We start from the raw sequence: 57671 nt of genomic DNA, 5'->3' as shown, positions 1-57671 counted from the left end.
AGAGCATCTGCCATGATCTCTTCTCCCCTGTTGGAGGGGCAACTAGTGTATCTACAACTAATGGACTAGTTATTATGGGTCCGGACGTGCACCGTCGTTCCCCTCTGGCCATGGCCGCCCTGGCCCTCCTCTGCTACGAGCCGTTGCACCCGTACCGCATGCAACAACTGCTCAAGCAGTGGGGCAAGGGCGACGTGGTGAACGTCGGGCAGCGGGCGACGCTCTACAAGGTCATCGAGCGCCTCGACCGGGAAGGCCTCATCGCCGTCCGGGAGGTGCTCCGGGAGGGTCAGCGCCCGGAGCGGGTGGTCTACGAGATCACCGCCGAGGGGCGACGGGTGGTCGTGGAATGGGTCCGGGCGATGGTCGCCTCCCCGGCTCCCGACTTCCCCGAGTTCCCGGCCGGGATGTCCTTCGTGATGCTGCTCGGGCCGGACGATGCCCTGGCCCAGCTCGAGTGCCGCCGAGCTGACCTGCAGGCCGAGCTCGACCGCCAGACCGAGGGCCTGCGAGGCGCCGTCGGCGTGCCCCGGGTCGCCCTGCTGGACTCCGAGTACCAGTGGGCGGTGACCGGGACCGAGCTGCGCTGGGTCGAGGGCGTCGTCGACGATCTGCGCAGCGGCCGCCTGACCTGGTCCGAGGACCAGTTGCGGGCGGCAGCGCGGGCGGGGGAGGAAACGGCCGGCGAAGACGCAGGATGACGGCGGGTCAGGCCGTCGCTCCCGGGAGCGGGAGACGTCGTGGGTGCGGATCGGGCGCCGCACGACCTGAGCCTCGCCGGCGTGACGCCGGGCCCGAACTGCCAGCTGGCCCGCCCATCTGGGGGGAAGGTCCATGATGTCGCCGGTTCCCTCCACCTTCTATACCCTTCACCCTGAGGCCCGGCCGGAAGGGCCAGCCCGGCCCCAGATCTTCCACGAAGTGGGCAACGGCGACGCGGAACCGCTGCTGTCAGCGGGATCGAGCGAGCTACCGTAAGAAAATCTTCAAGATCCGTTGCCCATCGCTTGCATTCTTCTGCACTGCCGGGTATCATAGAACACATGTTCGAGCAACCGACCACGGATCTGTTCCCGCCCGAGGACTTCGGCACCGAGGCCCTGGGGGACGCGGTGGTCTCCCTGCTCGGCCAGGTGGCAGCCGCCCAGTGCCAGGCGCTGTGCTGGGTCGCGGCCTACGAGACCGCCCGGGGCTGGGAGGGCACCCCGGCCATGGCCTCGTTCCTGGGCTACCGGGCGGGCATGGGCTCCCGGGCGGCACGCGAGATGGTCGCCCTGGCCCGCAGGCTGCAGGAGTGCACCAGGATCCGGCAGGCGTTCTCGGCGGGCAAGCTGTGCTGGAGCCAGGTGGGTGCCCTGCTCCGGGTGGCCACCCCCGAGATCGAAGACGAGCTCATCGCCCTGGCCCGGGCGGCCACCGGCCCGATGCTGGAGCGGGCGCTGCGCCGCTACCGCTGGCTGCTGGCGGCCCATGGCGAGGCGGCCCGGAACGAGGCCGCCCTGGCCGGGCGGGAGGCCCGGGGGCTGTCGTACTGCTTCGACGACGAGGGCTTCTTCCACCTCTCGGGCACCTTCTCCCCGGAGGCCGGGCTGGTGATCGAGGCGGCCCTCAACCAGGTGGCCGCCGAGCTCAAGGCCGAGGCGCAACAGCTCGAGGTGCGCGACTCCCCGACCGAGACCGCACGCCGGCCCTGGGAGGCCCGCCAGGCCGACGCCCTGGTGGCGATCTGTGAGGCGGTGCGGGACCGGGAGTGCTCCGCCCGCCCGGGGGCGGCCCGCGCCGAGGTGGTGGTCCACGTCGACGCCGCCCTGCTCTCCGGCCACCAGCCCGGGCCAGACGCCCGCTGCGAGCTGGCGGGGGCCGAGGCCCCCCTGGCCCCGGAGTCCGCCCGGCGCATCACCTGCGACGCCACCGTGGTCACGCTCGTCGAGGACGCCGACGGCCAGCCGTTGTCGGTGGGGCGGCGCAGCCGGTGCCTGCCCACCCCCCTGCGCACCGCCCTGGGCTCCCGGGACCAGGGCTGCGTGTTCCCCGGCTGTGGCCACACCCGCCATGTCGAGGGCCACCACATCGTGCACTGGGCTAAGGGCGGGGAGACCTCGTTGGCCAACCTGTGTCAGCTGTGCTGGGCGCACCACGTCTTGGTGCACGAGGGGGGCTACCGCATCGTGGTGGCCGCCCCGGGGCAGTTCTGCTTCCTGCGGCCCGATGGCTCGGAGGTGGGCGCCGAGGAGCGCCCCGAGGTCACCTACACCGCCCAGCTCGGCTTCCCGGTGGAGCCCACCGACACCCTGTGCCGCTACCTCGGGGGGTCGATGAACCTGGTCGATGTCATCTGTGGGCTCTACGGCAGGGACGGCCGCTTCTCGGGGGTGCCCCGGGGCGTGATCGAGGAGGCGGCCAAGCCACCCCCCGACACCCGGTCCCCCAGCACGGGGCCGCCAGCGGAGGACGCCTGGCTCTACGAGGAGCAAACCGAGACCTTCGAGCTCGGCCCCGCCCACTACGACTGGGAGGACCCCCCGCCCCGTTAAGGCCGGGCCTTCCCTCCACCCTCCACCCAGCCGAACCCTCTTCACCCTGCGACGGGCGCCCGGCGTCACTGGCGCGGCGCTTGGAGATGGATGCCAGGGCCACTAGTGGAGTTTCCTGTGACGCTGAGCCACCTATCAGGGTGTCGCAAAATCGAGGCCTCAAACTAGCAATCGCGAAATCCAACACCTTCCCCCGGAAGTGTGCGCGAATGGGGGCATGGCCAAACACTATGTCTCCACGGATCGCATGACCCCGTTCCTCATGCCGCCCAGCCTGCTCGACTGGCTGCCCCCGGACCACCTCGCCTGGTTCGTGCTCAGCGTCGTCGACAAGCTCAAGCAAAAGACCTGGAAGCTGCACGGCCGCCACCCCAACTGGGGTCCCGGCCGGGCCGCCTATGACCCCGAGATGCTGCTCACCTTGCTGTTCTACGCCTACTGCACCGGGGTGTACTCCTCCCGGGCGATCGAGGCAGCCTGCAAGGTCGACGTCGCCTTCCGGGTGATCGCCGCCAACCAGGTGCCCGACCACGCCACGATCGCCCGCTTCCGCGCCGAGCAGGCTCCCCAGATCCGGGCGCTGTTCAGCGACATCCTGATGCTGTGCCAAGCCGCCGGGCTGACGATCGCGGGCACAGTCGCCCTGGATGGCACCAAGATCCGTGCCCGCGCCTCGCTCAGGGCCAACCGCACCAAAAAACAGATCGCTAAGGAGTTGGCCGAGTTGAAGGCCGAGGCCACCAAGAAGGCTGCCGAGCTGGTCAGCCAGGGTGAGCTGGCCGACGCCGAGGACGACCAGCGCCTCGGCCAGTCCCGGGGCGACGAGCTGCCCGAGCACCTGATCGAGCCCGGGTCCCGGGAGGCCCACCTGAACGCCGCGCTGGAGCTGGTCAACCAGCGCCACGCCGACGCCCTGGACGCCGAACGCCAGGGTCTGGCGGAGCGCACCGAGCGCCGACGGGAGACCGCCCGGCGGGCACCCCGGGTCGATCCTCGGCTGACCACCCGCGACCAGCCCACCCTGCCGGAGGCCGAAGCCGACCTGGAGGTCGCCAAAGAACAGGCCGAGGCGGTCAAGGCCCGCCGCCAGGCGGTGGAGGCGGAGGCGGCAGCCCAGGGCCGCAAGCCGGGAGGACGCCACCCAAACCTGGACCGGGGGGTGGCCGCCGCACAGGCCCAGCTGGCCGAGGCGGCCGCCCAGGACGCCGCCCGGGCGGCCGAGGAGAAGATCAACACCACCGACCCCGCCAGCGCCATCATGGTGGACCAGGCCGGCCGCTACCTCCAGGCCTTCAACGCCCAGGCGTTGGTGAGCTCGGACCAGATCATCGTGGGCGCCCAGGTCACCACCTGCGCCGCCGACACCGGCTCCTACCAGCCGATGGTGGTCCTCGGCCTCGCCAACTTGGAGCTGGCGGGCATCACCGACTCGTTCGACCTGGTGCTGGCCGACGCCGGCTACCTGAGCACCGCCAACCTGACCGCCGCCGGCCCTCCCCGGATGATCGCCACGTCCAAGGCCTACAAGCTGCGCCACCAGCAGGCCGAGGAGGGCTACCGGGTGGGGGACCCGCCCGAGGGCTGCTCGCCGATCGACGCCATGACGCACCGCCTGCTCACCGAGGAGGGGGTGGCGGCCTACGCCCAGCGCCAGTACATCGTCGAGCCGGTCTTCGGCCAGATCAAATGGAATCGCCATTACCGACAGTTCTTGCGCATGGGCGAGCAGGGCGCCAACGACGAGTGGATCCTGCTGGCCATGTGCAACAACCTGCTGAAGCTGTATGGCAAGAAGCACTCGCCACGGATGCGGCACGGGAAGGCAGGTTCCCCGGCCACCTCCGGCGCTCTCCGCTCGCTCAGGCGCGTCTTGCACGGGACCGGGCGCAGAAACATCCTCCGGCGGGATGTCCTTGTGGCGGCCTAGGAGCCTCCGGATGTGACCCATCGAGGGGTGAAGCCCGCTCTATGGCGCGTGATTCTGCGACGGCCTGTATAGCTACCTCCAGCACTCACAGACTCTCCAAAGCCGGAATGCCCGAGGTCCGGCGCTGGGCCGAGCACCCCGGCCGCGCCTACGCCCAGAGATGTAGGGGCAATGGGGCCCGCAGGACGACGACGCGCCGCTCCGCCGGCCCGACAATGGCTCCATGAACGAGCGCCGCGTCCCCCGCTCCGCAGCCATCCTCATGGCCGCCGAGGCCGCGTCCCTGGCGGTGATGTCCACCCTGCACCTGAGCGGGGTCGTGGGGGGCGGGACGCCGCCCTACCGGCCGAGTGCCGCGGGGATCGCCGAGGCGGTCATCGGCGCCGTGCTCGCCGTGGGCGCCGGGGCGGGCTGGCGGGCGCCCGCCAGGTCGTGGGCGGGCGTGGTGGCCGCCGTCGGCTTCGCCATCGCCGGATTCCTGGTCGGGGTGACCATCACGATCTCGGGCGGGCCGGCCATCGACATCGCCTACCACTGCACCGTGTTGCCGGTGCTGGTGCTGACCCTGTTCCTGCTCCTGCGCCGTACCCGGCGGGCCGTCAGCCCCAGGCCGGCGGCGGCTTGGCGATCATCGAGCACGCCGTGACGTCGGTGTGGGGCGGCAGCATGAAGGTGCCCTGGCGCTCCACCTCGGCGAAGCCGGCGTAGCGGATCATCTTCTCGAGGGTGCAGGAGCTCATCACCCAGAAGGCGTTGTTCTCGCCCGGCACCACCTCGTCCTTCTGGTAGCCGAACGACAGCACCGGCCGGGAGGGGTACTTCTCGTCCCACTCCGGCTCGATGGCGGTCTCGATGATGGCGTACTCCCGGGTGACCGACCGGATGGCGATCAGGGCGGCCAACGGGTTCTGCAGGTGCAGCAACAGCGAGCCGCAGAACACGATGTCGAACATGCCGACGGTGTAGGGCGACAGGTCGTACACGTTGCACGGCTTGTAGTCCACCCGGGAGCGGCGCATGGCGTGGGCCAGGCGGAAGTGCCGGGGCCACGGGTCGCCCATGGCGGCGTCGGCCAGCCGGTAGCGCATATTGGGAACCCAGTCGCAGTCCTTCATGCGGGCGACGTCGATGGCGGTCACCCGGGCGGCGCCCCGGCGCTCCATCTCGAAGGCGAAGAAGCCGTCGCCCGTGCCGACGTCCAGCACCTCCTTGCCCCGCAGGGACTCGGGGATGCCGTAGCGGTGCACCACCGGGCGGTGGTCGAAGAACCCGTCGGACACCAGCCCGTTGCCGAGCTCGATGGTGTGGTACCAGCCCTGGAGCCTGGGGTCGTCCTGGCGTGCCGGCAGATCGATCATCGGGGTCCCCCCTTGCTGCCGTCGATGGAACGCTTCAGGTCGCGGCCGGCCCGCAGCGCCTGCTTCAGCGGCCGGGCGGCGCCAGGGTAGCGGCTGGAGGCGGCAGTCAGCCGGCGGGCGACGGCTAGGGCCAGGGGGCTGACGTGCTCCACCTGCGCCCGGGCGTCGGCGACCGCGCCGAGCGCGTCGCCCGCGACGCGTTCCGCCTGCGCCACCTCGCCCCGGAGGTGCTCGTAGGCCGCCCGCATGGTGGTGAGAGCCCGCTCCACCTTCTCGTACGCCGCCCGGAGCACGGCCAGCTCGCCGGAGAGGGACTGGTACTCGGCCCGCAGGGTCTGGTTGGCCACCCAGTCGGCGTACTGCTCGCTGCGCAGCATCTCCAGGTCCTTCTGCAACTTGAAGTGGGCGTAGGTGAGGTAGCCGTCCAGGAAGTTCACCGGCACCGCCAGGACCGGCGCGAGGTCGGCGTCCTCCTTGCGGACATAGAAGCGGTTGATGCCGTCGAAGGCGGCGAACAGGTAGCCCGCCTCCAGCAGGATCGGCTCCCAGGACTCGTGGCTGGGCTGCAGCAGCCGGGGCGGGTCGATGCCCTCCTCCAGGGTGGTCGGCTCGGTAGCCTCCACCAGGACCACCCGGGGGCGCCAACGGGTGAAGTCGGCGCCCGCCAGCACCTTCTCCTCGTGGCCCTCGACGTCCACGGACAGGAAGTCGATCGGGCCCGGTACGTGGCGCTCGCAGATCTCCGCCAGCGTCAGGGCGGCGACGGTGCGCTCCGTGGCTGTGAGGCCGGCGTCCCGGTGGCGGGTGTAGTTGACCTCGGAGGCGGTGGACACGCCGGAGTCGTAGCCGGGGAACTCGTGGAACGTGAGCTCGCCGCTGCGGTCGGAGGCCGCCACGTTGAGGTTGATGTCCCGGCGGCGCTCGGCCTGCAGCCGCTCGAACGAGCCGGTGGTGGGCTCGACGTTGATGCCGTGCCAGCCCAGGTCGTAGAAGTGGCGGGTGACCGACGCCACCGACGGGTCGCTGGCGCCGACGTCGATGTAGAAGCCGGCCTTGCCCCGGGGGAAGCAGCGGTCCAGGAGGACGTCCTCACCGTTCTGGGCGTAGGAGACCATGGTCACGGCTGCGCCCCCTCGCCGGGGTGCGACCAGGCGGCTGCCGCCACCACGACGGGGTCGGCATCTGCCCGGAGGTCGGCCAGCGCCCCGGTCACCAGCGGGTGGGACAGGAGCTCGGGGTCCAGCCCCTCCAGCGCCCGGGCGGCGTACGCCCGGCAGTCCGGGTTGGGGTGGGCGGCCTCGGCGGTGATGCGCAGCAGGGCATCCTCCTCGGTGGACTGGATGCGGACCTCCCAGGCGTCGAGACCGGCGGGCCGGCGCTTCATCGCCAGGCAGTCGGCGACGGTGACCACCTGGACCTCGTCCGGGGAGAGCCGGGTGAGGCGGCGGCCCTCGATCAGGTAGGTGGCGTAGCCCAGCTCCTCGAAGCAGGCCTGCAGCTCGTTGGGCGTGGCCCCGGCGAGGGCCAGGGCGTGGCCGTTGGACTCGAAGAGCACCGGCGGGGCGCCCGGCCCGGACAGCAGCGCCCGCATGCCGGCGATCGCCTTCAGCTCGGCGCCCTCGACGTCCATCTTGATGAAGGCGGGCGGGGGGGAGGCGAAGGCGCCCAGCAGCTGGTCGATGGGCACCCCGGGCACCGTGACGGTGTGGGTCTCCCCTTCGCCGCCCCAGGTCATGTGCCCCCACGGGCCGTTGGCCTCGAAGGAGAGGGGGCCGGCGGTGTCGGTGGCGGCGCAGTGGATGACCCGGAGGTCGTGGAACCCATTGCGGGCGGCGCTGGCCCGCAGCAGGGCGGCGTTGGCGGGGGACGCCTCGATGGCCAGGACGCCGCACCCCCGGGCGGCGGCGGCCAGCGAGAAGGTGCCGACGTGGGCGCCGAGGTCGATGACCCAGTCGCCCGGCTGCACGAACTCCAGCATCAGGGCAATGAGGGGCTCGTCCGAGGTCCGCCCGGTGGCGAGCCCGGCGGTCACCGGGTCGTGCATGGCGGTGTCGAGCATCACGGTGAAGGCGAGGCCGTCGCCCACGGCCACCGGCACCGGCTCCCAGCCCGGACCGTCGAGGGGGACGGCTGGGGCGGACACGTCGGCGGCGGCCAGGCGGCCAGCCAGGCGGCGCCCGATGGCCGGGACGGCGTCGAGGGCCTCGTCGGCGGCGTCCCGGTCCCGGTCAATGGCGGCCAGCGCCTCGTCGACGGCCGTGACGCCCCGGGCGAGCTCCTCGTGCAGGGCGCGGACCCGGTCCTCGGCGGCCCGCAGGACGGCGGGCAGCTCGGCGAACGACACGGTCATGCGGAAGAGGGGGTCAGCGGTCCGGGCACCGGCGAATTGTATCGATCCGTCTGGGGGGCGCCCCGGTGGGCAGGGGGAGGCTGGCCCCGGCCGCCGATCACGGCATCGACCACCCCGAGGTAGCGCTCCGCCATCCGCTCGGCGGTGCCCTCGGCCAGGTACCAGGCGCGGGCGGCCTCACCCATGGCCCGGCGGCGCCCGGGGTCGTCCTCCAGGGCGCCGAGGGCGGTGGCCACCGCCTCGGCCTCGCCCGCCACGGGGACCCGCCAGCAGAACGACCCGGGCAGGAAGCGCCACTCCGGGAGGTCGCTGAGCACCACCGGCTTGCCGGCGGCGACCGAGCGCATGAGCACTGCCGACATGTGCTTGTGGACCGGGGCGCGCAGGTTGACGATCACATCGGCGGCCACCATGTGCCGGTCGAAGTCCTCCCGGGGGAGCCGGCCGGTGAACTCCAGGGTGTCGCCCAGGCCCAGCGTGTAGCCGAGGTGGGAGAGCCGCTCCAGGTAGGCCTGGTCGTAACACGGGCCGGCGACCACCAGGAGGGGGTGGCGGCCCTGCTCCTTCAGGGCGGCGATGGCCCACAGGCAGGACTCGACCCGTTTGAGCGGGTGGACCAGGCCGACGAGGGAGGCGACGAAGCGCTCCGGGTCCATCCCGAGGGCGGTGCGCGCCGCCGCCTGGTCCAGGTCCGGCTGGCCCGCATAGGGATCGGCCACCCCCATCGGCACCACCCAGGGGTGGCTGCCCGGGAAGGCAGCCAGCAGCTCCCGGGCGGCGTCCGGGAAGTGCACGATCTGGGCGATGCTCGGGTTCACCACCGGGTCGAGCATCGGGTAGCGCCCGAAGAAGTCCCAGACCGCGTCCTGGTCCTCGAAGGCGAGCCGGCGCAGCTCCTCGACCGCCCGGGCGCCGTGCAGGTCGGCCAGCATGCGGTGGAACCGGGGGGCGTCGCCCGTCTCGTGGACGATCTCGGTGTACACGACGTTGCTCCAGATGAGGTCGTGGAGCACGGCGATGCCCGGGTGGGCCTCGAACGCCGCCGTCATGTAGGCGTGGAAGGGTGATGCCCCCACCTGGTAGAGCACGGCGTCGTACGGGCGGGCTGCGTTGCGCCGGACGAAGCCGGAGGCGTGGTGGATGTGGTGGCGCTGCAGGACGGCTCCCGCCGGGAGGTACCCGCCGTCGACGAAGACGTCCACCTCGCACCGGGTGGCGAGGCCGTCCAGGAGCTCTGCCGAGTAGTCGGCGATGCCGGTGGCCTGCGGCGGCAGGGGAGTCCACAGGGCGATCCGCCGGCCTGCGGGTCCCGGTCCTCCGGGCGCCGGTGGGAGGGCGACGGCCCGCTGGTAGCACGCCAGGGTGGCCTCGGCCAGCTGGTGGCGGTTGAAGCGCTCCGCCTGGACGAAGCCCTTCGCCCGCAGGGTGGCCTGGAGGGCCGGGTCGCCGGCCACCCGCTGGATGGCGGCGGCGAGGGAGCCGGCGTCCTCGGGGTCCACCTGGAGCGCGGCGTCGCCCGCCACTTCGGGCAGGGACGACGCTGTGGTGGTGACCACCGGGGCACCGCAGCGCATCGCCTCCAGCACCGGGAACCCGAAGCCCTCGGCCCGGGACGGGTGGACCACCAGCGTCGCCCGGTTGTACAGGGCGGCGAGCTCGGCGTCGGACACGCCACCGGTGATCACGAGGTCGGCGCTGATGCCGAGGTCGAAGGCCAGGCTGCCGACGGCGTTCAGGCTGGCCTGGTCCAGGTGGCAGCAGAGCACCAGCGGCAGCCGGGTGCGCAGGGCCTCGGGGAGGCCGGCGTACGCCCGGAGCAGCGTGTCGAGGTTCTTGGAGTAGTGGATGTGGCTGACCGTGAGCAGGTAGTGCTCGGGGATCCGGATCCGGCTGGAGACCACGCTGAGCAGCTTGCGGACGAGGTGGTCGGGGAGCGGCCGGAAGACGTCGTCGGCGATCGGCCAGGCCTTGTCGATGCGCTCCTCCGGGTAGCCGATGAGGGCCACGGCGTCGCTCCGGGCGTACTCCGAGATGGCGAGGAGCCGGTCGGCGGTCGCCAGGAACCCGAGGCCCCGCTCGTACTGGCGGCGGAGGGGGTCCTCGACGTAGTAGCGGTCGGGGTAGCGCAGCGGGATGAGGTCGTAGAGGGTGACGACTGTGGGGCAGGTGTCCACGCGGACCAGCGGGGGGCCGGTCAGCATGAGCGGGGCGGTGGCGTGGTAGAGATCGAGGCCCTGGCGCTCCAGCCAGGCCAGGTAGTGCTCGGCCAGCTGGAGGGTGGTCGCTTCGGTCACCTCGGCGCGGGGTTTCGGGTAGCAGGCGAGGTCGACGTTGGGGGCTTCCAGGACGGCGGGATCGATCAGCGAGAGGTCGGCCCCCGCCTCGCACAGCAGGAGGTACTCGTTGTCCCGGTCCACCGCCAGGACCTCGCGCAGCTGCTGCTGGGTGTAGCGGCCCATCCCCCGGGTGATGAGCTCCGGCCCCAGGGCGAGGATCTGGTAGTCGATGCCGATGCGCATGGCGGGAGGCTAGCAAGGCCGCGCCGGATTGGCGCTTAGCAAAACGGTCATGCCTGCCGATGATGCGTGACATGTAGAATGCGCCGTCCGGTGCCGCCCCGAGAGGTGCCCAATTGGATCTACCTCTACCTTCCTCGCGAGCCGCCGCCATCGCCCCCCTCCTCGACGACCCCATCGTCGTGGTTGACGTGGGCGCCCGGTGGGGGTTTGCTTCCACCTGGGACGACCTGGGTGACCGCTATGTGGCCATCGGCTTCGAGCCGGACGCCGAGGAGTGCCGGCGGCTGCAGGAACTCCACCGGCGGTCGGGGGCGCCGCACCGGGTAGCGCCGGTGGCGCTGGGCCCCCGTTCGGGGGTGGCCACCCTGCACGTCACCCGGCAGCCGGCGTGCTCCTCGCTCTACCCGCCTTCGGCGGCGGCCTACGAGCGGCACCCGGGCCTCGGGGTGATCACCCCGGAGTCCTCGGTGATGGTCGAGCTGGCCGTCCTGGACGAGTGGTGCGCCGCTGAGGGGATCGCGCGGGTGGATGTCATCAAGGTCGATACGCAGGGGTCGGAGCTGGGCGTCCTGGAGGGCGCCCAGGCGACCCTGGCCGGGGTGCGGGCGGTCGAGGTCGAGGTCGAGTTCAACGAGCTCTACGCCGGGGCGCCGCTATTCGGCGACGTCGACCGGTTCCTGCGCCGGCGGGGTTTCGTCCTCTGGCGGCTGCGGGACCTCGCCCACTACGGGCAGGCGGGGGCCGACCTCGGCTGGCGCACGCCCGACGTGTGGCAGCTGGATGACGGCGCCCACCGGTTCGACAGCGGCCCCGGCCAGCTCTTCTGGGCGAACGCCTACTACCTGCGCCGGGAGGTGGCCTACCCGGCCGCCGGTCTCGGCTGGCACCAGCTCGTGCGCGACGCCTGCATCACCGGGGCGCTGGGATTCCACGACGTGTCCGGGCTGGCCCTCGGGTTGGCCCGGGATGGCGCCCCGCCGGCGGTGGCCGAACGGATTTCGGCGGCTCTGGCGTCGCCGGGAGCGCCTCCGGCCCCGGCGGCCCCGGCCCCGGTCTCGTCGTTCCGGCGGCCCGGGACGGTGAAGATCAGCCTGACCGACCCCGCCTTCGCCGGCGGGGGCTGGCACCCGCCCCAGGTGGTGGGCGACCTCGGCCTGCGCTGGAGTGGGCCCGGCCGGGACGCCTGGATCGACCTGCCGGCGGTGGTGGGGGCCGGGTCCCGCGTCGAGCTCCTGGTGGCGGCGGCCGTCACCCCGGAGGTCGAGGGGAGCCTGGCGGTGTCGGTCGGGGGCCGGAACGTGGCACTGACCGCCTCGCCCCACCGGCACGGCACCCTGTACGCCGGCGTGGTCCCGGAGGGGGCGCTGTCCCGGAGGGGGAGCACCCGGGTGATGGTGGGGACGTCGGCCACCCGGTTGTGGAGCTCGGTGAACCCGTCGCCCGGGTCACCGGCGTCGGCCTCAGAGGACGGGGACCTCGAGCTGGGTGTGGCCGTGGCGTGGGTGCGGGTGACCCTGGCCGGGGAGGGCCCCTCGTGAGCCTCCGCCCGCCGGCCCCGGCGCCCAAGAAGACCGCCCGGCGCTCGCCGTCCAAGGGTCCGCGCCTGCTGGCCGAGAACCCCGACATCCCCTTCCGGCCGAAGCCCGGCAGCCCCACGGGGCGGAACGGGTACAGCCCGCTGGGCGGGGTACCCGGGGTGTTGCCCGGGGCGTTGCCCGGAAGGAACGGGCACGGCTCGACGGCGCCCAACGGGCATGCCCCGGTCTCCTCCAACGGGCATGCCCCGGCGGGATCGAACGGTCACGCCCATGGGGCGGCCAATGGGAATGGCACCGGCAATGGCACTGGCAACGGCAATGGCCATGCGAAAAGGGTGGCGGCGCCCGGGCGCGCCCGGATTTCCGCCTTCGTGCCCGCCCAGATCCGCCCACCGGTCGGGAGCGGGTTCCGCCCGCCGCCCCAGAACGGCCATGCACCGCCGGCGGAGACCGCGCCCCAGGGCAGCGGATCGGTACCGGCAGGTCAGGCGCCTCGCCGGCTGGGGCGCCGCAAACGGGCCCAGGGCCGGCTGCGGGTCCCGTCGGCCGACGGCTTCCGCGGGCTGGCGGCGATCGGCGTCGTGGCCTGCCACTGCCTGTATGCCGCTGCCCGGCCCCACCTGTCGAACAAGTTCCTGCTCCACCTGATCGTCGCCTCGTACGTCAGCGTCGACTATTTCTTCATCTTGAGCGGCTTCCTGCTGTTCCTGCCCATGGTGGCGGAGGGCAACTTCGGGAGCAAGAAGGCCTACGCCCTGCGCCGGAGTGCCCGGATCGTGCCCGCCTACTACCTGGCGGTGATCGCCACCCTGCTCCTGCTGCCCTGGGTGGTCACCGTTCCGGTGCACGTCACGCCCTTCACCCGGGTGGGCTCGATGACCCTGCTGCTCCACCTGACCTTCGCTCAGCACAGCCTGGGGCTGGCGCTCGGTTATCCCGAGGGCTTCTTCGTCAACGGTGCGGTGTGGACGCTGGCCATCGAAGTGGTGTTCTACGCCCTGCTGCCGGTGATCGCCGGGTGGTACCGCAAGCACCCCTTCGTCGGCCTGGGCATCGCCGAGGTGATCGCCGCCACCTGGCGCACCATCGGGACCCACGGCTGGTTCCCCCTGCCGCACTGGGCCGGGCTGAAGTCGCCCCAGTTCGTCAAGGAGATCCTGGTCACACAGTTCCCCACCTACACCGCCCACTTCGCGCTCGGCATGACCGCGGCCTTCGTCTTCGTCCAGATCCGCAACGGCAACCTGAAGTTCAAGATCCCCTCCCTGGCCTGGGTGCCGGTGGAGGCGGCATCGTTGTCGGGCGTGCTGTGGTGGATGAACCAGGCGGGAGCCCGGGACGTGGCCTTCAAGTCCGGGCCCTTCGACCACTGGATCGGCACCACGCCGGTGGCGGTGTGCTTCACGGTGCTGGTCCTGGCGACCGCTCTGGCGCCGACATGGGCGCAGTTCCCGTTCACAAACTGGATCAGCAAGAAGCTGGGCGACGTGAGCTATGGGCTGTACCTCACGCACCTGCTGTTCGTGGGGTATGCCCTGAAAACGTTGCACTGGACGCCTAACGCCACCTCGGGCGACTTCCTCAAGATGTTCGCCTTCGCCTGCGGCGGGGCGCTGATCGTGGGGTCGGTGTCGTACTACTGCATGGAGCGGCCGATCATCCGGTGGTCGCACCGCAAGTCGAAGGAGATCGAGAAGCGGGCGGCGGCGGAGCGGCTCGCCGGGCCAGTGCTGGCCCCCGCCCCTGTGCTGGTGCCGACCCCGGCCCTGGAGCCCGGGGAGGCTGCGGAGGCTGTGCGGCCGGCTGTGGAGCCGTTCCGGCCGGTCGTGGAGCCTGTCCGGCCGGAACGTGCGCCTGTGCGGGCGCCGGCTCCGGTGGCGACTCCCGTGCCGGTGCTGGTGGGGGCGGCCGCCGGCCCAGTCGCCGTGCCACCAGCGGCGCCCGAGTTCCCGAGCCAGCTGCCCGTCGAACTCTTCGAGCCGGCGGCCCGGCGTGCTCCGGTGATCGACCGCCCGGCCGCCCGACCGGCCGCCTCGGCCCGGACGGCCGCGGGACGACCCGCGGCTCGGGCGGCCGACCCGGTTGCTCCGGCCGCCCGTCCCAGGTCGACCGACCGCCGGCCGGCAGCGGCGGAGGTGCCCGAGGAGATCCCGGGCATCGTGTACGTCGAGGACATCCTGGCTGCGACCGAGCCTCCAGCGCCCGTGCCCGCATCTCACCACCCAGTGGCGGACGCGATGGAGTCCTCTCCCCGGCAGGCAACGACCGGGGACGCCGAAGCCCGCCCGCCCCGGCCTCCCTCCAACGGCTCGTCGGGCAACGGCTTCTGGTGGGCAGGGATGCCGAGCGCTCAGAGCGCCGAGGTCGAGGAACCGGCCGGGGAGCCGGCGCCGGTTCGACCCCGGAGCCGGGCCTGGGCAGCCCGCTAGACGGCCAAATCCGGCAGCCTGACGGCGCTGCCGATCCAGTTCTCGACAGTTCGAGAACCTTGGCCCCTGATCGGGCGGGCGGTACCGCTGTGCCGTGAGCGCCTCCGCGCTTGGTAGACTGGCTTGCGATTGCCGGGTAGATCAATTGGCAGATCGTCTGGTTCTGGCCCAGAAGGCTCAAGGTTCGAGTCCTTGCCCGGCAGCCGATCGTCAGAAGTGGCACAGGCCCCCGTCGTCTAGCGGCCTAGGACACCGCCCTCTCAAGGCGGAGATCACGGGTTCGAAACCCGTCGGGGGTACGGAGCATTTCCGCTGGTCACAGACCAGTTTCGTCAGATCGGCGGCCCTGACTCCACGGCCTGCTCGGAAACGTCAGGCCACATTGAGGCCAGATCCGCCCGAGGGTATCGGGCGGTAGAGTTACGAGTCCCGCAAATGACAATTCCCGCAGGGCGCCCCAGGTCGGCCTATTGAGCTTGACAAAGCACTCGTACAGTGGCGCTTGTCCGAGGAGAAACGCGCACCGGTGAGCTCACGCACGCTGCCACGGGACGGGCGGGGGATGGACTCCCCCCATTGAATTTTGGCGAGTCCCCCCCGATGACGTAAACCCCTGGTGCCGGCACCGAAAGGCTAAAAGTGCCGTGAGTGTCAGTCTCAGAGGAGGCTACGACCTCACCCTGGACGTTCCGTTCATAAGCCCATACGGTTCCTGGAACAACGAAGAACACGCGCGGGCCGGCGAACCAAATGTGTCCAGTTATCGTTGCCCGAGAAGCTGCATGAGTCCGGTGAGCACAGGAAGTCCCAGCCAGAGACGCGAGGAGCACGATAAGGGATACCACGTGCACATAGTTTCTCCGACTGCCAACCACAAGGGCCACGGCCGAGGTTGATCGCCTGCCGAACAGCCTAGGCATAGGGCCACCAAGCTGACGCCTGATCTCGCGCGGAGTGTCGGGAAAGTGTACTCCGCCGGCCGGGACCCAACACACTGCTGACCGCATGAGCCCGAACCTGCAGATCGCCCTCCATTTGTGCCGCCCTGAGCAGGATTATCCTGCTCAGCCATGCACAAAGAGGGCTGGGGGGGTCTAGCAAGCCGGTCCGGCTCGAATCTATCCTCCGAACTTGACACGGTGGCGCTATTTAGCGCCCGTTGCTAAGGTCCGACATTACCTGCATGGTCCACGGCAGGGCGCATACATGGTTCTTGCTCCGCCGCTTGGCCACGCGTCATCGGGTGCGCCCCACCGCCCTCGCCCTCCTCCTGGTCATCCGGGTGGTGGCGGGGCTCTTCGTCCGCCAATCGTTCTGGTCCAGCGGGGCGTCAGCAACCCCGGCCTGGGCTTCTGGTTCGAGATGGCCGTGCAGGACCCGACCGCCGGGTTGGTGTGCTCCTACGGCTCCGGGGGCCTCGGTGGGGATCTGGACGGCATCTCGATCTCACCGCCGCCCAGGCCGGCGGGGTGGCCGCCGCGGCTGACCGCGCCCGCACCGCCCGGCCGGGCAGCGACGCCTGGGCGTGCGCCGGGGCCGACCATGTGCTCATCGCCCTCGCCTGCCACGGCCGCAGCGATGCCGACCTCTGGATCGACGGCCAGGCCTCCTGCCAGCAGTTGACCAACGGGCGGCTCAGGACCACGCGGAGCTTCACGGCGGAGCCGCGGCCGCCGCTCAATGCCTCTTGAGGGCCACTCAGGCGCCCTGGCCGCCGCCGGAGCGGCGTAGGTGAGCCCTATGCGACTCGTCTGAACGTTTTTTATACGAGCCCAGCGGCCCCGAACCGGGCAATACTACCGCATCACGACGCTGCCCGACGCACCACAGCGCTTCGCCACAGTGCACCCGGGGGTGGGGCCGCACCGCCACCGAGGCATTGAAGGCCGGGCCCGCCGGGCGTATCTTGAGGGTCCGTCAAAGGGGGCCGGCGTTGGAGACCATTCATCACGCAGCAGTGACCGGGTACTGGCAGCACAACGGAGAGCCGCAGGAGGAACTGGAGTACCGGCCGTTCTCCGGGTATGGCAAAAAAAACGGCCGATTCTTCCCGACCTGCATGCTCTGGCGGGGCAACAGCATCATCCCGCACCACGTCGCCGTGGAGACCCGCGAAACCGGGATCGCCAATGGCCGCATCTTCTACGGCCCGACCCCCGAGGAGGTCCTCGCCCGCCGTGCCAAGCTGGCCCGCCAGGCGGAGACGCCCAACGCCCCGGTCCACCGCCCCTTCCGCTGGGATGCCCGCCACGCCGCCGTGGACAACGGTGCGGCCAGGGTGGCAAACCCGGGGATCCGCCTGCCCGACCTGTCGCTGTACACGTCACCGGTGGCCAAGCGACCCCAGTACAGCGCCCAGCCGGTCAGCAGCCACGTCAGCGGCCTGACCGCAGCCCTGGCGGACCGCAAGTCCACCAACGGCACCGGCGCCAGCAGCGCCCACCGGGGGACCCCGGCCTACACCCACTAGTCGCCGGCTTGCCTCCGGCCGCCCGGCCGGGGTATATCTCGACGCACCAGCAGGCAGTAGGGGCACTAGCGAAGTGGCGCCGCAACGCGCCCATGCGGTCCGGGGCGCGGAGACGCTCGAGGAACCGGCATGTGACGGTCGGGCTCGTGCACGAGCTGACGGCGAGGATCCGCCGGGGCGGACCCCTGACCTTCGCCGCGTTCATGCACGCCGCCCTCTACGATCCCGAGCACGGCTACTACGCCGCCCACCAGCCCGGCCACGGGGGCCACTACGCCACCTCCTCGTCGGTGTCGCCCTGGTTCGGCCGGCTCCTGGCCCGGGAACTCGCTGGCATCTGGGAGGCACTGGGCTGCCCGGACCCGTTCACCGTCCTCGAGGTGGGGGCGGGCCAGGGCGATCTGGCGGCCGAGGCCCTCCAGGAGGCGTTCGCCTGGCCGGTAGCCGATGCCCTGCGTTGGCGATTCGTGGAGCGCTTCGCCCCGGTCCGGGACCTGCAACACGCCCGCCTGGGGGCCTTGGCGGAGCGGTCCGCCTGGACCCCGGCCCTGGGTGACGGCTCCCCGGTCACCGGCTGCCTGCTGGCCAACGAGGTCCTGGACAACTTCCCGGTCCACGTGCTGGAGAAGGCCCGGGGCGAGGTGGGGGAGGTGTACGTCGATGCGGACGGCCGCGGGCTCTACGAGTGCCTCGGCCCCCTGTCGTGCGCCGACCTGGCGGCGCCGGCGGTGGCCGCGGCCCCGCACCTCCACGAGGGCGACCGCATGGAGGTCTGCCCAGCGTTCGAGTCCTGGTGGCAGGAGGCCTCCGGCGCCCTGCAGCAGGGGATGGTCCTGGTCCTCGACTACGGTGATGTCGAGCCCGACATCTGGCATCGGGGGCCAACCGGCACGCTGGCGACCTACGGCCCGGCCGGGAGGGGCCAGGCCCCGCTCGAGGCCCCCGGCCATCAGGACATCACCGCCGACGTCAACTTCTCGGCGGTCATCCGGGCCGCCCGTCACGCCGGCTTCCACCACCCGGCCCTCACGACACAGCGCCTGTTCCTGCTGTCGATCGGGCTGGGGGAGGTGGTGGATGCCCTCGCCGAGCAGGTGTGGCGGGCCGCCGCCTGCGGCTGGCACGGCCAGGCCGAGGTGCTCGAGGGCGAGGCGGAGGCCGCCGCCGCTCTCGCCGCCGAGGGAGGCTTGGGCGACATCCTGGTGTTCCGGGCGACGAAAGGCGACATTGCCATGCCCCGGAGTGGGGGGGAGGCGTGACATTCTGGCCACCATGCGTGCCGACCCACCGCCGAGCGTCGCCCAGGCGGTCAAGCTCATGCACGCCGGGGCCGTGGCGAGCGGGCTGAACTTCCTCCTCGGCCTGGCCTTCATGGGCCAGCTCCGCACCTCGATCCGCCAGCACGGCGCGCACCACCTCACCGACCACCAGCTCAACGCCGCCTTCGCCGCCGCCATCGTGGCGATCGTGGTGGCCGGCATCCTGGGCGTCGCATTGTGGCTGTGGATGGCGCACGCCAACGGCCTCGGCTACCGGTGGGCGCGCCGGACCGCCACCGGGCTGTTCGCCGTCTTCGCCGCCGACTGGCTGGCATCGCTGGTCAACGCCGACCCGGCATGGACCAAGCTGACCAGCTTCGTGGTGCTGGGGGTGGGCGCCGCGACGATCCTGTTGCTCTACCGCCCGGAGGCGTCGGCGTACTTCCACGGAGCGCGGGCTGCTCCGCCGCCCGGCCCCACCACCGAGAGCGCCGCATAGACCACCCCGCATAGACCATCCATGGAGAACGGCAGCAACAATTTTTTGGACGGCTGTCGATTTCGCCATCCCCCCGTTCGTCGGTACAGTCAAACGGCGCCGCAGGGGTGCCGGTGACCGGAAGGAGACCGCAATGCCCAGGTACATGGCACTGATCTACCTCGACGAGTCGCGCTTCGCCGACGCCACGCCGGAGGACGGCATGCAGATGGCCAAGGCCTACCAGGTCTACACCGAGGAGACCCAGGCGGCCGGCATCTTCCAGTCGGGCGACGGCCTGCAGCCTTCCTCGACGGCCACCACCGTCCGGGTGCGCGACGGCCAGGTGCTCACCACCGACGGCCCGTTCGCGGAGACCAAGGAGGCCCTCGGTGGTTTCTACGTCTTCACCTGCAAGGACCTCGACGAGGCCATCGAGTGGGCCGCCAGGATCCCGGGCGCGGCGGCCGGGTCGATCGAGGTGCGCCCGGTCATCGACTACGAAGGCTAGCCATCAGCACAGAGGGCTCTTCGGGCAGCGTCGTCGACCGCCTGTTCCGTGCCGAGCGCGGGCGGGCGGTCGCGACGCTCATCCGGCTGACCGGCGACTTCGATGTCGCCGAGGAGGCGGTCCAGGAGGCCTTCGTGGTGGCCCTGGAGCGGTGGCCGCAGGACGGGCTGCCCGACAACCCTGCCGCCTGGATCACCACCACCGCCCGCCACCGCGCCATCGACCGGCTCCGGCGCGACCGGCGCCTCACCGAGAAGCGGGACGCCCTGGGCCAGCTCGCCGCGCTGGAGGCGGCCGGGCACGAGCCGGAGGGAGCCATCGACGACGACCGCCTGCGCCTGATCTTCACCTGCTGCCACCCGGCGCTGGCCCCCGAGGCCCGCGTGGCCCTCACGCTGTGGAGCCTGGGCGGGCTGACGACGCCGGAGATCGCCCGGGCCTTCCTGGTTCCGGAGGCCACCATGGCCCAGCGCCTGGTGCGGGCCAAGCGCAAGATCAAGGTGGCGGGCATCCCGTACCGGGTGCCCCCGGACCACCTGCTGGCGGAGCGGCTGCGCTCGGTGCTGGCCGTCGTCTACCTGATCTACAACGAGGGCTACGAGGCCACCAGCGGCGACGCACTGATCCGCCGGGAGCTGGCTGCCGAGGCGATCCGGCTGGGCCGGGTCCTGGTGGCCCTGATGCCGACCGAGCCCGAGGTGGTGTCCCTCCTGGCCCTGATGCTGCTCCACGATGCCCGGCGGGCCACCCGGGTCTCCGCCCGCGGTGAGCTGGTCCTCCTGGAGGACCAGGACCGCAGCGCCTGGGACGGGGCCGAGATCGCCGAGGGTGAGGGGCTGCTGGCCCATCTCGGCGCCCGGGCGGCGCCCGGGCCCTACCAGCTCCAGGCGGCGATCGCGGCATCCCACTGCCGGGCCCGGGCGGCGGCCGACACCGACTGGGCCTCCATCGCCCGGCTCTACGGCCTCCTGGCCGCCCAGGTGCCCTCGCCGGTGATCGAGTTGAACCGGGCGGTGGCGGTGGCGATGGCGGGCGACATCCCGGCCGGGCTGGCCCGCATGGCGCCGCTGGCCGACGAGCTGGGCGGCTACCACCTGTTCCACGCCGCCCGGGCCGACCTCTTCCGGCGCATGGGCCGGCGGGCGGAGGCGGCCGCCGCCTACGAGCGGGCGCTGGGCCTCACGGCGAACGCCGTGGTGCGCCGGTTCCTCAGGCGCCGGTTGGAGGAGGTCCGGGCGGGCTGACCTCGTTCCAGCGGTCCAGGTGGACGATCTCCTCCAGCGGCCGGCGGTTCGGGTGCCGGCGCGGCCGCAGCGCCCGGGTAGCCGGGTAGCCCAGGGCGATCAGCCACGCCAGGCGGCGGTCCCCCGGCAGGCCGAGGATCTGCCGGGCCAGATCCTGGTCCCGGACCGCAGCGTGCGCCGACCCGACACCCAGCTCGGCGGCGGCCAGCATCAGGTGGGCGGTCACCTGGCCCAGGTCGAACTCCACCATGGCGCTGCGCCCGGGATCGGCCAGCACCGGGGCCACCAGCGCGATGGTGGCCGCCGACGCGGCGACGTGGCGGGCTCCCTGCCAGACGCCGGCGAGGGCCTCGAGCAGTGCCCGGTCGGTGACGAGGATGAAGTCCCAGGGCTGCGAATTGCCCGCCGAAGGAGCCAGGCGGCCGGCCTCCAGGATGCGGTCCAGGTCGGTGGGCGGGACCGGGCGGCCGTCGAACTGGCGCACGTTGCGCCGGGCCCTGATGGCCTCGAAGACATCCATCCCTCCTGACGTTTACCCATCCCGGGGTCATGCACCCGGCCCCCGGTGGTTGCATAACCGCGCAGAGCAGGTAGCATCGCAGCACATGGAACCCAAACCGCTCTTCCAGCAGGTCAGCAACGGTGACGTCCTCAACGTGTCGTTCAACGATTTCCGGCGCATGATCGAGGCCTGTGGCTACCGCTACCAGGGCCCTCGTGGCATCCGGCACGTGTTCACACACCAGAGGGTCGAAGACCCGCTGATCCTCCAGCCGCTGCGGAACCAGGACACCAAGCCCGACGAGATCTTGAAGTTCCTGGAGATCGCAAAGGAACACAACCTCCACCCGTAGTCCCCGGCAGCACAGCAGGGTCTCGGGCGGCAGTGCCGCGCGCCTCAGGCGCCGTCAGCTGGGCGCGCCTCGGCCAGGCGGGCTGGCAAGCCTGCGGCGTAGCTGGCATCGGCCTCCACGGCCAGCCATCGCCGGCCCAGGCGCTCCGCTGCCACCCCGGTGGTCCCGGTGCCGGCGAACGGGTCGAGGACCACATCCCCGGGCTGGCTGAGCAGCCGGATGAAAAAGTCTGGCAGCCCGATGGGGAACCGGCTGGGGTGGCCGGTGGGGTTGGGGCCGAACTCGGGCTCGAAGGCCAGCAAGGTGGAGGGGCGCACCAGGTCGGGGCCGGCCTGCACCCTGCGGCGCCCGTGCCCGGACGGCTCCTGCACCCGCTCATAGTTGTGCGCCAGCGCCCGGCGCCGGAGGCGATCGGCGGCGTCCCAGCGGGCGGGCCGCAGGCAATGCTCCGGGTGAAAGGCCCAGTCAGGCGAGACGGTGAACTGGAAGCAGTACTCCACGGCGTCCTTCAGGAACCGGTTGAACCGCCCGGGCGGGGGCGAGGGCTTGCCCCACACGAAATCCTCGGCGAAGAGGAAGCCCTGGTCCCGGAGCCAGAACACGAGCTCGTACTGCAGGGTCCCGCGCTCGGAGCCGTGGCGTTTCGAGCGGTAGTTGAGGACGAAGCTGCCCCGGGGCGCGAGCAGGCGGCGGATCTCGGCGGTGACCTCCAGGAAGTAACCCTCGTACCAGTCCCGCCCGTAGGCCAGGCCGTCGTGGTACTTGCCCTGCCGGTCGTAGGGGGGCGAGGTCACCACCAGGTCGATGCTGGCGGCAGGGAGCACCCGGAGCTGTGCGAGGGCGTCGCCGACCACCAGGGCGCCCAGGGCGGTCCGGCAAGCCGAGCCCCCCATGACCGCGTCCCAGTCGATGCCCGGCATGGCGGCCACGCTACCTTCCAGGGGCGTCGCTTGCCGCCGAGTAGATATGGCCCAGGAAGCGGCTCGGCACCCGGTGCACCAGGTGCGTCGCCTGCAACCCAACCTCGGCCGAGAACCGCTCCCAGGTGGCGAACGAGAGCGGGTACGGCACCCAGGTGGTGCCCGAGTCGGTGTCGTATTCCACCAGGACGAAGCGGCCGCCCGGTTTCAGGAGGGCTACCAGATCCACCAGGGCCGATCGCGGGCTGCGGATGAAGTGCAGCGAGTTCGCCATGAGCAGCCCGTCGAGGGAGGCCGGCGTGATGCCCCGGGCAGCGGGGTCGGTGAAGTCGGCCCGCCGGTAGACCACCTGGGCGGCCGGGAAACGCCGCCGCATCGCCTCCTCCTGCGAGCGCAAAGCGCCGGCGTCGAGGTCGATGGAAAGGATCGTCCCGGCCGGGCCTCCGATGCGTCCGAGGAGGTCCGCCAGGGCGAGGGTGAAGGCCCCCCGGCCTGAGCCCAGGTCGGCCCAGGTGCCCGGGTGAGCTTCGACACCGGCCCGGATCAGGGCGACGTGGTCGGCATGGTGCATCCTCCCATGATGGTGCACGAACCCTTTGCCGTTTTTTCCGCCTCGCAGCATCGTCACGAAATCGGCACCGCTCCGGTGACCAGCCGGGGGCGTCAAAAGTGTTCATCTCCAGGAAACAAAGCCGCCTTGACAATGTTACAGAAACGGCGGTACATTCCGGAGTGGAAAATCCTTTTCGGATGAAGGGGGCCCCGACGGGCCGCCAGCCGCCCCGCGGCTCCGTCCACTGACGGGCACCCGGGATGGTCCGGGAATGGCAGGCTCGCCCGTCATCCTCATGCCGGATCGGATCAAGCAACTCCCGAAACGTGATCTTGGACGATCGTCGGGTATATGAAGACGATACGTTCGTTTCAACGGATTATGATGGGGGTCCGTTCCACCTGAAGTTTCTGTTGACCGTGGACCTCGTGAAAGGTTGACACGTGGGGTATGGCGTCATTCAGCAGTGGGCCTCGGGGACGGGGTGGATCTCCCGGGCCCCGCCTCGACCTCGCCCGGAGACCCGGCAGCTGCGGCGTTCGTCTCTCGTCCCGGTGCCCCTGTTTGGTCAGGAACCGGCGGGGAACATCTCCCGGGAATGCCAGCTGGAAATGGGGGGCCGCATGCGGTCACCGCATTCCTGGAAGGGACCGGACGGCCTCCATATGACGAGCCAGGAATGGAAGCGCAAGGACAGAGAAGAGTCGGCTGGTCGAACGCCCTACAGAATGGACGGGGCATTTACGATCGCGGTGGCGGCCAGAGATGGTCCACCAGAGCGCCCACCAGGGTTTCGAGCTCGGCGGCGCAGCGTTCGTGGGCCGCCAGTGGTTGCCCTACCGGGTCGGCAACCTCGTCGGTGGCAGCCCACCCGGCCAACGACGAGAATCCGCGGCCCGCTCCCAGCCGGGACAGGTAGGAGGCGAGATCCTCGTTGTGGCCCCTCGGGCCGGCGTCGGTAGCCCGGCGAACCAGATCCTTAAGGGTAAAGGTCTTCGGGAACATCTCAGGGCGCTCCTCGACGACGGTTCGGGCGTGCTCTCGGGCCAGCCCGATCACCAGGTCAGGCTCGGGGGAGAGAGCCTCGAGGATGCCGCTGGAGCGGTGCGCGGAGGCGTCGAGCCCCCGGCGAGCCATGACCTTGGCCGTGGCGGGTGTCACCGGCCGTGCGCCGGCGGCCGAGGTCCCTGCCCCCATGACCTGCACCTGTGGCTCCCGCTGGGCCAAGGCCTGCCGGGCGAAGAGAACGGCCATGGGCGAGCGGCACTGGTTGGCCGTGCAGACGAAGAGCACCGTCGTCACGGCAGCATCGTACCTGCGGCTTCTCCATAACCCCCTATAGAAGGAGAGTTACTGGACTACATGTTTCAAGGCACGTACACGGTTCAGGAGATGCCATTCTTCTGTTGTGCGTGCTGGACCGCCGGGCCGGGGGGACCGAGAACGGAGTGGGCATGGGACGTGCGGAGCCAACGCTGTGGGCCACCCCGGAGGGGGTGGCACTGACCCTGAAACGCTATCGGGATCTCTTCGATCCCAAGTCTGCCTCGGTCCTGCTTGTTTCGAACGGGCCGTTCGATGCTGCCCACGGGCCATTCCACGACGGGTTTGTCCACCGTCTTGACGAGCGCGAGGAGCTGCGCCGCCGGATGGTCCAACGCCTGGCACCCCGGGAGCGGGAGCTGCTGTTCTTGTGGTACATCGCCGACCTGTCGCCGTCGACCGTGGCCGGCAGGCTCGGCATCTCCCGGATGCACGCTTACCGGCTGCGCAGCGGCGCCCTTGCTGCCCTATGCGACAAAGCGGCCTCGTAACCAGCCCATCCCTGCCGTCCCGCCACTCGCTGGCTTGCCCGACGTCCACCCTCAGGAGGGGAGCACCATGTCAGAGCTTGATCCCATGCATGATCGGCTGCCCGGTCATCTCGCCGGTCCTGGGACGCCCACCGAGATGCCGTCTGCGGAGCCCGCCCTGCGCACCGCCGAGGTGGCGAAGGCGCTGGGAGTGAGCGCCCGGGCGGTGCGGACCTGGGCGGACGAAGGCAAGATCGCCTGTTACCGGACCTTCGGCGGCCACCGGCTTTTTGCCGTCTCCGAAGTGGGCCGGGTGCTGGCGAGCTGGAGCCGGGCGGGGGCCGCCCCCCCGGACGCCCGCACGGCTCCCGCCGAAGGCGCCGGGGGCGCCCGTGGATGACGCCGGCGCCCAGCTGCTCCGCAAGTACCTGCGCATCCTCAAGCGCCGCTGGCTGATCATCGCGGGCCTGGTTGTCGCAGGGGCGGTGAGCGCAGCAGTGGTGTCGGTCCGCATGGCGCCGACCTACCAGGCGACCGCCGAAGTCAACGTCACCCCGTTCGTGAACCCGTCGTCACCGAATTCCGACGTGCTCAATTTCCTGGCTAATCCCACCGTGGCGATGCAGACCGACGTCACCCTGATCCAGAGCGACGCGGTGCTCACGCTGGCCCAGAAGAACCTGCCGCCCGGGGCCGCCGGCGCCCAGCGGTCCACAGTCAAGGCGTCGGTGGTTCCGGGCACGCAGATCATCCAGGTGCAGGCAGCCAACCACCATCCTGCGCTGGCGGCCGCATGGGCCGACGCGGTGGCCAATGCGTTCATCTCCTTCCAGCGGGACGCGGTGATCAACGACATCGCCGCCGCCAGCAAGGACCTCACCACGCAGATCGACTCGCTCAAGGCCCAGATTGCGGCCGCCGGTGCCTCGCCCGCCTCCGCCACCGCGGTGACCTCGATGAACGACACCCTGACGACGCTCCAGGGTCAACTCGACCAACTGCCGGGCGCCAATTCAATCGTGTCCGGTGGGGGATCCGTCGTGCAGTCGGCCGCCACCCCCCGCTTCCCGGTGAGCCCGAAGGGGAAGCAGAACGTGCTGCTGGGTGCAGCACTGGGACTCCTGCTGGCGGTCGGCCTGGCGTTGCTCATCGAGGCTCTCGACGACCGCCTGCGCAGCGCCGAGGACGTGGAGGCGGTCACGGGCTCGCTCATCCTGGGATCGGTTCCCCATACCAAGGAGCTGGAGACCCCGGCGGGATCTGCGGCGCTGGTGCACAACCCCGCCTCGCCCACCGCCGAGGCCTACCGCAGCTTGCGCACCAACCTGCGGTTCCTCTCCGTTGATCGGCCATTGGGCACCCTGCTGGTCACCAGCTCGGTGAAAGGGGAGGGCAAGAGCACGACGGCCGCCAACATCGCCGCCGCGTTCGCGGTCTCCGGTGTCCGCACCGTCCTGGTTTCGGCCGATCTCCGCCGCCCGAGCGTCCACCGGTTCTTCGGGCTGCAGAACTCGCTGGGCTTGGTGGACGCCGTGCTGCCCAACGTGCCGCTGGAGCGCCTGATGCAGACCAACGAGCTGCCCCATCTGCGAGTGCTGGCGGCCGGGCGCACCCCGCCCAATCCGGCGGAGATCCTGGCCTCGGCCCGCTTCGGCGAGATCCTCGAGGTCCTGCGCTCGGCGGCGGACCTCGTGATCATCGACTCCCCCCCGTTGCTGGGGGTGGCGGACGCCGGCGCGCTCGCCTCGCGGGTGGACGGGGTGGTGCTGGTGGTGAACCCGGGCGAGGTTACCCACCGGACGCTCACGCACGCCCAGGCGCAGCTGCAGAAAGCGGGCGGCCAACTGCTCGGGGTTGTGATCAACGGAGTCGGGTCGTCCAGAGGTTTTGATTATGATACGGGATATTATGGGTACGACTATTATTCGTATACCGCGGAAGAGCCCCGCGGGGCGCGCCGAAGGCGGGAGCGGTCCGAGCGGGCGACGAACCGCCCGGTGGGCGGGAAGCTCCCGCAGCCGAGTGTCAGCACCCACGCCCGTTCCGCCGACTACCCCTGGCAGCAGGGTGCTGCGGGCGACGGCTGGTTCCCCGATCAGCCGGTGAGAGAGCCTGCGCCCCGGCGCCGTCCGGCGCACGACGACCACTGAAGCCCGGCCCAGGCGCGCCTGCCGAGGGCGACCGGCTGGAGCGATGCCCCATCCACACCTTTGAGAGGAGACGTATGAGAAGCCGACGGATTGTCGTGATCGGCGCGGGCCACGTTGGCCTGGTGACTGCCGCCGCGCTGGCGCACATCGGCCACCACGTGGTGGGCCTGGATGACGACGCCGCCAAGGTGGCGGCGCTGCAGGCGGGAGTGATGCCCTTCTACGAGGAGGGCCTCCAGGCCCTGGTGGACGCCGGCCAGGCCGGAGGGCACCTGGTGTTCGCCGGGAACCCCGAAGCATCGATTGCCGGGGCCGAAGTGGCATTCATCTGCGTCGGCACCCCGGGCCGGCCCAACGGCGAGCCCAACCTGGTGGCGGTGGAGCACGCCGCCTCCGCCGTGGCCCGCTGGGCTAGCCGGGACATGGTGGTGGTGGAGAAGTCGACCGTGCCGGTGCAGACCGCCGAGTGGGTCCGCCTCGTGCTCTCGCGGTCCACCCGGCACCGCTTCGAGGTGGCATCCAACCCCGAGTTCCTGCGCGAGGGGGCGGCGGTGGAGGATTCCCTGCGCCCGGACCGGATCCTGGTGGGGGCGGACTCGGCGGTCGCCCACGGCCTCCTGCGGGAGCTGTACGCACCGATTGTCGATGCCGGGGCACAGTACTTCGCCACCGACGTGGCCACCGCCGAGCTGGCCAAGCATGCCTGCAACGCCTTCCTGGCCCTCAAGATCTCGTTTGCCAACGGCCTGGCCCGGGTGTGCGAGGCCTCGGGCGCCGATGTGGTGGCGATCGCCGACATCATGGGCGCCGACCCCCGGATCGGCCGCGCCTTCCTCAATGCCGGCCTCGGCTACGGCGGGTTCTGCTTCCCAAAGGATCTCGCGGCCTTCCGCTCGCAGGCCACGCGACTCGGCTACGACTTCAGCCTGCTCGACGAGGTGGTCAAGCTGAACGACGAGGCGCTCGACGCGATCGTGGGCAAAGTCCGCGCCGCCCTGTGGAACCTCGAGGGCAAGCGGGTCGGGGTCCTGGGGCTCGCCTTCAAGCCGGGCACCGACGACATCCGGGACTCGCCCGCACTCCGCTTGGCCGGGCACCTCATGGAGGCCGGGGCGCAGGTGGCCGGCGCCGACCCCGCGGCAGGATCCTCGGCCGTTGCCGCGCTGCCCGGGCTCGAACTGGCCGACGGCCCATATGCCGCGGCCACGGGGGCGCACTGCCTGGTGGTGGCCACCGACTGGCCGGAGTACGGCGCCCTGGATCTCGCCCGGATCCGGGAGGTCATGGCCATCCCGATCATCATCGACGCCCGCAACCTCCTGGATCCCGAGGAGGTGGCGGCAGCGGGCTTCGCGTACTACCCGACCGGCCGGCCTCCCCAGAAGCCAGCGGCCGCGTAAACCGATGGCCCACCTCCTAAACCAGCGTCCCGGCAAGGGTGCGGTGTTGCTCGTCAGCCCGAGCGCGGTGCCGGGCGGCGCCGAGCGCGCCCTCGTGGGCCTGGCGCGCCATCTCCCCGCCTTCGGGTACGAGCCGAAACCTGTGCTCCTGCACCGGGGTCCGGTCGAGGAGTGGTTCGCCGAGGTGGGCTGGCCGGCGCACGTGGTGGAGGCCGGTCGGCTCCGGGACCCCGCCGCCGGCATCCGCGTGGTGCGTGAGCTGCGGAGCATGATCCGCCGCACCGGCATCCAGGCGGTGGTGTCCAACATGGCGAAGGGCCACGTGTACGGCGGGGCCGCCTGTTGGGCCAGCAGCGTGCCGGCCATCTGGTGGCAGCAGGGGATTCCGGATGCCGCCTCCCGGATGGATGCGGTCGCCGCCCGGGTGCCCGCCACGGTCGTGGTGGCCAGCTGCGAGGAGGCGGTTGCCGCCCAGCGGGAGCTGACCCCGGAGCGCCGCGTGGTCAAGATCCATCTCGGATCGCCGGTGGAACAGGTGGCGGAGTACCGCGGATCCGGCCAGGCGATCCGGGCGCAGCTAGGCTGGGAATCCGCCCCAGTCGTGGGCATCGTCGGCCGCCTGCAGGCCTGGAAGGGCCAGCGGGTGTTCCTCGAGGCGGCCGCCCGGGTGGCGAGGGCGAATCCCGCGGCGCGCTTCCTGGTGGTAGGTGGTGCGGTCCTCGGGTGGGAGGGCGACTACCCGGCGCAGCTCCAGACCCAGGTGGAGGAGCTCGGGATCACCGACCGAGTCCACTTCGCCGGCCACCGCAGCGATGTCTACCCGTGGTTCGACGCGATGGATGTGGTGGTGCACGCCTCCTTCGGTGAGCCCTTCGGGCTGGTGTTGGTGGAGGCGCTGGCCCTGGGCAAGCCGCTGGTGGCGACCGCTGCCGGGGGGCCGCTCGAGATCATCGAGGACGGGGTGTCAGGGGTGCTGGTGCCGGTGGGGGAGCCGGCTCCCATGGCGGACGCCATCCTCTCCATCGTCGGGGACGAAGCCCGGGCCGCAGCACTGCGCGCGGGGGCCCTGGCCCGGGCCCCCCGGTTCTCCGAGGAGCGGATGGCGGCGGGCTTCGCCGAGCTGCTCACCTCGCTCGACATCCCGGGCCGGGGGCGCAGGCTCCGGCGCCACCCTCCCGACGCCACCCCCGGGCCCACCGGCCCACCCCCGCCCGCGGCGGATCCTGCCGCCCGGCCCCGGGTCGCCCTGGTGGCGCACCGGGTCGATCACCGCGGCGGGATGGAGCGGGCGTGTGCCGAGCTGATCCAGCACACCTACAGGGAATTCCGGTTCCACGTGGTTTCGGGGTACCTGGAGCCCGAGCTGATCCCCCTGGTGGAGGGCTGGACGCGCATCCCGATCCCCGCCCGGCCGTTCGCGGTGCGCTTCGGGTGGTTCCTGGCCCGGGCCAGCGTGGCCCTCCGGCGGGTGGACGCCGACGTGGTGCACACCGTCGGGGCCATTGTGGTGAACCGAGTCGATGTGGCCGCCGTGCACTACTGCCACGCCGGCGCACAAGCCGCCCAGCGGGACCTCCCCCCGGAGCGGGGCATCCCGCTGCTGCGCCGGGCCAACAAGGCGGTGTCGAAGGCCATCGCCCGCGGCAGCGAGCGGCTCTGCTACCGCCCTGGCCGCCTGGGCTGGCTGGCGCCGGTGTCCCTCGGTGTGGCCACCGAGCTCGCCCGCTGGTTCCCGGGCGTCGCCATCGCCACCTGCCCCAACGGGGTGGACGCCCAGGTGTTCCGCCCGGACCGCGCCGCCCGCGCGCGCATGCGCGCCCAGGCCGGGGTCCCAGAGGACGCCCTCGTGGCCCTCTTCGTCGGGGGAGATTGGGACCGCAAGGGCCTTCCGATCCTCATCCACGCGCTGGAGCGGGTCCGGGAGCAGGGCTGCCCTTACCGCCTGTGGGTGGTGGGCGGGGGGGAGCCCCGGCGCATGCAGGGGATCGCCGAGGCGTGCGGCGTGGCCCCCGATGTGACGTTCTTCGGTCCTTCGGAGGTGCCAGAGGTCTTCTATCAGGCCGCCGACGTCTTCGTCCTCCCCAGCGCCTACGAGACCTTCTCCCTGGCCAGCTTCGAGGCCGCCGCCTGCGGGCTGCCGGTTATCGCCACCCGGGTGAGCGGGGTCTGCGAGCTGGTCGGTAACGGTGAGGCGGGGATCCTGGTTGACCGGGACCCCGCCACGGTGGCGGCGGCGCTCGCGCGCCTGGGCGGGAACGCCAGCCTCCGCCACCACCTGGGAACTGCGGCCCGGGTCCGGGCGGCGGGATACACCTGGGAAGCGTCGGCCGACTCGTACGCCCGGCTGTACCGAGCGGTGCTGGAGCGCCGCACGGCAGCCACCCGTACCGAAGCCAGCGGTCCACGGCTGCCGGCCGCCCGGGAAGGGGCGGGCTCGTGGCACTGAGGCTCCCCGCCCGCCCGGTGATGCCCGCATGGGAGGCGGCGGTGCTGGTGGCGGGGGTGGGGCTGGCCATGTCCGCCGGGTGGCTGGTGGCGCACCCGGGCGGGGTCCGGGTGGCCCTCGTCGGCGCCGCGGCGCTGGGTACCCTCGGGCTCGGCGTCCTGGCGCCCCGCGCGCTCCTCTACGTCCTGATCCCCTGGCTGGCAGTGCTCGGCCTGGTCCGCCGGGTGGTTGCCCAGCCCACCGCCGGGTCGAGCATCGACCCGTTGCTGGTGATCGGGCCGGTCATCATCGTCTTCGCCTTCCTCCTGGCCGTGCGCTCAGGGGCGCTGGCCCGGCCCTCTCTGCTGGGCAAGGCAGTGGGGGCCCTGGCCCTCCTGAGCGTCGTGGAGGCGTTCAACCCCCTCCAGGGGAGTCTGCGCACCGGCCTCGCCGGGCTGGCGTTCCTGCTGGTGCCACTCCTCATGTTCTGGGTGGGGCGGGCGCTCTGCGACGACGCGACCCTGGGCCGGGTGGGAGCGCTGGTGGGCGGGCTGGCCGTGGTGGCCGCGCTCTACGGCCTCTACCAGAACTTCTCCCACTTCCCCAGTTGGGACCTGACTTGGATCCGCACCGCCGGCTACGCCGCCCTGAGCGTCGGGGGGACGGTGCGGGCCTTCTCGAGTTTCTCGTCGGCCCAGGAGTACGCGCTGTTCGTGGCGATGGGCATGGGGGCGTGGTTCGCCCGGCGGGCGGGCCCGGTGCGGACCCCGTTGACCGTGGCCGCGCTCGGCCTGTGCGGCGTCGCCCTGTTCTACGAGAGCTCCCGCTCGGTCCTGATCGTCGTCCTGCTGGCCGCCGGCCTTGTGGTGGCGGCGCGGCTGAAGGTGCCGGTCGGCGTGGGGGCCCTGGTGGGGGTGCTCTTCGCCGGCGCCCTCCTGGTGCTTGCGGCCCACCTGTCCGCCGGGGCCCCGACGCGGGCGACCTCGTCCGAGCTGGCCGCGCACCAGCTCCAGGGACTCGGCGACCCCCTCGGCGCCACGTCCTCTACCCTGCGCCAGCACCTTTCCCTCGGCGGCCGCGGGCTGCGCTCGGCCCTGACCGACCCGCTCGGTCTCGGGACGGGCTCGGTGACCATCGCGGCCAGCAAGTTCGGCGGGTCCTCGGCCGGAACGGAACTGGACCCCTCCAATGTGGCGGTGGCCTTCGGCATCCCGGGAGTCCTGGCGTTCGTGATGGTGCTGGGCGCCGGCTTCCTCCAGGCGTACCGGGTGGCGGTGCGGCGCCAGGACGCGGTGTCCCGCGTGGCCCTGTTCTTCCTGGCCGTCACGGTTTTCCAGTGGCTGAACGGGGGGCTGTACTCAGTGGCCGCCCTGGTCTGGCTGGTCCTCGGCTGGGTGGACGCCGCCTCGGCCCGCCCGCCGGCCGCCGAGGCCGGGTCTCCAGACGCGGAGCCCGACGTGCTGGCGCTGGCCGGGGCCCGCCCGTGAGCGCCGCCCCCGCCAGCAGGCCCCTCCTGCTGGGGATGGGGTGGTTCCCCGACCAGCCCGGTGGCCTGAACCGGTACCTGCGGGACCTGGCCCGGGCCCTGGCCGGGGGTGGGTCCGACGTGCGCGCGGTGGTGGTGGGCCCGGTCTCCCGCCAGCCGGAGGACCCTGAGGTGCTCGCCGTGCCCGGCGCCCGGTCCGTGCCCCGCCGCATGCTCGCCTACGCCCGGGTCGCGGCGCGGGCGGGCAGGACCGCGACGGTCGTCGATGCCCACTTCGCGCTCTACGCCTTCCTGCCGATCGTCGTTCCCGCAGTGGCCTCCCGGATCCGGCGCCTGCCCCTGGTGGTCCACTTCCAGGGGCCGTGGGCCGACGAGAGCGCCAGCGCCGGCGAGCAGCGCCGGTGGGTGGTGTGGGCGAAACGGCGTCTGGAGCGTGCCGTCTACCGCCGCGCCCGCCACATCGTGGTGCTGTCCGGCGCCTTCCGGCGGCTACTGGTGGAGCGCTACGGCGTGGTGCCGTGGGGTATCACGGTGATCCCGCCCGGCGTTGACCTGCACCGGTTCCGCCCCGGCGACCGGGCCGCCGCCCGGACCAGACTGAGGCTCCCCGATGACCACTGGGTGTGCGTGGCCGTCCGCCGGCAGGTGCCGCGGATGGGCCTGGACACGCTGCTCCGCGCCTGGAGCACCAGCCTGGGCGAGGACCCCCGCGCCGTGCTGGTCCTTGCCGGCGACGGGCCGCTGCGCTCGGACCTCGAGGCGCTCGCCGCCCGTCTCGGGATCGCCTCCCGGGTGCGGTTCCTGGGCTGGGTGTCCGAGGACGACCTCGTGGCGTGCTACCGCAGCGCCGACGCCTGTGTGGTCCCCTCGGTTGCCCTCGAGGGGTTCGGGCTGGTGGCACTGGAGTCCCTGGCGTGCGGCACGCCGGTGATCGCCACCGACGTGGGCGGGCTGCCCGACGCCCTGGTGGGCCTGGATCCCTCGGCCATCGTCCCGGCGGGTGACAGCGGGGCACTGGCCCGCAGGCTCCTCGCCGCCCGCACCGGCGCCCGGGCGCTCCCGGACCCGGCGGCCTGCCGGGCGCACGCCGAGGAGTTCTCCTGGCGGCAGGTCGCCGCCCGGAACCAAGAGGTCTACCGGGCCGCTAGCGCGCCCGGGCGGCCCCGGGGCGTCCGCGTGGTGTACCTCGACCACTACGGCGGCCTCTCCGGCGGCGAGCTGGCCCTCGCCCGGCTGCTGCCCGCCCTCTCGGGCGTCGACGCACACGTCATCGTCGCCGAGCCCGGCCCCCTGCTGGACCGGCTCGGGCGGGCAGGGATCTCGACGGAGGTCCTGGCGCTGGCGGACCGCACCCGGACGCTGGCGCGCAGCGCGGTCCACCCGCGTGCCCTGCCGCTCCGGGCGGTGTGGGACAGCGGCGCCTACGTCGCCAGGCTGGCGTGGCGCCTCCGGAGGTTCCGTCCCGACCTTGTCCATACCAACTCCCTGAAGGCGGCGGTGTACGGGGGGTTGGCGGGGCGGCTCGCCGGGGTCCCGGTGGTGTGGCACGTCCGGGACCGGATCGCGGCCGACTACCTGCCGAAGCCCGCGGTGGCCGCGGTCCGTGCCCTGGCCCACTGGCTGCCCGCCCGGGTGATCTGCAACTCAGAGGCCACCGCGGCGACCCTCGGTCTCCCCGGGGACCGGGTCACCGTCGTCCCCAGCCCGATCGCGGTCGGCCCGGTGCCCGAACGACGGGCCGGAGCCGGGCGCCGAGGGGGGGCGGAGGGCCTGCGGGTGGGCATCCTGGGCCGCATCGCCCCGTGGAAGGGCCAGCACGTGTTCCTGGAGGCGTTCGCCCGGGCATTCGGTTCGCCCCGGGGGACCGGCTGCGGGGCGACCGCGGTGATCCTCGGGAGCTGCCTGTTCGGGGAGGACGACTACGAGGCCCGGATCCGCGCCCTGGCGTTGGAGCTGGGGATCGCGGGCGACACCGAATGGGCGGGCTACGTCGACGACCTCGCCCCGGCCCTCGGCGCCCTCGACATCCTCGTCCACGCCTCGGTCATCCCCGAGCCGTTCGGCCAGGTGGTGGTCGAGGGCATGGCGGCCGGCCTGCCCGTCGTGGCCGCCGCCGCCGGCGGGCCGAAGGAGGTCATCGAGGATGGCGTGACCGGCCTGCTGTTCCCGCCCGGCGACGTCGATGCGCTGAGTGGGGTCCTGCTCCGCCTGGCGGGCGACCCGGAGCTGCGCTCACGCCTGGGGCGGTCGGGGCGGGTGCGCGCCCAGGAGTTCACGCCGGCTGCCATCGCCCCGCGGATATCGGTCGTCTACGACGGACTTCTGGCCGGGGGCCGGGCGTGATGCGCGTCGCCCTGGTCCACGACTACCTGACGCAGCGCGGGGGTGCCGAGCGCGTGGTGCTGTCCATGCTGAAGGCGTTCCCCCGGGCCCCGCTGTACACCTCGCTCTACGAGGCGGGGGGGACGTTCCCCGAGTTCGCCTCGGCGGACATCCGGCCGCTGCCGGTGAACCGCATCGGCCCGCTCCGCCGGCACCACCGCTGGGCCCTGCCGCTGCTGGCCCCGGTGTTCAGCCGGTGCCGGGTGGAGGCGGACGTCGTGCTGTGCAGTTCCAGCGGGTGGGCCCACGGGGTGCCGGTGGACGGCCGCAAGGTGGTCTACTGCTACGCCCCGGCCCGGTGGCTCTACCAGACCCGGCGCTACGTCGGCGACGGCCGCCCGCTGCTCTCGGTGGCGCTCGGTGCGGCGAAGCCCTGGCTGACCCGCTGGGACCAGCGGGCCGCGCGGTCCGCCGACTGCTACCTCACCTCCTCGCGGGCGGTCGCCGCCCATATCGGGCAGGTCTACGGGATCCACGCGGCGTTGCTCCCGCCTCCTCACAACGTGGCACCCGATGCCGAGCAGGCGCCCGTGCCCGGGATCGAGCCTGGCTTCCTGCTCTGCGTCTCCCGCTTGCTGGCGTACAAGAACGTCGACGCCGTAGTCGCCGCCGTCTCCGGAACGGCGGACCGGCTGGTGGTGGTGGGGCAGGGGCCCGAGCGTGGCCGCCTGGAAGCCCGCTGCCCGGCGAATGTCCGGTTCCTGGGCGGGGTCTCCGACGCCGAGCTGCGCTGGCTGTACGCCCAGTGCGCCGGCCTGGTCGCCGCCTCCTACGAGGACTACGGGCTGACCCCGCTCGAGGCGGCCGCCTTCGGGAAGCCGTCGTGCGTGCTGCGCCTGGGCGGGTTCCTGGACACCGTGGTGGCGGGGCAGACCGGGATCTTCTTCGACGAGCCCACCGGCCCCCAGATCCGGGCCGGGCTGGAGGAGCTGCGGTCCGCCCGGTTCTCCCCTGCGCTGCTCCGCCAGCACGCCGACGGCTTCTCCGAGGACCGGTTTGTTGAGGCGCTCCGGCGCCACGTGCTGCCCGATCGGGTTCCCGGCCAGGCGGCGTATGGGTGACCGGGCGGAGCAGTGGGGCCCGGCGCTTCGGGCCGGGGACCCGTACGTACGCCCGCTCCCGCCGGGGGTCGGTGGCGAAGCTGTCCGGCGCCACGCTGGCGCCGACCGTGCTGGCGGCGCTGACGGGCCCCATCGTGGCCCGGGTGCTGGGGCCGGCCGGGCGGGGGCAGGTGGCTGCGGTCGTGGTATACGCCGCCGCGCTGCCCGTGGTGCTCTCCTTCGGGGTCCCGCTGGCGATCGGCCAACGGGCGGTCTGGGAACCGGACCGGCGCCCCGCCCTGGTGTCGGCGGCCCTGGTCCTCGCCGCGCTGACCATCCCGTTCACGGTGGCCGGCACCTGGCTGATCATGGTGGGCCCGCTGCACACCATCGGCGGGTGGGCCCGCTTCTGGGCGGTGCTCAACCTGCTGTTCACCCCGGCCTCCGAGGTGGGGCTGTCGTTCCAGGCGCTGCTGCAGGCCGAGGGTGCCCTCGGGCCCCTGGCGAAGGTCCGGGCCATCCCGCTGGTGGTGAGCGCGCTCACCACCCTGGGGTTCTTCGCGCTGCACCGGCTCACGGTGGCGACCGATCTGGCGGGCAACCTGGCGGCGGGCGCGGCTGCGGCCCTGGCGACGGTCATCTACGTCCGGGACCGGCCCCGCGGCCGGTATCCCCTGCGCCCCCTCCTGGGCTTCGGGGCGCGGGGCTTCGGCTGGAACGTGGCGAACATGGCGAATGCCCGGCTGGACCAGATCCTCATGGCGCCCTACCTGGCGAGCGCCCAGATCGGCATCTACGCGGTCGCTGTGGCCCTCGCCACCGTCCCCATCCAGATCTCCGGTGCGGTCACCGCCCGCAGCTTCGGCGAGGTGGGGGCGTCCTCCCAGCGCGGCCGGGAGGCGGCCCGCTACATGCGCTTGACCGCCCTGGTGCTGGTGGGCTGCTGCCTGGCGGTGGCTGCCCCGGCGCCGTGGCTCATCCCCCTGGTCTTCGGGCACGCCTACCGCGCCACGTTCACGCCGCTCCTATTGCTCCTGCCGGGCAGCCTGGCCCTGGGGCTGTCGGCCACCGCGGCCTCGACGCTGGTGATCTTGAACAAGCCGCAGTGGCCGACGTGGGCCGAGGTGGCCGGCCTGGTGGTGACCGTGGCCGGCCTGGCCGTGTTCCTCCGCCCCTTCGGCATCGTCGCCGCCAGCGCGGTGTCCTCGGTGGCCTACGGCGCCACGCTGGCGTGGAACGTGCGCTTCCTGCGGCGGCTCGGGGTGGTGGACCTGGCGCCCCGCTGGGCGGACTGCCGATGGCTGCGCAACCGGGTCCTCCAAGTGGTCCGGCCGTCGCACGCCCGGGCATGAGGAGGTGACGCGGTGCCAGTGCGCGCAGCGCTGAAAGGGGTGCTCCCCGGAGAACTCGTGGACCTGGGCAAGCGGCTGGAGCGCGCCCTGGTGCCGTCGGCCCGCCAGGCGGAGCGCACCCGGCGTTTCCGCCGGGCGCTCGAGGCAGACGTGCGCGGGCTGACGGGCAACATGGTGCTCGACGGCCCCTTCCGCGGGCTGCGCTACCTGCCCGCCACCACCTGGGGCACGGCTGCCCCCATCCTGGTCGGGACCTACGAGCAGGAACTCGTCCCCGTCGTCGAGTCCTGGGTGCTGCGGGCGCCCGACCTCTTCGTCGACGTGGGGTGTGCCGAGGGGTACTACGCCGTGGGCATGGCGGTACGCCTCCCCGGGCTCCGGGTTGTGGCCTTCGACGCCGACCCGCGTGCCCAGGGCGAGTGCCGCGACATGGCGCGGCGCAACGGGGTGGGCGAGCGGGTCGAGGTGCGCGGCGGGTGCCGGGGCCCGGAACTGGTGGCCCTGCTGGGCTCCGGCACCCGGGGGGTGCTCCTGGTGGACTGCGAAGGGTGCGAGCGGGAGCTCCTGACCGCCGAGGTGGTGGCCGCCCTGGCCGGGACCGAGGTGCTGGTGGAGCTGCACGAGTTCGCCTCCCCAGGCCTCTCGGAGGCGGTCGTCGAGCGGTTCCGGCCCAGCCACCAGGTGGAGCTCATCCGCGCCTGGCCCCGCACCGCGGTGCCGCCGGCCCTCGAACACCTGCCGCCCGAGGCCGTGGCTGCAGCGCTGGACGAGCTGCGCCCCACCACCCCCCATCCCATGGAATGGGCGCACTGCGTCCCCATGGCGCCGGGTGCTGCTGGGGAGGAGGGCTGAGGTGCTGGGTCCTCTGCACCGGGGGGTCCGCACCCTCACCGCGATCGCCCGCGAGATGCGCCTGGCCCGGCGCCACCTGACGACCTGGCCGGCCTATGCCGTCGATGTCCTGGCCTACCGCGGGCTCGGCCTCTGGCCGTCGATGCCGGGGAGCAATGCCGAGCGCCGGGCGGTGACCCGGGACGGGCTGCGCTTCACCTACCGGCGCAACCGCGGGGACATCCAGGCGGTCCGGGAGTGCGTCCTCGAGGACCTCTACCCGCTGCCCGCCGGCTTCCGCCCCGCCACGCTGATCGACCTGGGGGCGAACATCGGTCTGGCCTCGCTCTGCCTGTGCCGGCGCTACGGCATCTCGCGGGTGATCGCAGTGGAGCCCGTGCCCGAGAACGCCACCCTGGCTGCCCGGAACCTCGCCATCAACGGCGTGGCGGCCGAGGTCATCCAGGCCGCGGTGGCGGACCACCGGGGCGTGCTGGAGTTTGCCCTGTCGGCCAGCTCGAACTTGGGCCGGGTTGTGCCCGGTGGCGGGCTGCGCGTGCCCAGCGTGACGATGCCCGACCTTCTGGACCGGCTGGGTTCCGACGCCGACCTCGTCAAGATCGACATCGAGGGTGGGGAGGGGGTGCTGTTCGCCGGAGACCTCTCCTGGCTCATCCACGTCAAGGCCATCGTGGGCGAGTGGCACCCGAATGTGGTGGACGCCGAGAGGATCCGGCGGACCCTGCTGGCGGCCGGCTTCGGCCGGGAACACATCGGGCGGCCCGGGGCCGAGGGCATCTACCGGCTCGAGGGGGCGTAGCCGTGCCCCACGCCGATCAGTTGGCCGGATCCGCGGGTGCGGCGGGCCCCGGGCGCGCCGTGCTGGTGGTGGGCGCATCCACGTCGGAGCCGTGCGGGGTGCGCGACTACGCCGAGCGCCAGTGCGGCGCCTTCCGGGCGGCTGGGCTCACCGTCACGACCGCGTGGTGGGAACGAGACCTGGACTGGTCCCTGGCCGAGGCCCACCGGGAATGGGTGCGGTGGTCGGCGCAGCTTGCCGGGCTCCGGGATGGGGGCTACGCCTGGGTGCTGGTGCACTACAGCGCGTTCAGCTGGGGGTACCGCGGCCTCCCGGTTTGGGCGCCGGCCCTGGCGACGGCAGCCCGGCACTGTGGCCCGGTGGTGTACGTCCTGCACGAGCTTGTCTACCCGTTCCGCGGCCTCAGCGGCAAGGCGGCGCTGTGGGCCATGGGCCAGCGGGCCGCCCTGCTGCCGATGCTGCTGGGCGCCCGGGGAGCGGTGGTCACCACCGAGGGCCGGAGCGACTGGCTGGCCGGCCGGCGATGGCTGCCCAGGAGGCCGGTCACGGTGGTGCCGGTGCCTTCGACCCTCCCCCCAGGCGAGGGGCCCGCAGCGGGCGGCGAGGCGGGTGGTACCGGGTCAGAAGATGCCGGATCGGAGGATGCCGGATCGGAGGATGTGATCGGCGTCTTCGGGTACGGGGCGGAAGGGTTTGATCCCGCACCCGTCCTGGCGACGGTCACCGACCTGCACGCCCGGGGCCTCGGTGGGCGGCTGCGGCTGATCGGCGCCCCCGGCCCTGACAGCCCCGCCGGGCGCCGCTGGCGGGCGGCCGCCCAGTCCGCGGGCGTGGAGGGCGCGCTGGAGTTCACCGGGGTCCTGCCCATCGCCGGTCTCCGCCCGGCCCTCGAGGAGGCGGACGTGATCGCCTTCCCGGACCGGGCCGGGCCCAGCACCCGCAAGAGCACCCTGGCGGGGGTGCTGGACTGCGGCCGGCCGGTCGTGGCGCTGGATGGTCCCGAACGATGGGACTTCTTCGTCGACCAGCGGGCGGTCGTAGTCTGCCCCGCCGCCGGGATGGCCGGGGCCATCGGGGACCTGCTGGCCGACGCCCACCGGCGCCGCGAGCTGGGCGGGCGGGCACAGGCTTTCTACCACCGGTGGATGGACCTGGGCGTGACCGCGGGCGCGGTCCGAGCCTTCGCCGACCGGGTGACCTCCGGCACTGGCTACACCGACGCGGCGGCAGCCGGGCCCGTTGGTGCGGCCCCGGGGGTCAGTGTGCTGCTGGCCGCCTACTCGCCCACCTACCTGCGGGCGGCGATCGACAGCGTCCTGGGCCAGACCTTCGCCGACTTCGAGCTCCTGGTCCTGGACGACTCACCGGCGGGCGAGGTGGCTGGAGTGGTAGCCGCGATCGACGACGCCCGCGTGCGGTACTTCCCCAGCGAGCGGTTGGGCGTGGCCCGCAACCACGACCGCGGGATGCGGGCGGCGCGGGGGCGCCGCCTGGCCATCATCAACCACGACGACGAGTGGTGCCCGACGCTGCTGGCGGAGCTCACCGAGGCGCTGGATGCCTGCACCGACGCTGTCGTGGCCTTCTCCGACCACTGGGTCATCGATGGGGGCGGCGCCATCGACGTGGCGGCAAGCCAAGCAAGCAGCGAGCGCTGGGGCCGGGCCGGGCTCCGTCCCGGGTTGCACCGCCCCTTCGGGGGCCTGGCCATCGGGCGGCGGGGTGTCCCCATCGCGCAGTGCGCCGTCTGGCGCCGGGCGGCGGTGCCCGGCATCCCCGGCTGGGCCGGCGATCGCTACGACTACTGGTTGCAGGTGCGCCTCGCGCTCTCCGGTCTGGGCGCGGTCTACGTGCCGGAGCGGCTGGCCCGCTTCCGGGTGCACGGCCAGAACCTGGGCTCCGACCGCGGGCTCCGGCGCCGGGTGGAGTCCGAGGCGTTCTACCGGCGGCTGCTGTGCACCCGTGGCCTGGGTGAAGCCCGCACCGAGGTGGCGCGTGCCTACGGCGCCGCCTTGGTGGCCCTGGCGTCCTGGCCGTTGAGCCTGCTGCCCGCCCCGGTCCGCCAGGCGGTGCGGCGTGGCTGAGCACTACGGCGAGGCCGTCAACGCGGCGCTCCTCGACTTCATCGGCCCGCTGCGGGGGACGGTCCTGGACCTGGGGTGCGGCGTCGGGGAGTGGGCCGCCCGGTTGCGCGGGTCGGGAGCCGAGCGCCTGCTGGGGGTCGAGCCGAGTGCCGACGCCGCCGTCGCTGCCGGGCGCTACGACGAGGTGTACCAGATGCCGGTGGAGGCCCTGGGGGATACGCCGCCGGTGGACGTGGTCATTGCCGCCGACGTCCTGGAGCACCTCGTCGATCCCTGGCAGGTCCTCCGCGCGCTGCGCGCCCGGGTGAGCGCCGGTGGGGCCCTCATCGTCTCGGTGCCGAACATCCAGCGACTCCAGGCCCTCCTGGTGATGGCCGGCGGGAGGTTCGCCTACGAAGACGGCGGTTTCTGGGACCGGACCCACCTGCACTGGTTCACGCTCCAGTCCCTTGAGGAGTCGCTGGTCGAGGCCGGGTGGCTGCCGCAGGCGCACCGCTTCGTCCTCGGCGAAGGGCGCCGGGCGCAGCTGTCGCGGTGGACCGGCGGCCGGTGGGACCGCTTCCTGGGCCACCAGCTCCACCTCCGAGCGGTGGCCGGCTGATGCGGGGCGGCCAACTTGCCGCCCTGGGCGGGTTCGCCATCGCCCTGGTGCTCAGCGCGGTGGCCACGCCGGCCGCCGACCTGCTGGGCAGGCGCCTGCGGCTCGTGCGCCACCCGGTTCCCCCCGGGGGGCGGCAGCAGCGTTCGGTCTCCTACGCTCCCGGCGCCGCCCTCGGGCTGGCGGCGCTGGCCGGCCTGGCCATCGCCCACGGGTTGTCCGGGCCGGCTGGCGGCGTGGTGGTGGGGGGTGTGCTCCTCTTTTGGCTGGGGATGGTGGACGACCGGGCCCGCCGCGGCCCGGTGCCCGGCTGGAAGTGGCTGGCGGTCGAAGGAATCGTGGCGCTGCTGGCCTGGGGGGCGGGCGCCGGCGTCCACGGCATCGCCTCGGGGCTCGCCGGCCTGGCCCTCTCGGTGATCGTGCTGGTCGCCGTCGCCAACGCCTTCACCGCGCTCGACACCTGTGGCGGGGTGGCGGCCGCCACGGGGGCCGGGTGCGCCGCCGGGCTCCTGGCGCTCGGGTTCCTGGTCCACCAGGAGCTGGCCGCGACGCTCGCGGCGACCGCGCTGGGCGCCAGCCTGGGTTTCCTGGGTCCCACCTCGGGCAGGCGCCGGATGCACCTCGGCTCCGGGGGCTCCCTGCTCCTGGGCTTCCTGCTGGCGGTGACGGCTCTGCGGCTGCGGCTCCCCACCGCGCCCATCACCGGGCTGGTCGCCGTCCTGGCCTGCCTGGTGGTGCCCCTGTGCGAGGCGGGGGCCACCTTGGGCTGGCGGTTCCTGGCCGGCAGGCCACTCTGGCGTCCGGGGGCCGACCACCTGGCCCACCGGCTCCGCCGGCTCGGGCTCCACCGGCGCGGGGTGATAGCCATCCACGCGGGGTGCGCCCTCGCCGGCGGTGCTGCCGCCGTGCTCTCGGTCCGGGCGCCGACCCCCCTGCCGGGAGTTGTGCTGCTCGCCGGGTGCGCCGCGGGGGCTGGAGCGCTGGGTTTCGTCGGGGTCCGCGGGCGGCGGCGGCTCCGCCCGGCGCGGGTGGGGCTGGCGGCGGTGGTGCTCACCGGGCTCGTGCTGCTGGCGGTGGCCGGGGCGACCGCACTGGCGGCCTCATCCCGGCTCAAGGCCGCCCACGCCGATCTGGTGCGCGCGCAGTCGGCGCTCAAGGGCCTCAAACTCCCGGCCGCCGGAGCGGCGCTCGATGCCGCGGCGCCCCAACTGCGCCGGGCCGAGGACCTCCTGAGCTCGCCGCTCACCCTGGCCGGCCGGATCGTGCCCGGAGTGCGCAACAACTTCGCCGTGTCCCTGGCCCTCACGCGCAGCGGGTCCGACCTGGTTGCCGCCGGCCGGCAGGGGGTGGCGGTCCTGGCCTCCGTGGCCCACGGCAGCGGGCGCCTGGACCTGCCGATCCACAACGGCGTGGTGGACCTCACCTCGTTCCAGAAGGCCGCTACCCCCGCGGCGGCGCTGCGGGCCGACGTCGCCCGGGCACAGCAGGCGGTGGATGGGAGCCCGGCGGGCTTCCTGGTGGGCCCGGTCCGCACCGCCCGGGCGAGCGCGGTCGGGGAGCTGGCCAACGCCCGGCGGCTCGCCGAGGAGGCCCGGGCGGCCACCGTGCTCATCCCAGCTGCCTTCGGTGCCGGTGGGCAGCAGACCTGGGTCGTGGGCGCTGAGGACAACGCCGAACAACGGGGGCGGGGCGGATATCTGGGCTCGATCGGGGTGGTCACGGCGACCGCCGGCCAGCTGGCGCTGGGGCAGTTCACGGGCAACCAGGCGCTCCCCGGGCTCCCCGCCGCGACGGCGGCCGGCGACCTGCCCGCGGAGTACGCCGCCACGTACGACCGACTCGGTGCCCTGGCCGCCTGGCAGAACCTGACCATGAGCCCCAGCTTCGCCTCGGGCGGTCAGGTGCTGCTGGGCATGCTGCAGCGGGTGACCGGGCTGCAGGCAACGTGGCTCGTGGGCATCGACCCCACCGGGCTGGCCAACCTCCTGGCGGTGACCGGACCGGTCAGCGTGCCCGGGATCCCGGTGCCCCTCTCCTCGGCCAATGTCGTGGACTGGGCGCTCAACCAGCTGTATTTCGCCTACCCCAGCACCACCCAGCGCCACGATGTGCTCTCCGGGGTCGCCCACGCCGTCTTCGAGCGCATCCTCGCTGGCAGCTACGATCCTCGCGCCCTGGCGGGGGCCCTGGCGAAGTCCATCGCGGGCGACGACCTCACTGTGTACTCCACCGTGCCCGGCCTGGAGGCGATGCTGAGCCAGGTGGGCGTCGGGGGCACGGTTGCCCGGGGCCCCGGTGACTACCTGCTGGTGGACGGCCAGAACCAGAGCGAGAACAAGATGGACTACTACCTGCACCGCGCCATCGACTACCGCGCCGACCTCGCCCGCGATGGATCGGAGCAGGTGGTGCTCACCGTCGCCGAGCACAGTTCGGCGCCCGCCGGGGTCGCTTTGCCCGACGTCGTCGGCGGGGCACGCCCCGACCTCGGGCTGGCGGCGGGGGTGGACCGGACCTACCTGGGCGCGCTGGTGCCGGCGAACGCCGTCCTCGAGGGGGTCTCCGTGAACGGCGCGACGGCGCCGGATGTCTTCGACGGCGCCCAGCTGGGGAAGCGGCTGCTCGCCACCTACGTGGAGGTTCCCCAGGGCGGCTCGGCCACCTTGCAGATCCGCTACGACGTGCCGGGGGTCCTCGGACCCGATGGGTACCAGTTGACGGTGCAGAACCAGGCGATGGTGCAGCCGGACAGCCTGACGGTCCACGTCCAGCTCCCGGCGGGGTACCAGATCTCGAGGGCTCAGGGATTGGCCGACGCGGGCGGCGGCCTCCTCGCCTGGAGCGGCCGCCTCACCAGCAGCCGGCACCTCTCCGTGTCCGCCACCCCGACCCTCCTGGCGCAGGTCGCCAGCCACCTCTAGGCCGGCGATCAGGGCCTCGTGACCGGGGCCGCAGGGTTCCTTGGATCGCACCAGACCGAGGTGCTGCTGGACCGTGGGCACCAGGTGGTGGGCGATGACTCCCTCCTCACCGGCAGCACGGACAACCTGGCCGGGAGAGCCGGGCAACCCGCAGGAAGCGCACCGTGCTGGAAATTGCCGGATCCATCCGCACCCTGCCCGGGTCCCGCTCGGAAATCATCTTCGCCCCTCGCCCGGAGGACGACCCCTAGCGCCGGCATTTTGAAGAACAGTTTCTCGCGAGGTGTCTGCAGCCATTGACACCGCAAGGAACCGCCATTATTCTCAGAAAAGAAACGCGGCCTTGTGCCGCAAAAGACACTGAAATTATGGCAGTAAATAGAACAGGCGGCAGAAGCGGAAGCTAGCCCCCGGCGATACCCGACAGGTGGTGGTCACTGAGTGCACCAGGAACAGGCTGTGACCTCGGCCCCGGACTGGGCGGGGGAAGCGCACCAAGCCGGGCTGCTCAGCGTCGTCGAGCTACCTGCCACCCCCGGCGGGGAGACGGCTGAGGTCGCAGCACCGTCGCTGTCGCTGGGCGGTTACGTCGCCTGGCTGGTGGTGGCCGACGCCGGGGCCGCGGTGTTGGGGGCTCTCGGGGCCATCGTGTTCCGGTTCGGGGGGCAGGCGGGCAGCATCAACGGCATCGCCTACCCGACGCTGGTTCCGGTGTTCGCCGCCGGGTGGGTCGGAGTGATGTGGCTGTGCGGCACCTACGACCGCCGGATGCTGGATTCCGGCGTGGAGGAATTCCGCGGCCTGCTGAACGGGACGGTCTGGCTGTTGGCCACCATTGCCGTCGTGGGGTTCGTCGCCCACGTGCAGGTTTCGAGGGGGGTCATTGCCTTCTCCCTGGCCACCACCACGGTGCTCTCCCTGGCAGTGCGCTACCGCACGCGGCGGGTGATCCGGCGCCGGCTGCGGGGTGAGGCCACGATCTACCGGGCGGTCATCATCGGCGCCGCGGACGAGGCCGAAGGCCTTACTGCTCACCTGGGGAGCCACCCGGAAGGCGGCTTCGCCGTGGCGGGTGTCCACACGCCGTGCCCGGCGGCGCTCACCACCGGTGAGCGTATCGTCGACATCCTCGCTGCGGTCCACCTCCACGGCGCCAACGCCGTGGCAGTCGCCAGCTCGAGCGGCCTGAGCGCCTCCCAGCTGCGGAGGCTCGGGTGGGCGCTGGAGGGGACCGGGCTGCGCCTGTTCGTGGTCCCCGCCCTGACCGATCTCGCCGGGCGCCGCATCCGGGTTCGCCCCATCAATGGGCTGCCCCTGCTGCACATCGAGCAGCCCGAGTTCTCGGGGCCCAAGGTCGTGGTCAAGCGGGCGATCGATCTCGTGGGCGGAGCCGTGCTGGTCGCTGTGCTGGCGCCCGTTCTCGCGGTAATCGCCCTGGCGGTGTGGATCGGCAGCGGGCGCCCCATCCTGTACTCGCAGGCTCGCGTGGGCCGCCACGGGAGGCAGTTCCGGATGTTCAAGTTCCGCACCATGGTGTTGGGGGCCGATGCCTCGCCCGACGAGCAGGCCGACCCAGGGGCCGAGGCCACGCCGGTTCGTCGCAAGGCGCAGACCGATCCCCGGGTGACGCGGGTGGGCCGGTTCCTGCGCCGCCACTCGTTGGATGAGCTCCCGCAGCTGTTCAACGTCTTGGTGGGCCAGATGTCGCTGGTGGGCCCGCGGCCCCACCGGCCGTTCGAGGTTGCCGACTACCAGGAGGACGACCACCGGCGCCACCTGATCAAGCCCGGCGTGACCGGCCTGTGGCAGGTGAGCGGGCGGGCGGCCCTGTGCTGGGAGGAGGCCGTCCGGCTGGACCTGTACTACGTGGAGAACTGGTCGGTGTGGCTGGATCTCCTGCTCCTCCTCAAGACGCTCCGGGCCGTAGTCCTCCCGCGCGGCGCCTACTGAGGACGGGTGGGCGGAAGAAGCGGAAAAAGCTTGTACATTGGGGAAAAGTCGGTGCAAGTAACCGTCCAGAAATGCGGCATGCGGTCAGGCGGTGCGAAGGGGAAATGGAATAGAACTGGGCTCTGAGCAGGGAGAATGGCAGAAATGCCCCCCGGTGAAGGCTCATATTGCCACGGAGATCAATTCGCCTTGTAAAACGGCACAGAACCGGGTAGGCTTCCCACGTGCAAAGGGTGACCAACATGCGTGACCCAAGGGTCACCAGAGAAGGAGGCAACATGGCTCGCCAACCTCGCCGCATTCGGCGGCTCAGTTACCGCCTCACGGTGTTCGGCACGGCGACCGTCATGGTCGCCGGCCTGCTCGGCGCAGCGGGCACTGCCAGCGCTGCACCGACGCATCCCACCGCGGCCCACACCCATTCCGGCTTCACGCTTCTGGGCATCGACCTTGGGGGTCTCCTGGGCCAGCTGGGCTTCTTCGAGCACCACCATCCGCCCCGTCCCCACCCCACCCCCACCAGCTGCTTCACGCCGAAGCCCCCGCCCTACGACCATGACGGCGACGCCGACGACGCTCCCATCGTGGTGTGCCCGCCGGGGCACAACCACCACCACCACCATCACCACCACCACGACTGAGTTCCCCGACGGGCTGCACCCGGCGCCCGTCGGCGAAAGCGGGTGAGGAAAGCCGCTTTCCTGGTCGCCTGCTTCGTGGTTCTGGGCGTGGCGGGGATCGCCGTGCTCGGCAGCACGGGGGGGCGCCGGCAGGTGGGATCGCCGGCCACGCCGGTTTCGGGCGCCTCCGCATCCGCCCCCCGCACGGCGGGCTCGGGGAATCCAGCTGCCTCCAATCACGCGCCGGCGGCCTCGGCGGCGGGCGGGGGCCCGACAAGCGGTCCGTCGCCGACGGAGCCTGGGCCGGGGTCAGCCGTGCCGGCAGGAGGCCTCGGCAGTCCGCCTCCGCCCGCTGCGGGCCCTGAGGACCCAGCGTCCTCGTCGCCGGTGCCGGCGCGCTCGCCGGTGGCTTCGGGGTCGCCGGTGGCTTCGGGGTCGCCGGCTCCGGGCGGGGACGCGGCGGGCTCGGTAACGTCACTTGCCGTGACCTGCACCGGACTCCAGCCGGCCATGACCCGGGGATCCACATTCACCCTGACCTACAAGCTGACCGCCAAGGCCGCCGTTACCCTGGCCCTGGGCGCGGCCCTGTACGACGAGAGCGGTGCCGACCAGGCGGACGGGACCGGCGACGAGGACGCTGTCGCCTTTCCGGCGGGCACCACCTCGCAGACCCGGCAGGTGCTGTTGCCCAACTCCCTGGTGCCCGGCGCCTACGAGGTGGACGGGGAGCTTTGGCCGCCCGGCACCATCGGGGACGGGGAGCCAATCAAGGCGGGCGCGTGCGGGGACGTGACGGTTCGCTAGCAGGGCCTATCGGCCGACTCCCGCCAGCCCGGGTGGCCTCCGCTCGGCGCCCTTGGCGCGGTGGCGCGGGGGTAGGCCCGGAGGGGACCCGTGCTCAGGCCCGTCAGGGCTGATATAGGAAGCGGGCGGCGCCGCCGCTGCCGGTCCCGCTCGAGCCCGCCGGGGTGATGACCACAACGTCCACCGAACCATGGCCCCCGGGGGAGACGGCGGTGATCGAGCCGTCCGAGTGCACGCTGAAGCCCCAGGCGTCGGCGCCCCCGAACGTGACCGCTGTCGCCCCGCTGAAACCTGAGCCGGTGATGGCCACGACCGTGCCCCCGGGGCTGGGGCCTGTGCCCGGGCTGACGCCGGTGACCGCGGGGGCACCGGGTGCAGGAGACGGACCGGGCGTGGGCTGAGCGGGCGTGGGACGGCGGCCGGGGTCGGTCGTGGGGCCGGGAGTGGGGGAGGTCACGGGCGTCGGGCTGTCCGGAGCGGTGGGCGAGGGATTGAGGATGACGCGCACGATGGGCACGCGTGGCACGGGGAGGAAGGCCTGAGGGGAAGTGCTGGCCCCGGCGGGCGCGGTCGGCGCGGCCGTGGCTACCGGCGTCAGCCCGGGCGCAGTCGCTGCCCGGGCATGCGTGGCCCGGGGGGAGGGTGGACTGGCCGGAGGTCCGGGGGTCGATGAGGGCGCTGCGCGAGGCGGCGATGCGGGGGGGGTGGCCTGCGGGGTGGGTACCAGGGCGGCGGCCGTGGCCTGCGGGGTGGGTGTTGGCGACGCGGAAGGCACCGGGGCGGGTCTGGTTGCCGCCGCGGGCGCGGCGATGCCCGCCATTGGCGGCCCTGCCACGGCGGCGCCCGCCACCAGGAGGACGGACAGCACGGCGGCGGAGGGCAGCGGGGACCCGCGCAGCCAGTGCTCGGCGCCCCGCAGGGCGCCACCCGTCCCGTGAAACCATGCCCCCAGGCCGCGGTCGGCCCTGGTCGACTCGAGAGCGATGAGGGTCTCGACCAGGCCGGCATCCAGCTGCGCACCACCCGCGGCTCGCAGTTCGTCGAACGCCCGCCGGGGGGAGCGGCCCCGGCGGTACGCCCGATCGGTGATCAGCGCCACGTAGGTGTCCACGACCGCGAGCAGCGAGGCGAGGCCGGGAATGTCCCCGCCAGCACGGCCGTCGGGGTACCCGCGCCCATCCCGGCGTTCGTGGTGGCTGCGCACAGCCGCCGCCACGTCCGGGGAAACGTAGGGGGCGACCAGCCGGGCCCCGCGTTCTGGGTGGAGCCAGACCTGCTCGGCATCCTCGGCGGCCAACGGGCCGCGGGCGTGGATCAACGGCGCCGGGATGCGCGCCATCCCCAGGTCGTGCAGCACAGCGGCGAGGTGAGCGGCGTGGAGCTGCGGTTCGCTCAGCCCGTAGGCCCTCCCGATCTCGGTGCACAGGCGGGCCCGGCGGGCGGGCTGGCCGCGCGTATACGGGTCGGACGCCGAGAATGCCTCGGCCAGGTCGACCAGCAGCTCCTCGGCTTCGGTTGACGGGACGGCCGGCAACGCCTCCAGCCGCTGCAGCAGCAGACCCGCTTCGCGGGCCGCCCAGCGGCGCCGCAGCCACCGGTGCGGGAGGAACTCGCTCAGGCCCGCTCCGGGAAGGCCCGCCCACGGCCAGGCGGTCTGGGCCAGCAGAGCGGTCAGGGCGGCTGCGATGAGGGGGACGACCAAGATGGCGGGCCACCCGCTCCGGCCACCCGGGTGGCCGGAGCGCAGCCACAAGGCCGCGGCGAATGCGACGGCGGTGGGGACCACGATGCCGCCGAGTGTCGCCACCATGCAGTACCGGCCGGCGTCGGCCCGCGGTCGGATCCCGGCGCCGTTAACAGCCGGACTTTCCGGTTCGTTATGCACCTCGAAAGGCTAGGCCAGACCGAAATTCGTGTCAAATTAACGGATGAGGGAACGGCCCAAACTGTTCTGGTATCTATGCCGCTTCTCCGGTCTATTCCGCCTTTTTCTCCGGCGCTGAGCATGCTCTCGGGAGGATGCCGGTCGCCCGATGATCCGGCCCGATCCAGCCGGATGCCGTATCGTCGGCAGGCCATGGGAACGGATTCGCTCTCGCTGCTCGACTGGCGCCGGCGCGTGGCAGCCCTGTACGCCGCCGTCAGGGCCTGCGATGACCCCCGGGCCGCCCACGCCCGGTGGTGCGCCACCCGGGCCGAGCTGCTGGCCACCCATCCCCAGTCGCCGGTGCCCGTGGCGCAGCGCCCCTCCTATGCCGGCCCGCCGGTGGCGCCCTATGACCCGGCATTCCGCTTCGAGGTGGAGCTGGACGCCGCCGTGGAGCCCGTCCACCTTGACATCCCGACCGGCACCGACGGCGTGGTCCCCTACGACCGGGTGGGGCGCCTGCACCTGCCCGGGGTGGGCGACCTCGACGCCTGGTGGCTGGCATCCTACGGGGGTGGGGTGTTCGTGCCCATCCGGGACGGACTCGCCGGGGACCAGACCTACGGCGGCGGGCGCTACGTTCTGGACACGGTCAAGGGAGCGGACCTGGGCGGGTCAGGCGGGCGGCTGGTGATCGACCTCAATTTTGCCTACAACCCCTCATGCGCCTACGATCCGGCCTGGGCGTGCCCGCTGGCGCAGCCGGGCAACGTGGTGCGGGCGCCGGTGTACGCCGGGGAGTTGTACCGTTCATGACCGTGAGGCGGGGGCGAGGGGCAGCGATCTGGCTCAAGGGCACGGCCGCCGCGGCCACGCTGCTCCTGGCCGCGTGCGGCGGGAGCACGTCGCCCTCCGCCCACAGCTCCGCCCCCGACCCGGCCACCGTGCTGCGCCAGGCCTCGCAGGCAATGGCGGCGGTCTCCAGCGCCCATTTCTCGATCCAGATCACCGGCCACTCGGTGGGCAGCCTCAACATCAAGGCGGCCGACGGCGTGCTGGCCCGGGGCGGGGGGGCGATGGCCACCGTGAAGGTCAGCCTCCTGGGCAACCTGGTCAGCGAGCAGGTGGTGGAGCTGGGCGGCAAGGTCTACCTGAAGGGCCCGACCGGCGGCTACCAGTCCGAGGACGCCGCCAACCTCTACGACGTTTCCCAATTGCTCGACCCCACCAACGGGCTGGCGGGGACGCTCGGCCAGGCAACCGACGGCACGGCGGTGTCCTCGGAGAGCGTCTCGTCGACGCCGGCCTACAAGCTCACCGCCCGGGTGCCCACCACCATCCTGAAGGGGCTGGCCGACCTGGCGCCCGGCCAGGACACCGTGGTGGGGACGCTCTGGGTGGCCCAGAGCGGTAGCCGGCTGCTGAAGGCGATCATCCCGTTCAAGGTCCAGGGCGCCACCACCAATACGGTGGTGACCGCCGAGCTCAGCGACTTCGACCTCCCGGTATCGATCACCACCCCCTCGACGTCGTCATGACGAGACGGGCGGATCCGCTCCGCCCCCGGCTCCGCTCCCGGCAGGTTCCCAGCCTGTCCAGCGAGGCAGATCCCTCCCCGCCCGGGGGGGCTCCCGGCTCGCCTCAAGGGGCGGACGCCTCCCGCCGGCGGCTGGCGACGGGCGCCTCGGGCGCCGCAGTCCTGCTGGCGTCGATCGACGCCTACGTCGTCGTCACCATCCTCAACAGCATCATCCGGGACCTCGGCATCCCGATCGACGAGCTGCAGCGGGCCACGCCGATCATCACCGGCTACCTGCTGGGCTACGTCGCCGCCATGCCCCTGCTGGGCCAGCTCTCCGACCGGTTCGGCCGCACCCGCGTGCTGCAGGGATCGCTGCTGGCCTTCGCCGCCGGTTCGGCCTTGTCGGCCCTGGCCCACAGCCTGGCCTTCCTGGTGGGTGCCCGGGTGCTGCAGGGGGCGGCTGCCGGGGCACTGCTGCCCGTCACCTTCGCCGTGGTGGGCGACCAGTGGGATGAGGCCACCCGCACCGTGCCGCTGGGCATCGTGGGTGCCGTGCAGGAGCTGGGGAGCGTGCTCGGCCCCCTGTACGGGGCGCTGATCGCCGCCGCCATCGGCTGGCGGGGGCTCTTCTGGGTCAACATCCCGCTCGCCGTGGCGGCGATGGCGGTGGTGGGGCGCACCCACCCCGGGCGGGATGCCCGGCCCGGCCAGCGAGTGGACCTGGTGGGCGGCCTCCTCCTGGCGGCGGGCCTCGCCCTGCTGATCATCGGGCTCTACAACCCGGACCCGGCCAACGGCGTGCTGCCCACCTGGGGGCCCTGGGTGGTGGCCATCGGGGTGGCGGTGCTCATCGGCTTCGTCGTCTGGGAGCGCCGCACGCCGACCCGCCTGCTGACCCCGGCGCCCGGGAAGCTGCCCCCGTTCGCTGCCGCCCTGGGGACCAGCTTCCTCTCCGGGGTGGCGCTGATGGTGACGCTGATCGACGTCCCGCTGGTGGCCGAGACCGTCCTGGTCAAAAACAACCTGCAGGCCGCCCTGCTGCTGCTCCGCTTCCTGGTGGCCCTCGCCCTGGGGGCCGCCGCCGGTGGGGCGCTGGCCCGGCGGCTGGGCGAGCGCCCGGTGGCCCTGGGCGGCCTCCTGGTGGCCGCCGGCGCCTTCCTGCGGGTGGCAGCCTGGCCGGTGGCCATCCTGGCGGCGCGGTACCACCTGGGGCCGGTCTCGCTGCCCCGCCTGGACGTCGACCTGGCTCTCGCCGGGCTGGGCCTGGGCGTGGTGGTGGCCCCGCTGGCCTCGGTGGTGCTGCGGGTCTCCTCGGTGGAGGACCATGGGGCCGCCTCGGCCGGGGTGGTGGCCGCCCGGATGATGGGGATGCTGGTGGGCATCGGCGCCCTGGCCGCCTGGGGCCTGCACCGCTTCCATGTGCTTACCGCCCACCTCGCCCCACCGCTGCCCTCGTTCAGCGGAGGAGCGGCCTACAACGCCGCCCTGGCGGTGTACGAGAACGCCGTGCAGGCGGCCTTCCACGTCGAGTACGCCGAGATCTTCCGCATCACCGCCGTGGTGTGCGTCGCCGCCGCGGTCTGGGCGCTGGCCCTGGGGGGCAGGCGGCTCAGGAGCCCATGAGGGCGGCCCGGATGCGGGCCACCTCGGCCCGGATGCCCTCGATCAGCGGTGCCCGGCCGGAGAGGTCGCCCGCCCGGCCGTAGAGCTCGGCCTCCTTGCACAGGGCCACCAGGGGCTCGGCCCCCAACGTGGCGGCGCCCCCCTTCAGGCGGTGGGCGGAGCGGGCGAACATGTCGCCCCCGGTGCCCCCTGTGGCCCCCGTGGCGCCGGCCATCTCAGCCAGGGCGGCCTCGGCGTCGGCGAGGAACAGCTCCACCAGGGACGCCATCACCGCGTCCGCGGCGTCGCCGAACCCCGCCCGCAGCTCGGCGAGGGTGGCGGCGTTCAGCGGCGGGTCTCCCGCCTGCGGCATCCCCGGCATCACGCCCTCCCCGGCCTCAGCCCGAGCAGGAGCCGGTGCTCACGGCGGCGTTCTGGTGCTCACCCTTGACGATGTCCGGGGTCACCTGTTTGCCGGTCAGGGCGAAGCCGACGTTGTGGAAGGTGACCGAGGCGGAGAACACCACGCCCTCGACCAGCCCGCTGGAGGAGACGAACGGCCCGCCCGAGTTGCCCGGGACCACGGCCGCCTGGAGCTCGTAGACCGACCGCCCGGTGGCGGTGCGCCCGTAGATGTCCGGGCCGGTGAGCGGGAGCGTACCGAGCACCACCGCCGGCACATAGGTGAACGGGCCGCCGCCCGGGTAGCCGAGCACCGCGCCGCTGGTGCCCCGGGGGGCGTCGTTCTGGTCGATGTTGAGCGGGGTCCCGCCCAGCCCGGATACCCGCAGCACCGCCAGGTCCACCTCGGGGTCGAACAGCACCACGGTGACGTTGGCGAATCGGCGCCCCTTGTGGTCGATGACCTCCGGCAGGGCGATGCCGGAAACGACGTGGGCGTTGGTGACGACGACGTTTGACGCCACGATGAACCCCGATCCGCTCTTCACGCCGCCGCAGCCGAGCCCCTGCACCTTCACCGTGGAGTTCTGGGCGGGCTCCACCGCCCTGGCCACCTCCGGGTCGGACGGAGCGGGCAGAGGGATGGGCACCGCATTGGCCGCCCGGTCGAAGACTTCGGGGAGGCCGGTGGGCGTGAGGAAGGCGCCCACCCGGGCGAACACCGACGGGGCCGGCGGCAGGGTCCGGGTCAACGACTTGACGATGGCGGAGTGGCTGATGGGCCGGGACAGGGACGGGAGGTTGCCCAGCGCCAGGAGCATGGCGGCGATCAGCCAGACCGCCAGCAGGGTGGCGACGATGCCGATGGCCGCCCCGACGCCGGAGTCGACCGGCCCCAGCAGCATTACCCGCAGGCTGGTGCGGATCCTCGCCCCCACCCGCTCGCCGATCCCACCGAGCAGGATGGCCAGACCGAACACGATGACGACCGCCACGACGGTCTTGGAGGTGGCGTTGTGGACGTGGCCGTTGACCCCCTTGGCGATCACCGCCCCCAGGATCAGCCCGCCCCAGAATCCGGCAAAGGAGCACAGCTGGATGGCCGCCCCCCGGAAGAACCCGTGGGCTGCCGACGCGACGACGGCGGCCAGGATGATGAGGTCGACCAGGTTCATGAGGCTGGCATTCTCCTACGGCCACGAGGGCGACGAGGGTAGTTGGGGCAGCGGGGGCATCGGGACCGTGCGCTGCGGCGACGGCGCCGGGCGCGGGCGGGCCCGGGGGGGCGCGGGGGCCGGTGCGGGACCGTCTCGGGTGACGGGCTCAGTGGGGCGCAATCCGCTGGTTCTTGCCGATGACCACCACGCCCGACTCCGACACCACGAAGCGCTCCCCGTCGAGTTCCGGCTCGACGCCGATGCGGCACCCGGGCGGCACGACCACGTTCTTGTCGATGATGGCCCGCCGCACCACGGCTCCCTCCCCGACATGTACCCCGTTGAGGAGCACCGACCCTTCGACCAGCGCCCCGGCGTGGACGTGCACAGCGGGCGACACGATCGACTGGCGGACGGTGCCGCCCGAGATGATGGTGCCGGCGCACACCAGCGAGTCCAGGGCCTGGCCCCGGCGGTCCCCCTCCTCGAAGACGAACTTGGCGGGCGGCGCCGGGCTCTGCCAGGAGTAGATGGGCCAGCGCTCGTTGTACAGGTTGAAGATCGGGTGGACCGACACCAGGTCCATGTTGGCCTCGTAATAGGCGTCCAGGGTCCCCACGTCGCGCCAGTAGCCCCGGTCCCGGGCGGTCGCCCCCGGGACGTCGTTGGCGGCGAAGTCGTACACCCGGGCGACGCCCTGGGACACCATGCGGGGGATGATGTCGCCCCCGATGTCGTGGCTGGTCTCATCGTCGTAGGCGTCGGCGGTCACGGCGTCGATGAGGGCCGCGGTGGTGAACACGTAGTTGCCCATCGAGGCCAGGATCTGGTCCGGGGCGCCCGGGAGCCCCTTGGGGTGGGCAGGCTTCTCCAAGAAGGCGGTGATGTGGCCCTGCTCATCGACCTCGATGACGCCGAAGGACTGCGACTCCTCGATGGGGCAGCGGATGGCGGCGACGGTGACCCCGGCTCCGGAGGCGGCATGGTCCTCCACCATCTGGCGGGGATCCATGCGGTAGATGTGGTCGGCGCCGAAGACCAGGATGTGGTCCGGGCGTTCGTCATACACCAGGTTGAGGTTCTGGAAGATGGCATCGGCCGACCCGGCGAACCAGCGGGGGCCCCGGCGCATCTGGGCGGGCACCGGGGCGACGTAGTCGCCGAGCAGCGTCGAGAGCCGCCAGGCCTGGGAGATGTGGCGGTCCAGGCTGTGGCTCTTGTACTGGGTGAGCACCACGATGTGGCGCTCACCGCCGTTGACCAGGTTGGAGAGGACGAAGTCAATGAGCCGGTAGTGGCCCCCGAAGGGCACCGCCGGCTTCGCCCGGTCGGCGGTCAGGGGGGCCAGCCGCTTGCCGGCGCCGCCCGCGAGCACCATTGCGAGCGTTCGGTGTGCCATTGGTCCGCCTGCCCCTCGCCCCCCGAACGCCCCCTGCCTGGAACATACCAGACCGCTTTGCCCGCCCCCCGGCATTGATCGTTGCCGGCCTCGACAAAAAGCACTAGCCAAAAGTCGTCATCCGGCGGAGCGGAAAACTGCCGCTTTTAGCTATTCCCCGCCCGGTGCTTCCGGCCGACAATCAGATGAGAGGCGCCCGGCAGGGGCATTTCAATCTGCAAGCGAGGAGCCGTGGGTCCTTCATGATCGCCGCGCTGGTCGTCGGGTTAGGGATCGCGGCCCCCCTGGGGGTCCTCGCCGCCGCCGTGCTGCACCGCCTCCAGCGGGAGCACCGGGAGGTCGCCGACCGTGCCCACCAGCTGGAGGTCCTGGCCACCGAGAAGGCGCACCTCGCCCTGCACGACCCCCTGACCGGCCTGCCCAACCGGGTCGAGTTCCGCGACCAGGTGGCCGCCGCGCTCAGCGTGGCCGAGGCGGTGGGGCGCCGGGCGGTCGTCATGCTGCTGGACGTCGACCGCTTCCGGGAGATCAACGACACCCTGGGCCACTACAACGGCGACCGGGTGCTGCAGGAGCTGGCCACCCGCCTGGTGGCCGCCGTCGAGGGCGCTGCCACCGTCGCCCGCCTGGGTGGCGACGAGTTCGGCGTGCTGATGGAGACCGAGCTGGCGCTGGCCGACGCCGTGGCCGAGGGCCGGCGCATCCTGGCGGCGGTGGGGGAGACGGTGACCATCGACGACCTCTCGCTGCATGTCGAGATCAGCATGGGTGTGGCCCTCTACCCCGAGCACGGCGAGGATGTCGACCTCCTGCTCCAGCGGGCGGACGTGGCCCTGTACGTCACCAAGGCGGCGCAGAGCGGCGTCGAGGCCTACTCGGCCCGCAAGGACGGGTACCGGCCGTCCCGGCTGGCCCTGATGGGCGAGCTGCGCCGGGCGCTGGAGGGCGACGAGCTGGTCCTGGACTACCAGCCCCAGCTGGACCTGCGGACCGGGACGGTGCACAGCGTCGAGGCCCTGCTGCGCTGGGAACACCCCACCCGGGGCCTGGTGATGCCCGCCGAGTTCATCCCGCTGGCCGAGCGCACCGGCCTGATCCGCCCCCTCACCCTGCAGGCACTGGAGCTGGCGTGCCGGCAGTGGGCCGAGTGGCGCAAGGAGGGCCGCAGCCTGCAGGTGGCGGTCAACCTGTCCGCCCGCCACCTGCACGACCCCGACCTGGCCGGCGAGCTGTCCCGCCTGCTGTGGCGCTGGCGGGTGCCGCCCGCCCAGCTGATGCTGGAGATCACCGAGAGCGCGGTGCTGGGCGAGCTGGGCCGGGCCAAGGACCTGCTGCCGAAGCTGTCCGCCATGGGCGTCCGGCTGGCACTGGACGACTTCGGGACCGGCTACTCGTCCCTGACCTACCTGAAGGAGATGCCGGTCAACCAGGTGAAGATCGACCGCTCCTTCGTGCAGCACATGACCTCGGACCCCACCGACGCCGCCATCGTCCGGGCGACCATCGAGCTGGCCCACAACCTGGGTCTCGAGGTCGTGGCCGAGGGGGCCGAGTCCGAGACGACCTGCGAGCTGCTGGGCAGCTTCCACTGCGACCTGGCCCAAGGCTGGTGGCTGAGCCGGGCCCTGCCGGCGCGCGATCTAATGGAATGGTTGGACCACCACCCCGAGCGGCCGACGGGCATCGACCAGTGGGTCGCCACGGTGCGGGGCTAGGCCGACGGGGTCGCTTCGAGCCTCTGACTCGAAAGAAGTCGTTCGAGGGACACATCGGTCGGCGCTTACCCGAGCGGCCCCGGGGGGCGCTACGAGGTCACGTCGCACGCGTTGCGGGCAAATCGACCTGCGATGACGTGGGCGGCGGTCCGAGTCCGGGCTCTGATACGGAATTTTGCTGGTCGCGGGGCACCCGGACCCATGCCATCGTTCGTGGTCCACGCATGCGGCCCCTCGGCTGAGGTGGGGGACATTCGTCCCGGCCAGTGGGACACCTATGAGGGTCGGGCTGTCAAGCGGCGGTTTGCTTCGCCTTTGCCTTTCCCCTCCCGGACCAACCGAGGGCCGTCTGCGAAGCAGACCGAAGGCCCTTGACGGGTGAGAAGGCCCCCTGGCAAGCTGTC

At 72.4% G+C, this 57671-nt stretch carries 47 protein-coding genes and 2 tRNA genes; 37 read left to right on the top strand and 12 right to left on the bottom strand.

All coding sequences use genetic code 11. The features are described 5' to 3' along the window. Nucleotides 1-86 precede the first annotated feature (86 nt). The 4 genes from VFW71_13500 to VFW71_13485 all read left to right on the top strand — a co-directional run bounded on the left by VFW71_13500 (nt 87) and on the right by VFW71_13485 (nt 5107). On the top strand, nt 87-701 hold the full coding sequence (locus tag VFW71_13500) for a PadR family transcriptional regulator (GenBank protein HEU5003772.1): 615 nt from the start codon (nt 87-89) through the stop codon (nt 699-701). Between the two features lie 342 nt (nt 702-1043). Further along, a complete protein-coding gene (locus VFW71_13495; protein ID HEU5003771.1) occupies nt 1044-2534 on the top strand; it encodes a DUF222 domain-containing protein in 1491 nt (496 codons plus the stop codon). Between the two features lie 217 nt (nt 2535-2751). Further along, the gene (locus VFW71_13490; GenBank protein HEU5003770.1) at nt 2752-4461 is read left to right on the top strand and encodes a transposase; all 1710 of its coding nucleotides are present in this window, start codon (nt 2752-2754) and stop codon (nt 4459-4461) included. Between the two features lie 223 nt (nt 4462-4684). Continuing rightward, nucleotides 4685-5107: a hypothetical protein gene (locus VFW71_13485; protein ID HEU5003769.1), complete on the top strand. Its 423-nt coding sequence runs from the start codon at nt 4685-4687 to the stop codon at nt 5105-5107. Here the strand turns inward: VFW71_13485 and VFW71_13480 are convergent. Genes VFW71_13480 through VFW71_13465 form a run of 4 tightly spaced genes read right to left on the bottom strand, consistent with a single transcriptional unit; the run spans nt 5061 to nt 10688 of the window. Continuing rightward, nucleotides 5061-5819 carry a methyltransferase domain-containing protein gene (locus VFW71_13480; protein HEU5003768.1) on the bottom strand — a complete coding sequence of 253 codons (759 nt, stop codon included), beginning with the start codon at nt 5817-5819 and terminating at the stop codon, nt 5061-5063. The genes VFW71_13485 and VFW71_13480 overlap by 47 nt on opposite strands. After that, the gene (locus VFW71_13475; protein ID HEU5003767.1) at nt 5816-6934 is read right to left on the bottom strand and encodes an FkbM family methyltransferase; all 1119 of its coding nucleotides are present in this window, start codon (nt 6932-6934) and stop codon (nt 5816-5818) included. The genes VFW71_13480 and VFW71_13475 overlap by 4 nt, the downstream gene beginning before the upstream one ends. Nucleotides 6935-6936: 2 nt before the next feature. Then, on the bottom strand, nt 6937-8169 hold the full coding sequence (locus tag VFW71_13470) for an FkbM family methyltransferase (GenBank protein HEU5003766.1): 1233 nt from the start codon (nt 8167-8169) through the stop codon (nt 6937-6939). Further along, nucleotides 8166-10688, bottom strand: coding sequence for a glycosyltransferase (locus VFW71_13465; protein ID HEU5003765.1), 2523 nt, complete (start codon nt 10686-10688; stop codon nt 8166-8168). Before VFW71_13465 ends, VFW71_13470 begins: the two co-directional genes overlap by 4 nt. A 113-nt stretch (nt 10689-10801) precedes the next feature. Between VFW71_13465 and VFW71_13460 the strand changes: the two genes are divergently transcribed. The 10 genes from VFW71_13460 (at nt 10802) to VFW71_13415 (ending at nt 20617) form a co-directional block, all read left to right on the top strand. Next, complete coding sequence (locus VFW71_13460; GenBank protein HEU5003764.1) at nt 10802-12226, top strand: FkbM family methyltransferase; 1425 nt, start codon at nt 10802-10804, stop codon at nt 12224-12226. Beyond that, nucleotides 12223-14655, top strand: coding sequence for an acyltransferase family protein (locus VFW71_13455; GenBank protein ID HEU5003763.1), 2433 nt, complete (start codon nt 12223-12225; stop codon nt 14653-14655). The genes VFW71_13460 and VFW71_13455 overlap by 4 nt, the downstream gene beginning before the upstream one ends. A 130-nt stretch (nt 14656-14785) precedes the next feature. Then, nucleotides 14786-14858 (top strand) — tRNA-Gln (locus VFW71_13450). Nucleotides 14859-14880: 22 nt separating this feature from the next. Then, nucleotides 14881-14954: transfer RNA gene (locus VFW71_13445), tRNA-Glu, on the top strand. 1170 nt (nt 14955-16124) lie between these two features. Beyond that, nucleotides 16125-16346 (top strand): hypothetical protein, encoded by a 222-nt coding sequence (locus tag VFW71_13440; protein HEU5003762.1) that lies wholly within the window; start codon nt 16125-16127, stop codon nt 16344-16346. 242 nt (nt 16347-16588) lie between these two features. Then, complete coding sequence (locus VFW71_13435) at nt 16589-17125, top strand: hypothetical protein (protein ID HEU5003761.1); 537 nt, start codon at nt 16589-16591, stop codon at nt 17123-17125. 131 nt (nt 17126-17256) lie between these two features. Next, nucleotides 17257-18384, top strand: coding sequence for an SAM-dependent methyltransferase (locus tag VFW71_13430; GenBank protein HEU5003760.1), 1128 nt, complete (start codon nt 17257-17259; stop codon nt 18382-18384). A gap of 13 nt (nt 18385-18397) precedes the next feature. Then, on the top strand, nt 18398-18883 hold the full coding sequence (locus VFW71_13425) for a hypothetical protein (GenBank protein HEU5003759.1): 486 nt from the start codon (nt 18398-18400) through the stop codon (nt 18881-18883). A 133-nt stretch (nt 18884-19016) separates the two neighbouring features. After that, nucleotides 19017-19373, top strand: a complete 357-nt coding sequence (locus VFW71_13420; GenBank protein ID HEU5003758.1) for a YciI family protein — start codon at nt 19017-19019, stop codon at nt 19371-19373. A gap of 2 nt (nt 19374-19375) precedes the next feature. After that, entirely contained in the window at nt 19376-20617 is a 1242-nt protein-coding gene (locus VFW71_13415; GenBank protein HEU5003757.1) for a sigma-70 family RNA polymerase sigma factor, read from the top strand. On the opposite strand, the gene VFW71_13410 is transcribed toward VFW71_13415, so the two are convergent. Further along, nucleotides 20583-21137 (bottom strand): nitroreductase family protein, encoded by a 555-nt coding sequence (locus tag VFW71_13410; protein ID HEU5003756.1) that lies wholly within the window; start codon nt 21135-21137, stop codon nt 20583-20585. The genes VFW71_13415 and VFW71_13410 overlap by 35 nt on opposite strands. Nucleotides 21138-21222: 85 nt before the next feature. Between VFW71_13410 and VFW71_13405 the strand changes: the two genes are divergently transcribed. Then, nucleotides 21223-21471, top strand: coding sequence for a hypothetical protein (locus VFW71_13405; protein HEU5003755.1), 249 nt, complete (start codon nt 21223-21225; stop codon nt 21469-21471). Nucleotides 21472-21515: 44 nt separating this feature from the next. Here VFW71_13405 and VFW71_13400 read toward each other — a convergent pair whose 3' ends face one another. The 3 genes from VFW71_13400 to VFW71_13390 all read right to left on the bottom strand — a co-directional run bounded on the left by VFW71_13400 (nt 21516) and on the right by VFW71_13390 (nt 24246). Beyond that, nucleotides 21516-22391, bottom strand: coding sequence for a site-specific DNA-methyltransferase (locus tag VFW71_13400; GenBank protein HEU5003754.1), 876 nt, complete (start codon nt 22389-22391; stop codon nt 21516-21518). Nucleotides 22392-22401: 10 nt separating this feature from the next. Next, nucleotides 22402-22962, bottom strand: coding sequence for a methyltransferase (locus tag VFW71_13395; GenBank protein ID HEU5003753.1), 561 nt, complete (start codon nt 22960-22962; stop codon nt 22402-22404). Nucleotides 22963-23685: 723 nt separating this feature from the next. Further along, on the bottom strand, nt 23686-24246 hold the full coding sequence (locus tag VFW71_13390) for a hypothetical protein (GenBank protein HEU5003752.1): 561 nt from the start codon (nt 24244-24246) through the stop codon (nt 23686-23688). A 152-nt stretch (nt 24247-24398) separates the two neighbouring features. Between VFW71_13390 and VFW71_13385 the strand changes: the two genes are divergently transcribed. The 18 genes from VFW71_13385 (at nt 24399) to VFW71_13300 (ending at nt 47603) form a co-directional block, all read left to right on the top strand. Next, nucleotides 24399-24758 carry a sigma factor-like helix-turn-helix DNA-binding protein gene (locus VFW71_13385; GenBank protein HEU5003751.1) on the top strand — a complete coding sequence of 120 codons (360 nt, stop codon included), beginning with the start codon at nt 24399-24401 and terminating at the stop codon, nt 24756-24758. A gap of 85 nt (nt 24759-24843) precedes the next feature. Further along, complete coding sequence (locus VFW71_13380) at nt 24844-25137, top strand: helix-turn-helix domain-containing protein (protein HEU5003750.1); 294 nt, start codon at nt 24844-24846, stop codon at nt 25135-25137. Further along, nucleotides 25130-26887 carry a polysaccharide biosynthesis tyrosine autokinase gene (locus VFW71_13375; GenBank protein HEU5003749.1) on the top strand — a complete coding sequence of 586 codons (1758 nt, stop codon included), beginning with the start codon at nt 25130-25132 and terminating at the stop codon, nt 26885-26887. Before VFW71_13380 ends, VFW71_13375 begins: the two co-directional genes overlap by 8 nt. 74 nt (nt 26888-26961) lie before the next feature. Beyond that, a complete protein-coding gene (locus VFW71_13370) occupies nt 26962-28287 on the top strand; it encodes a UDP-glucose/GDP-mannose dehydrogenase family protein (GenBank protein ID HEU5003748.1) in 1326 nt (441 codons plus the stop codon). A 4-nt stretch (nt 28288-28291) separates the two neighbouring features. Beyond that, a complete protein-coding gene (locus VFW71_13365) occupies nt 28292-30733 on the top strand; it encodes a glycosyltransferase (GenBank protein HEU5003747.1) in 2442 nt (813 codons plus the stop codon). Next, nucleotides 30724-32199 (top strand): hypothetical protein, encoded by a 1476-nt coding sequence (locus tag VFW71_13360; protein ID HEU5003746.1) that lies wholly within the window; start codon nt 30724-30726, stop codon nt 32197-32199. The genes VFW71_13365 and VFW71_13360 overlap by 10 nt, the downstream gene beginning before the upstream one ends. After that, nucleotides 32196-34541 (top strand): glycosyltransferase family 4 protein, encoded by a 2346-nt coding sequence (locus VFW71_13355; GenBank protein ID HEU5003745.1) that lies wholly within the window; start codon nt 32196-32198, stop codon nt 34539-34541. Before VFW71_13360 ends, VFW71_13355 begins: the two co-directional genes overlap by 4 nt. Further along, nucleotides 34541-35641 (top strand): glycosyltransferase, encoded by a 1101-nt coding sequence (locus VFW71_13350; protein HEU5003744.1) that lies wholly within the window; start codon nt 34541-34543, stop codon nt 35639-35641. Before VFW71_13355 ends, VFW71_13350 begins: the two co-directional genes overlap by 1 nt. Then, complete coding sequence (locus VFW71_13345; GenBank protein HEU5003743.1) at nt 35638-36972, top strand: lipopolysaccharide biosynthesis protein; 1335 nt, start codon at nt 35638-35640, stop codon at nt 36970-36972. The genes VFW71_13350 and VFW71_13345 overlap by 4 nt, the downstream gene beginning before the upstream one ends. A 12-nt stretch (nt 36973-36984) precedes the next feature. Beyond that, nucleotides 36985-37824, top strand: a complete 840-nt coding sequence (locus VFW71_13340; protein HEU5003742.1) for a hypothetical protein — start codon at nt 36985-36987, stop codon at nt 37822-37824. A gap of 1 nt (nt 37825) precedes the next feature. Continuing rightward, a complete protein-coding gene (locus VFW71_13335) occupies nt 37826-38623 on the top strand; it encodes an FkbM family methyltransferase (GenBank protein HEU5003741.1) in 798 nt (265 codons plus the stop codon). 2 nt (nt 38624-38625) lie between these two features. Next, complete coding sequence (locus tag VFW71_13330; protein HEU5003740.1) at nt 38626-40707, top strand: glycosyltransferase; 2082 nt, start codon at nt 38626-38628, stop codon at nt 40705-40707. Further along, nucleotides 40700-41308: a class I SAM-dependent methyltransferase gene (locus VFW71_13325; GenBank protein HEU5003739.1), complete on the top strand. Its 609-nt coding sequence runs from the start codon at nt 40700-40702 to the stop codon at nt 41306-41308. Before VFW71_13330 ends, VFW71_13325 begins: the two co-directional genes overlap by 8 nt. Continuing rightward, the gene (locus VFW71_13320) at nt 41308-44226 is read left to right on the top strand and encodes a DUF4012 domain-containing protein (GenBank protein HEU5003738.1); all 2919 of its coding nucleotides are present in this window, start codon (nt 41308-41310) and stop codon (nt 44224-44226) included. The genes VFW71_13325 and VFW71_13320 overlap by 1 nt, the downstream gene beginning before the upstream one ends. A gap of 18 nt (nt 44227-44244) precedes the next feature. Then, nucleotides 44245-44526, top strand: a complete 282-nt coding sequence (locus VFW71_13315) for an NAD-dependent epimerase/dehydratase family protein (GenBank protein HEU5003737.1) — start codon at nt 44245-44247, stop codon at nt 44524-44526. Nucleotides 44527-44685: 159 nt separating this feature from the next. Continuing rightward, nucleotides 44686-46176 carry a sugar transferase gene (locus VFW71_13310; protein HEU5003736.1) on the top strand — a complete coding sequence of 497 codons (1491 nt, stop codon included), beginning with the start codon at nt 44686-44688 and terminating at the stop codon, nt 46174-46176. Nucleotides 46177-46454: 278 nt separating this feature from the next. Next, nucleotides 46455-46817: a hypothetical protein gene (locus tag VFW71_13305; protein HEU5003735.1), complete on the top strand. Its 363-nt coding sequence runs from the start codon at nt 46455-46457 to the stop codon at nt 46815-46817. Between the two features lie 462 nt (nt 46818-47279). Beyond that, nucleotides 47280-47603: a hypothetical protein gene (locus VFW71_13300; GenBank protein HEU5003734.1), complete on the top strand. Its 324-nt coding sequence runs from the start codon at nt 47280-47282 to the stop codon at nt 47601-47603. A 103-nt stretch (nt 47604-47706) separates the two neighbouring features. Here the strand turns inward: VFW71_13300 and VFW71_13295 are convergent, their stop codons facing one another. After that, nucleotides 47707-49488, bottom strand: a complete 1782-nt coding sequence (locus tag VFW71_13295; protein ID HEU5003733.1) for an HD domain-containing phosphohydrolase — start codon at nt 49486-49488, stop codon at nt 47707-47709. Nucleotides 49489-49680: 192 nt separating this feature from the next. Between VFW71_13295 and VFW71_13290 the strand changes: the two genes are divergently transcribed. Genes VFW71_13290 through VFW71_13280 form a run of 3 tightly spaced genes read left to right on the top strand, consistent with a single transcriptional unit; the run spans nt 49681 to nt 52615 of the window. After that, nucleotides 49681-50286: a DUF1684 domain-containing protein gene (locus VFW71_13290; GenBank protein HEU5003732.1), complete on the top strand. Its 606-nt coding sequence runs from the start codon at nt 49681-49683 to the stop codon at nt 50284-50286. Further along, the gene (locus VFW71_13285; protein ID HEU5003731.1) at nt 50283-51008 is read left to right on the top strand and encodes an LppX_LprAFG lipoprotein; all 726 of its coding nucleotides are present in this window, start codon (nt 50283-50285) and stop codon (nt 51006-51008) included. The genes VFW71_13290 and VFW71_13285 overlap by 4 nt, the downstream gene beginning before the upstream one ends. Continuing rightward, entirely contained in the window at nt 51005-52615 is a 1611-nt protein-coding gene (locus tag VFW71_13280; protein ID HEU5003730.1) for an MFS transporter, read from the top strand. Before VFW71_13285 ends, VFW71_13280 begins: the two co-directional genes overlap by 4 nt. Here the strand turns inward: VFW71_13280 and VFW71_13275 are convergent. The 3 genes from VFW71_13275 to glgC all read right to left on the bottom strand — a co-directional run bounded on the left by VFW71_13275 (nt 52602) and on the right by glgC (nt 55552). After that, nucleotides 52602-52976, bottom strand: a complete 375-nt coding sequence (locus tag VFW71_13275; protein HEU5003729.1) for an Hpt domain-containing protein — start codon at nt 52974-52976, stop codon at nt 52602-52604. The two genes, VFW71_13280 and VFW71_13275, sit on opposite strands and share 14 nt — an antisense overlap. A gap of 16 nt (nt 52977-52992) precedes the next feature. Next, complete coding sequence (locus VFW71_13270; GenBank protein HEU5003728.1) at nt 52993-54171, bottom strand: MarP family serine protease; 1179 nt, start codon at nt 54169-54171, stop codon at nt 52993-52995. Between the two features lie 148 nt (nt 54172-54319). Then, complete coding sequence (gene glgC / locus VFW71_13265) at nt 54320-55552, bottom strand: glucose-1-phosphate adenylyltransferase (GenBank protein HEU5003727.1); 1233 nt, start codon at nt 55550-55552, stop codon at nt 54320-54322. Nucleotides 55553-55794: 242 nt separating this feature from the next. On the opposite strand from glgC, the gene VFW71_13260 reads away from it, so the two are divergent. Then, entirely contained in the window at nt 55795-57267 is a 1473-nt protein-coding gene (locus VFW71_13260) for an EAL domain-containing protein (GenBank protein HEU5003726.1), read from the top strand. Nucleotides 57268-57671: the final 404 nt, after the last annotated feature.

The sequence above is a fragment of the Actinomycetota bacterium genome (assembly GCA_035765775.1).
In the GTDB taxonomy this organism is placed as follows: Bacteria; Actinomycetota; CADDZG01; order JAHWKV01; family JAOPZY01; genus DASTWV01.
This window is presented reverse-complemented; position numbering and strand designations above follow the sequence as displayed.

Bases quoted from the DNA above. Each gene is read 5' to 3' on its own strand.
- VFW71_13410 (HEU5003756.1), bottom strand. From the start codon at position 21,137: ATGGATGTCTTCGAGGCCATCAGGGCCCGGCGCAACGTGCGCCAGTTC.
- VFW71_13495 (HEU5003771.1), top strand. From the start codon at position 1,044: ATGTTCGAGCAACCGACCACGGATCTGTTCCCGCCCGAGGACTTCGGC.
- VFW71_13370 (HEU5003748.1), top strand. From the start codon at position 26,962: ATGAGAAGCCGACGGATTGTCGTGATCGGCGCGGGCCACGTTGGCCTG.
- VFW71_13305 (HEU5003735.1), top strand. From the start codon at position 46,455: ATGGCTCGCCAACCTCGCCGCATTCGGCGGCTCAGTTACCGCCTCACG.
- VFW71_13385 (HEU5003751.1), top strand. From the start codon at position 24,399: ATGGGACGTGCGGAGCCAACGCTGTGGGCCACCCCGGAGGGGGTGGCA.
- VFW71_13320 (HEU5003738.1), top strand. From the start codon at position 41,308: ATGCGGGGCGGCCAACTTGCCGCCCTGGGCGGGTTCGCCATCGCCCTG.
- VFW71_13425 (HEU5003759.1), top strand. From the start codon at position 18,398: ATGCGTGCCGACCCACCGCCGAGCGTCGCCCAGGCGGTCAAGCTCATG.
- VFW71_13480 (HEU5003768.1), bottom strand. From the start codon at position 5,819: ATGATCGATCTGCCGGCACGCCAGGACGACCCCAGGCTCCAGGGCTGG.
- VFW71_13275 (HEU5003729.1), bottom strand. From the start codon at position 52,976: ATGCCGGGGATGCCGCAGGCGGGAGACCCGCCGCTGAACGCCGCCACC.
- VFW71_13405 (HEU5003755.1), top strand. From the start codon at position 21,223: ATGGAACCCAAACCGCTCTTCCAGCAGGTCAGCAACGGTGACGTCCTC.
- VFW71_13285 (HEU5003731.1), top strand. From the start codon at position 50,283: ATGACCGTGAGGCGGGGGCGAGGGGCAGCGATCTGGCTCAAGGGCACG.
- VFW71_13260 (HEU5003726.1), top strand. From the start codon at position 55,795: ATGATCGCCGCGCTGGTCGTCGGGTTAGGGATCGCGGCCCCCCTGGGG.
- VFW71_13465 (HEU5003765.1), bottom strand. From the start codon at position 10,688: ATGCGCATCGGCATCGACTACCAGATCCTCGCCCTGGGGCCGGAGCTC.
- VFW71_13270 (HEU5003728.1), bottom strand. From the start codon at position 54,171: ATGAACCTGGTCGACCTCATCATCCTGGCCGCCGTCGTCGCGTCGGCA.
- VFW71_13485 (HEU5003769.1), top strand. From the start codon at position 4,685: ATGAACGAGCGCCGCGTCCCCCGCTCCGCAGCCATCCTCATGGCCGCC.
- VFW71_13400 (HEU5003754.1), bottom strand. From the start codon at position 22,391: ATGCCGGGCATCGACTGGGACGCGGTCATGGGGGGCTCGGCTTGCCGG.
- VFW71_13420 (HEU5003758.1), top strand. From the start codon at position 19,017: ATGCCCAGGTACATGGCACTGATCTACCTCGACGAGTCGCGCTTCGCC.
- VFW71_13475 (HEU5003767.1), bottom strand. From the start codon at position 6,934: ATGGTCTCCTACGCCCAGAACGGTGAGGACGTCCTCCTGGACCGCTGC.
- VFW71_13380 (HEU5003750.1), top strand. From the start codon at position 24,844: ATGCATGATCGGCTGCCCGGTCATCTCGCCGGTCCTGGGACGCCCACC.
- VFW71_13395 (HEU5003753.1), bottom strand. From the start codon at position 22,962: ATGCACCATGCCGACCACGTCGCCCTGATCCGGGCCGGTGTCGAAGCT.
- VFW71_13470 (HEU5003766.1), bottom strand. From the start codon at position 8,169: ATGACCGTGTCGTTCGCCGAGCTGCCCGCCGTCCTGCGGGCCGCCGAG.
- VFW71_13365 (HEU5003747.1), top strand. From the start codon at position 28,292: ATGGCCCACCTCCTAAACCAGCGTCCCGGCAAGGGTGCGGTGTTGCTC.
- VFW71_13350 (HEU5003744.1), top strand. From the start codon at position 34,541: ATGCGCGTCGCCCTGGTCCACGACTACCTGACGCAGCGCGGGGGTGCC.
- glgC (HEU5003727.1), bottom strand. From the start codon at position 55,552: ATGGCACACCGAACGCTCGCAATGGTGCTCGCGGGCGGCGCCGGCAAG.
- VFW71_13280 (HEU5003730.1), top strand. From the start codon at position 51,005: ATGACGAGACGGGCGGATCCGCTCCGCCCCCGGCTCCGCTCCCGGCAG.
- VFW71_13490 (HEU5003770.1), top strand. From the start codon at position 2,752: ATGGCCAAACACTATGTCTCCACGGATCGCATGACCCCGTTCCTCATG.
- VFW71_13290 (HEU5003732.1), top strand. From the start codon at position 49,681: ATGGGAACGGATTCGCTCTCGCTGCTCGACTGGCGCCGGCGCGTGGCA.